Source organism: Pseudovibrio sp. WM33 (assembly GCF_001623165.1).
GTDB lineage: Bacteria > Pseudomonadota > Alphaproteobacteria > Rhizobiales > Stappiaceae > Pseudovibrio.
In genome coordinates this window covers 1-57671 of the sequence record NZ_LMCK01000101.1, presented here as the reverse complement: position 1 = coordinate 57671, position 57671 = coordinate 1, and the positions used below count along the sequence as shown (strand labels likewise).

Here is a 57671-nt window from a genome sequence, read left to right as displayed (position 1 = left end):
AACGAATGATTCAATATTATGAAAACGGCAATCGTGACGGTAAACCGGTAGAAATTCCGAAGTCTGTCCGGCTGGCCTGCTATGCCTTAAGCACTGGTATTGCTGACTTTGATGGTGAGAAAACCACAGAGAATGCGACTTTAGCTGAATAAACTCCCCTTAAGTCTTGAGAAAAAAAACCGGATTATTTCGGAAATAGGCGTTCGTCGGGGTTTATCATTACGCGAATATTTCTTATAACGCGCGCTCAGCCGACATACTCCTAAAGAGGGCACCACCAGAGCACCAATCGGGTGCACTGGTGCTTAAACGCGAGCATATGTGAGTCACCATGCCTAAACGCAATGACATCCAATCTATCATGATCATCGGGGCTGGCCCCATCGTGATTGGTCAAGCCTGTGAGTTCGATTATTCTGGAACTCAGGCTTGTAAGGCACTGCGAGATGAGGGCTACCGAATTATCTTGGTGAACTCAAATCCGGCGACCATCATGACAGATCCGGATCTGGCTGATGCAACCTACATCGAGCCAATCACCACGGACGCCGTTGAAAAGATCATCGCCAAGGAAAAGCCGGACGCGCTCCTGCCAACCATGGGCGGACAGACCGCACTCAACTGTGCGCTGGAACTGGACCGCAAAGGCGTGCTGAAAAAACACGGTGTCGAGATGATCGGAGCAAAAGCCGACGTCATCGACAAGGCTGAAGACCGTGAAAAATTCCGCGCGGCCATGGACAAGATCGGGCTGGAAAATCCACGCGCCGCAATCGCATCCTCTCCGCCAATCCTTGATGATGAAGGCAACATCACCGGGTATGATCGTGGAGCAGGCTATGCTGAAGCCATGCGCCAGATCGACACCATCGGCCTGCCAGCTATCATTCGCCCTGCGTTTACGCTCGGCGGCACAGGCGGCGGCGTAGCGTATAACCGTGAAGAGTTTGAACAAATTGTTCGCTCCGGCATCGATGCGTCTCCAAACGGTCAGGTGCTCGTCGACGAAAGCTTGCTCGGCTGGAAAGAATACGAGATGGAAGTGGTTCGCGACACAGCGGACAACTGCATCATCATCTGCTCCATTGAAAACATCGACCCGATGGGCGTCCACACAGGCGATTCCATCACAGTTGCCCCTGCCCTGACCCTCACCGACAAAGAATACCAGATCATGCGGAACGCCTCGATTGCGGTTCTGCGTGAGATCGGTGTTGAAACAGGCGGATCGAACGTTCAGTTCGCGGTCAACCCGGCAGATGGCCGTCTCGTTGTGATCGAGATGAACCCACGCGTCTCTCGTTCTTCCGCGCTGGCATCTAAAGCAACAGGCTTCCCGATTGCGAAAATCGCGGCAAAGCTCGCTGTTGGCTACACCCTTGATGAGTTGGAAAACGACATCACCGGCGGAGCAACACCCGCCTCTTTTGAGCCAACAATCGACTACGTCGTCACCAAGATCCCACGTTTCGCATTTGAAAAGTTCCCAGGCTCCGAACCAACCCTGACAACAGCAATGAAGTCTGTTGGTGAAGTGATGGCCATTGGCCGGACCTTCAAGGAAAGCCTGCAAAAAGCCCTGCGCGGTCTGGAAACAGGTCTGACAGGCCTCGACCCAATCGAAGTCGAAGGCCTTGGTCACGGCGAAGACTACACCGCAATCCGCAAAGCTCTGGCTGTCCCAACACCAGATCGCCTGCTCAACGTGGCTCAGGCTATGCGTCTGGGCACCTCTGCAAAAGAAATCCACGACATCTGCAAGATTGATCCATGGTTCCTGGAGCAGATGCAGGAAATCGTGGACATGGAAGCAAAGATCATCGAGCACGGCCTGCCAGACAACGCGGCGGCCATGCGCATGGTCAAAGCCATGGGCTTCTCAGACAGCCGTCTTGCGGTTCTCACCCAGACGACTGCTGACAAAGTTGCAGCTCTTCGGGCTGAGCTTGACGTGAAGCCAGTTTACAAGCGCATTGATACCTGTGCCGCAGAATTCGCTTCCCCAACGCCTTACATGTACTCCACCTACGAGACACCAACACCGGGTTTGCCGTCTTGCGAAGCAAACCCAAGCGAGAAGCAAAAGGTTGTCATTCTGGGTGGTGGTCCAAACCGGATCGGTCAGGGCATCGAGTTCGATTACTGCTGCTGTCATGCTGCGTTTGCGTTGAAAGATGCTGGCTTCGAGGCCATCATGATCAACTGTAACCCGGAAACAGTCTCAACAGACTACGATACCTCCGATCGCCTCTACTTCGAGTCTCTCACCTCTGAAGACGTGCTGGAAATCCTCCGCCTTGAAAACTCCAAGGGCACACTGAAGGGTGTTATCGTTCAGTTCGGCGGCCAGACACCTCTTAAACTGGCACAAGCGCTCGTAGAAGCTGGAATTCCAATCCTCGGCACGTCACCAGACATGATTGACCTTGCAGAAGATCGTGACCGGTTCCAGCGTCTGCTGCACAGAATTGATCTAAAACAGCCAGAAAACGGCATCGCCTATTCTGTTGAACAGGGCCGCCTCATTGCCAACCAGCTTGGCCTGCCACTTGTTGTTCGCCCGTCCTACGTGCTGGGTGGCCGCGCAATGCAGATCATTCGCGACGAGGAAGCGCTCAACAACTACCTGCTTGGCACACTGCCAGAGCTGGTTCCACATGATGTGCGCGCCAAGTACCCGAACGATAAAACCGGCCAGATCAACACCCTGCTCGGCACCAACCCGCTTCTGTTCGACCGTTATCTCGACGGCGCAATCGAAGTGGACGTGGACGCCCTGTGTGATGGCGAAGACGTCTTCATCTGTGGCATCATGGAACATATTGAGGAAGCTGGCATCCATTCCGGCGACAGCGCATGTTCCCTGCCAGCCTACACGCTGGATGATGAAACACTTGCCAGACTGGAAGAGCAAGGCCGCAAACTCGCTCTGGAGCTCAACGTTGTTGGCCTCATGAACGTTCAGTTCGCAATCAAGGACGGAGAGATCTACGTTCTGGAAGTGAACCCACGTGCATCAAGAACAGTACCGTTCGTGGCAAAAACCATTGGCGTGCCGATTGCGAAAATCGCAGCCCGCGTCATGGCAGGTGAGAAGCTGTCAAACTTCGACCTCAAGCCGAAAAAGCTGGATCATGTCGCAGTGAAGGAAGCGGTCTTCCCGTTTGCTCGTTTCCCGGGTGTTGATACGGTTCTCGGTCCTGAGATGCGCTCTACCGGTGAAGTCATGGGTCTGGACACCGACTTCTCCTTCGCATTCGCCAAGTCACAGCTCGGCGGAGGCACCGTTATTCCGGCAGGTGGAACAGTCTTCATCTCATTGAAGGATGCAGATAAGCCGAAAATTCTTGAAGCAGCTAAAAAACTTGTAGCATCAGGGTTTTCCATTATATCCACCGAAGGCACACAAAGATACTTGGAAAACCAAGGCATCCCGTGCGCAAAGGTCAATAAGGTGCTTGAAGGGCGTCCTCATATCGTTGATGCTATCAAGAACGGAGAAGTTCAGCTCGTCTTCAATACAACCGAAGGCGCACAAGCACTTTCCGACAGTCGGTCACTTCGTCAAGCTGCGCTGATGAACAAGGTTCCTTACTACACAACTGTGGCAGGAGCCGTAGCAGCAGCTCAAGGCATCGAAGCTTTCCGAGCGAAAACGCTTGAAGTAAGGTCCCTACAATCTTACTTCTGCTAGTATAGTTTAACAGGTCCGGGTTGAGGCTTCTCAGCCCGGTCAGTTTTTTAGTGTGATGGGCCACACCACCACAACGCAAGAAAGGTGTACGAGCCATGGAAAAGGTACCTATGACGCCGGAAGGTTATGTGATGCTCACAGAAGAGCTTAAGCATCGCACGACCGGAGAACGCCCGCGCATTATCGCAGCCATTTCCGAAGCACGTGCTCACGGTGATCTTTCAGAGAATGCGGAATACCACGCAGCGAAGGAACAGCAGAGCCTGAACGAAGGCCGGATCAACGAACTGGAAGCCCTTCTGGGTCTTGCAGAAATCATCGATCTGACCAAACTCAGCGGCGATACTGTCAAATTCGGCGCAACCGTATCTCTCATTGACGAAGATACCGAGGAAGAAAAGAAGTACATGATCGTTGGCGATGTTGAAGCTGACGTAAAACGTGGACGTATTTCTATCTCCTCTCCTATTGCACGCGCACTCATCGGCAAGTCTGTTGGTGACAGCGTCGAAGTGACTGCTCCAGGTGGCGCACGCGGTTACGAGATTACTGAAGTCCAATTCGGTTAAGTAAATTGTAGAGCTGAATTCAGCATTTCAGGACCTCTCATGAACTGAGATAGTCCTTGCTGAGTTTCAGATTCTTATGATTTCAGGAAACGAAAGTGCCGCTCTGAGCGGCATTTTTTATGCAATCCACACGAGTTATCCACTAATTACAGAGCAAATAATCGGTTCTTCGATAAGTTAACGGATTTACTTCAAAAATCTGAAAAAGCAACAATACCCTGCGACAATCTGGCACGTATCCCTGCCTAAAAAGCTCATATCCCATCACAATCTGCGCTTACCAACACAATTATAGGTATATATTCGACATTTTGCATGGATAAATCTACCTACTGTTAACCCTTGTAAATGCAAATGATCTCGACAAATTGACGGGAAATTTGCTGCTATGACCACCAATTCATTTTCAGGTCTGAAAAGCCAGCTCGGTTTTTTCAAAATCGATAGTCAGACCATACAAACACTTTCAGATCTCTGGCCCAGTGTTGAGGGCCACTTAACACAGATTTTGAGCGATTTTTACAACCACGTTCAGCGTGATCCAGAACTGAAGAAAAAGGTATCCGGCAAGGTTGATGGCTTGAAATCAGCTCAAGCAAGCCATTGGAAAATCCTGTTCACTGGCGGTTTTGATTCCACCTATATGGAGCGCGTTGACAAGATTGGCCGCGCCCACGTGTACACCGACCTTGAGCCGGATTGGTATATTGGTGGTTATACGTTTATTCTCGAAGAGCTGACCAAAGTGCTCTCCAGCAAGATGCGCTTTTCACCGGGCCGCTTGTCACGCAGCCTGATCGCTCTTCAAAAAGCAGTGATGTTCGACATGGGACAAGCGGTCTCCGCCTACCATCGTCACTACACAGAGGAGCGCGATGAGCGCACCCACCAGCTTGAAGATGCCATCAATGCGTTTGAGCGGACAATCACCAAGCGGATAGAGCAGACAGCAGAAGCCGGCAATCGCGTCGAAAACTCTGCGCTCACTCTTCGCGAAACATCCGAGCAAAGCAAAATGGCTGCAGAAGCTGCGAGCCAGTCTGCAGACTACACAGCATCTGATGTTCACTCCGGTGCGGCAGCTGTTGAAGAGATGTCCGCAAACGTCGCCGAAATCGGTTCGCAAGTGACCCGCTCTGCAGAAACAGCACAGACTGTTTCCAAAGATGCAGAACGCACCAACGATACTGTCCTCGGTTTGCAGACAGCAACCAACGAGATCGGCGCTGTGACTGAGCTCATCAGTGCAATCGCAGAGCAGACCAACCTTTTGGCCCTCAACGCAACCATTGAGGCAGCTCGTGCAGGTGATGCAGGCCGCGGCTTTGCTGTTGTGGCAAGCGAAGTGAAAGACCTCGCAAGCCAGACAGGTCAGGCAACCGACGAGATCGCCTCCAAGATCAGCGCGATCCAGAGCGAAACACGCCGCTGCGTAGAAGAAATCTCTGCAATCTCTCAGAAGATTGAGGAGGTGAGTTCGACAGCGACGGCAATTGCTGATGCAGTGGACCAACAGGCCATCGCAACCAACGAAATCTCTTCAAACATTCAGTCCGCTTCTCAAAATGCTAAGGGCGTGACAAGCGAGTTGAGCAATATCCTGGCAACTGCAGACGAATCCAAACGCGCTGTTGCCACGGCAACATCCGCTGCGACAGAGCTCAGCCAGCAAAGCGAAGCAATTTCAGAAGAAATCTCTCATTTCTTCTCAAGCATCCGCTGCCTTTAATCGTCACGACGACAATTCAAGAACACCAAAACGGCCTTCCACGTGAGGGCCGTTTTTGTATTTGCAGTCCAGAGCAGCAGCTCACAAAGTCAACCAAGACACGTCCCCCTAACACCAAGAAGAAAAACAAAAAAAGGGAACGCAATGTCCATCAAATTCAAACTGGTTGATGAAAGTGGTCTGCCCGACACCACAGCACATGTCTGGGTCGCAGGCTGGATCAACGGAGGGTCACAGAAACACTTCAAGGTCTTGGAAGGAAACAATTTCACAAGACCCAGCACGACAAAAGCGCCAACCAGCGTTCCGTTTCAAAAGCTCTCGGATATCGGCGATGTAGTGCTAGAGGACAAAACCAACGGTGATGACCGCTTCCTGTTTGTTGTCTCCAAAGACAAGCCGCAGGACCTAACAGTCACAAACAACAACCCAATCCAATACACCCAGTACCCTTATGCCAACACACCCGGCGTAGAGGCTCCCGGCCCTTTTGACGTTTTCGAGTTTGGTCTGGATGCTCAGCTAAACCTGTCTGCGGTAAGCGGTTTTGGTCTCAACCTCCGTTTTGATGTTGAAGGCTCGGACGGCCCGCAATATGGCATGCGCAAAGACGTGACACGGTCTCAGACTGCCAAGGCCTTCACGAAGTTCATGAAAAACGAAGCAAAGGCTGATCCAGCCGCCGCTCACTTCCTCCCCCTGCTCTACTCCACACCGCTCACAAAAGGCGGGTTCCAGCCACCGCTGGTAGACAATCAGTTCTTCGCTATCTGTGACCCCAACGACTGGCTCGCCTCAAACTCCGGCAACTACCAGAAAACAACGAATGATCCCCTGGCGACCTATTGGGATGAGACCCTCGACCGTTTCTTTTCGCCGGGAAACGTCTTGAGCATCAATCTCGGTTCAAAAGCGGTTCCTCGTTTGTATGAAGGAAGCTGCACCACACAGACACAATCTGGTTCAACCGAGCAAACCCAAGTCTATACGCTGACAGGCCCAGCTGGCACTTTCCACTTCTACAAGCCGGAAAGCGGCCTGACGAGCAGCCAATACGTCTTCCAACAGTCCTTCGGTGTCGGTTTAACTCCGGCAGGGGCTGCAGGAGATGCAGGCCTGCTCCAGGACAGCATCTGGGAAGCACTGTGCCGCGGTGTAGCACTAGACGGCGTATTGACCACCGAAACGACAGAAAGCGCGCAGGCAGCCTTTAGCACCACAAAATGGAACGATTGGAGCAAGTGGTACAAGGCAGGCAAGACATGCCACTATTACTCAAAGTTCTTGCACTACAGCGACAGTGATGGAAACGACTCACGCCTTTCCGGCAAACCATCCCTCATGCTCAATCAGGCAGCCTATGGCTTCAGCATGGATGAAAATCCGGTCGGCCCCTATGACGGCCCTGAAGTTCCCTCGAAAACGAACGAAAACATAAAGTCAGGCACAGTTACAATCACAGTCGGTAAGTGGGTGTAACCACGCATAAAAAAACGGCCTTCCTACGCGAAGGCCGTTTAAAAAGTTTCTCCCGGATAAGCCCCGTTAGAAATACTCAGGCTTATCAATCGGCACGTTCGGCTCATCCTTGATACGGCGGATGGTCAGTGCAGTGCGAACATGATCCACATTCTTTGTGGAGGTCACATCGCGAATAATGAAGTTCTGGAAGGTTTCCAGATCTTTAGCCGTACAGCGCATGATGAAGTCAACTTCACCTGACACCATGTAGCTCTCCCGAACCAACGGCCATTCCTTGACTTGCGCTTCAAATGAGACGAGGTCATTCTCTGTTTGGTTATGCAATCCAACCATGACAAAGGCGGTGACTTCATATCCCAGTTGTTTCTCATCAAGTAGCGTGCGGTAGCCGCGAATGAGTCCTGCTTCTTCCAGGGCTCGAACCCTGCGCAAACATGGGGGCGCAGAAATTCCTACACGACGAGCCAGCTCCACATTGGTAATGCGGCCGTCTCCCTGCAGCTCCTTCAAAATTTGCCAGTCGATCGAATCCAGACGCGCTTTCAAGCTCGTCTCCTTTGCTTGTCCTATTGGATTAACAGTTAACCTGTTTTACAACACTGCCTAAAATACGAAGTTAGGCGAAATGCTAGTTTATTGCTTATTTGCGACAGACTATATCAACAAATAGCATTTTGCAGACACTTCCCGAAAGCTGGGGGAACAAAATGTCGCAAAACCTGTGGGTTTTAACAGATGGCAAGATCGGAGACGTAGCACAATGCATCGGTGTAGCCGACGCGTTGGGACTTCCCTACGAAATTCGATTAGTTGCCCCCCGCAAGCTTTTTACCTACGCAATGCCTTGGGGACCAATCGATCCCAAAGACGCACCACATAAACCAGAAAGCCCGCTTGCACCCCCATATCCCGCGGTCGCGATTGCATCCGGGCGCAGAGCGGTGCCCTACTTACGCGCACTAAAGCGGCTTTCCAAGGGCCAGACCTTTACTGTTTTCCTCAAGGACCCAAAGATCAACAGCAAATTTGCTGATTTTGTCTGGGCGCCGGAACATGACGGAATTTCTGGGAAAAACATAGTAACAACACTTACGTCACCTCACCGTTTCTCAGCGCAAAAGCTACAGGACGCACGCGACAACCCGCTTGAGGCAATCGCAGCGCTGCCAAAGCCAAAAGCAGCTGTCCTGATTGGCGGTAATTCCCAGCATCACACCTTTACACCCGACAATATCAACACGCTTCTCGCCGCACTTAAAAACCTGTCGCAAACCCATTCGCTCATGATCACCTGCTCCCGCCGCACCCCAAGAGAGCTGGCAACGCAGTTGCATGATCTAGGCAGATCAGAAGGTCATCTCTTCTGGAATGGAGAGGGTGAAAACCCCATCGCCCAGTACCTGGCCAACGCAGAAATCACAGTGGTTACAACAGATTCTACCAATATGGTGGGGGAAGCTGCAGCCACCGGAAAGCCTGTCTACGGCTTCCGCCCAACAGGTAGTCACAGAAAGTTTGATAGGTTTTTATCAAGAATGGAGGATTTGGGAGTACTTCATCCCTTCCCCGGAGACATATTAGCACCTACTTATGAACCGATAGACGCTACACCGGATATTGCGGATGCCATATCCAAAGCGATTGAACAAAAGCAAACGAGCGGATAGAACCCCTCCCTAACACGGCACTGGTACTATCCAAGCGCGCACGAAATTTGAGGTTCTGAGGAAATGACTGTTAAGCACACCAAACTCCTGATCGTAGGCTCCGGCCCTGCTGGCTACACCGCCGCAATCTACGGCGCGCGCGCCATGCTGGAACCGCTTCTGGTCACAGGTGTGCAGACTGGCGGTCAGCTGACCATCACCACCGATGTTGAAAACTACCCGGGCTTTGCAGATCCAATTCAGGGTCCATGGCTCGTGGAAGAAATGCGCAAGCAAGCCGAAAACGTCGGTACCAAGATAGATTACGACACTATTCTGGAAGCAGACCTCTCAAAGCGTCCGTTTGAGCTGAAAGGTGACAGCGGCACCCTCTACACCGCAGACGCGCTCGTCATCGCAACCGGTGCACAGGCAAAATGGCTTGGCCTGCCTTCTGAGGAAAAGTATCAGGCTGGCGGCGTATCCGCATGTGCAACCTGTGACGGCTTCTTCTACCGTGGCAAGGAAGTTGTTGTAGTTGGTGGCGGTAACACCGCTGTTGAAGAAGCGCTCTACCTCGCAAACCTTGCAGATAAAGTTACGCTGGTTCACCGCCGTGATGCCCTGCGTTCTGAAAAAATCCTCCAGGAACGTCTCTTCAAAAACGAGAAGATCAACGTGGTCTGGGACAGTGAAGTGGATGAAATCCTCGGCACCGAAAACCCAGCTGTTGTGACTGGCATCCGCCTGAAAAACCGTAAGACCGGCGAAACCTCAGAAATGTCCACACACGGCGTATTCATCGCCATCGGACACGCTCCAGCGGTTGACCTTGTCAAAGATCAGGTAAAGATGAAGGAATCCGGTTACATTTGGACCGAAGCTGATTCAACTCAGACATCCATTCCGGGTGTGTACGCAGCAGGCGACGTGACTGATGAGCAGTACCGTCAGGCTGTGACCGCTGCAGGAATGGGCTGCATGGCTGCACTGGAAGCAGAACGCTACCTGGCAGCTCTGGAATCTGAAACCGAAGCAGCAGAATAAGAAACCGGGAAGATTGGGGGGAAAGCAAATGCCAGGCCGTTCTTTGGATTGGGACAAGCTGCGAATTTTCCATGCAGCAGCACAGGTAGGAAGCTTTACCCACGCAGGCGAAGCTCTCAACATGAGCCAGTCGGCTGTCAGCCGTCAGGTCAGTGCACTTGAGGCAGAGCTGGGTGTCCCCCTCTTCCACCGTCATGCGCGCGGGCTGATTCCAACAGAACAAGGCGAGCTTCTTTACAGAACCGCTCGCGAAGTTCTGCTGAAACTGGAAACCGTTCAGTCCCGCCTGACAGACACCAAGGAAAAGCCAAGCGGTACGCTCCGCGTCACCACCACAGTGGGCCTCGGCTCCACTTGGCTCACCGCCCGCGTCAACGAGTTCGTGGATCTTTACCCGGACATGCGTTTGGAGCTCATCTGTATGGATGACGAGCTGGATCTGGGCATGCGCGAGGCAGATGTCGCCATCCGCCTGCGCCAGCCCACACAGCCAGATCTCATCCAGCGCAAGCTCTTTACAGTGCACTTCCACGTCTATGCCTCGCCAACTTACATTGAGCGCTTTGGCAGCCCGAGCACTATTGATGATCTGGACCATCACCGTCTGATCACCATCGGTGACAACATGGCCTCCTACCTGCGCGCGATGAACTGGCTTGCAACTGCCGGATTGCCAAACGGCGAGCGCCGCGATGTTTCCCTGCGCGTGAACAACCTGTCTGGCATCAAGAAAGCCGTGCAGACCGGCGTCGGCATCGCCATCCTGCCGGACTACATGGTTGAACCTGGTGCAGGCATCAAACGCGTTATGTCCGTCACACAGGAAGAGCTGCCAAGCTTTGATACCTACTTCGTGTACCCATCCGAGCTGAAAAACACCGCTCGTGTTACCGCATTCAGAGACTTCCTCGTCTCCTATGCAGAACGTTGGACACACTAGGCCTGAACTCCGGAAAAGACCTGATTTGGCTTGGTTAGCCTGCTCAGGAGTTTCAACCTTAAGTTTTGCACTGCAAAATAAAAAATATCCCGGATCTCTTATGACGCCTCTCAGACCGCCTGAGAGGCCTTTTTTACGCCCCTTCATCCCGAAATGACAATATCTTACGCAGAGTTAGCTTTCTGATAGTTGTCAGATTCTGCAATGAAGTACCGACCCCTTTGAGCTCCTCTGAAAATGCATAGCTGCAATGCAAAAATTAAGGATTGCTGTTTCGGCGCTGCACTGCATATATACACCTGCTGTTGATCAGTTGTTGTCACACCTCTCCTCCCAGTGACATCAATATCCGATCAACTGTTCCCCTCTGGAAGGTGATTGCACCCATTAGGTGCTTTATCATTCATCACTTCGAAACCGGACCGCATGGTCCGGTTTTTTTTTGCCAAATGCCCGCAAACGCCGAAGATGACCAAGGGTTCCCCTAAGCCTTTTAGCCAGCAAACTTCCTGCAATACCCTGCAGCATACAAAGACGAATGCTCATCAGACGCGTTAAAGAGCTGTTTTGGAAGATCTTTTGCAGAGTGATAGCAGCAGCCAGCAAGCGCAGTTGAACTGCGTAAAATCGCACTGCCTAAAAACAGACCTAGGGTCGCTTACTTCTTAGGCACACTAAAAAATCAACTATCCCAGATGCACGCAGAGACATGCGGATTCATCAGGCTATTGCGCAGCACCACCCTGGGAAAACCCATCAGATTCAAGGTATTCCCAACTCACATAAACTAGTAGTTTCTGCAACTATCACTCAAATTAACTATATTTTTCCTAGGTAAATCTTCAAACAGTGAAATTTTACCACCCCTAATCAGCGAAATTACAAATCAGCTTGCATCCTTTACTTATCGAATCATACCTATTGGCAAATATCCGAGGTAATGGATGTGAATGACCTGAGAAAAGCATTTTACACTCTGATTGCCTGCGCACTTTTCGCAATCTATGGCGAAATCTCCCACGCCATAAGCGAAGCTGACAGGGCGGAACGGCTCGGCAGTCAAATCACTCTGCACATTCCGGCAGAATAACAGCGGTCCGTTTTGATTCCTCTTTTGACGAGGACAGGCCATTTTTCAGTTATCCACAACAACAGGCAGGTTATCCTTCCAGTTCAATCCTGCCTAATCCTACAACTCTAAAAACTCATTGAGTGAATAGGCTAATTCGCCAAATCCAGCACCAAAGCTCAACGCGCACAAAAAAGCCCGGGTGGCTTTGCTGCTCATTCGCAACTAACCACCCAGACCATTATAAGAGCTTATCAGCAAGCGTTTACCGATAGAGGTTCTGTCCTTCCAGATCCTTATAAAGGTGCGCTACCTGCTCCGCATAGCCATTGTAAAGCTGTGTTGGCACACGCTCATCCGTACCCAGCAAACGCTCAGAAGCCTGCGACCAGCGTGCATGCGGCACTTCCGGATTCACATTGGCCCAAAAACCGTATTCGCTTGGGCCAATCTTCTCCCAGAAGCTAACCGGACGCTGATCAGTAAAGGTGATCTTCACGATGGATTTGATGGACTTGAAGCCGTACTTCCAAGGCATTACCAAACGGATCGGTGCGCCATACTGCTTCAGCAACGGCTTGCCATAAATGCCAGTCGCAACAAATGCCAGATCGTTCATGGCCTCATCCATGGTCACGCCTTCAACGTAAGGCCATGGATACCAGAACTGACGCTGACCGCTGGCCACGTCGGAATCTTCAAAGGTCTCAAAGCGGATGTACTTGGCACCGTTCTGCGGGCCAGCATACTTCACCAGCTCAGACAACGGGAAACCAGTCCACGGCACAGCCATAGCCCACGCTTCAACACAACGGTGACGGTAAAGACGCTCCTGCAAAGGCATTTTACGCACCAGATCATCAAAATCGATGGTCTGAGGGTTATCGACCATACCATCAATCGTGATGGACCATGGGCGGATCTTCAACGCCTGAGCAGCACCAGAAATGCGCTTGTGCGAACCAAACTCATAGAAGTTGTTGTAAACCGAAGTCACACTCTCAGGCGTAATTGCGCGTTTAAGAGTGAAATCAGCATTCCGCTTGACTGGATAGAGATCAAGTGTTGGATCCTTACCATCCTGGGCAAACACATTGCTCACCAAGCCGGTTCCACCAGCAGCCAGACCAAGGCCAACAGCGCCCAAACCCTTCATAAACCTGCGCCGGTTGAAGAACACATCTTCAGGTGTCGCTTCTCTTTCCGGAATAATCCATTCAGGCCTATGAATAATGTTCATGCTGCCATCTCCAAGCAGGTAAGGGTTACGGTAATGTCTACCAATATTGGCCTATGACTTAGCGGCGAAACCCCTTAAACTTCAAGTAAAGCCCCCGTGATCCTGTTCGTGATCAAGAAGAGAGCCTCTCACTCCCACCACAATCTTCTGCGCCTATCAGAATACATTTCGTTAAATTCAGCGAGTTCAGGACACGCTTTCAAACACGCCTCCAACTTATCCTGAAACGCACAGCGCATGTCAGACAGGGCAAAGGAGCGACACGATGACACTAGGATTTATCGGCCTTGGCGCTATGGGTCTAGGAATGGCCCAGCGCATTAACAAAGACCATGCGCTGAAGGTCTATAACCGCTCTTCGGAGAAAGCCGCCAGCCTTGTCGCGGAGGGAGCACAGCAAGCCACATCCCTGCAAGACTTCGCAGACTGCGATATCGTTTGCTCAATGCTGTCAGACGATGCAGCTGTTGAAGCCGTCTATCTTGCCGGAGACACTCTGGCACTCCCACTCAAAGAAAACAGCATCTCCATCTCCCACAGCACCATCAGCCCACCAATGGTAGACCGTCTCGTTGCTGCCCATGAGCATGCCAATGTCCGGTTCCTGTGTGTGCCAGTACTTGGCCGACCAGACAAAGCCGCGGAAGGACAACTGGTCGCCGTCGCAGCAGGCGAACGCAGTGCAATGGACGAGGCTCGCTCTGTGCTGGAAGCCATATCCACGCGGCAGTTCTGGATGGGTCCAACTCCGCGCCAAGCTGCGGTCACCAAACTAGGCATGAATTTCATGATAGCGGCGGCAGTAGAAGCCTTGGCCGAAAGCTTCACTCTTACAAGAAAGGCTGGCATAGATCCGGAGACCTTCCTCACGCTGATAACAGAGACACTGTTCAGCGCGCCCATCTATCAAGCATACGCCCCTCTCATCGCCCGCGAGGAAAACCCCACTCCCGGCTTCAAGACCGCCTTGGGCTTGAAGGCCGTCAATCTAGCGCAACAAACAGCTCGGGACCTCAGAGTACCTCTCCCCACAGCAGAAATCATCGCCAACCAACTCCGGACTGCAATCGCAGCCGGATATGCAGACGAAGACTGGTCCATCCTCGCCCGCCTCATGGCCCAAACAGCCTCCCTGCCGCCCATCAAACGAAGATGAGAGGATTGCAGGAGCACAGAAAAACCCGGAGCATTGCCCCGGGTTCTTTTTCTATCTCACTTTAGAGCGTATTCCCGAAAAGTGGCTCCGGTTTTCGGACAAGAATACGCGCGCAAGCTCTGGAGTATCAGGCTGGTGCTGTTGCACCCTCAATCACTTTGTCCGCAGCCTTGCCGGAAAGCTCGGCCAGGTGGTCAAAGTTACGAGAGAACGTTGCCACACCAGCTGTTGCAGAGCGAAGCTCTACAATAAGGTCGCTGAGTTCACTCTCAGGGATCATCGCTTCCACTTCATCCCAGCCATCCCAGTTATCGCGGGCGTCAAATCCAAGGATCTGTCCACGGCGACCAGAAACAATCGCATTGATACGGGCTGTGGTATCTGATGGACAGGCCACAACAACCTTATCAACGGGCTCAAGAAGAACTGGCTTACATTCCTTCAAACCATCTTTCATAGCCAGAATGCCTGCCATGCGGAAAGCCTGATCGGAGCTGTCAACGGAGTGATAGGAGCCATCCTTCAGCGTCACAGCCACATCCACGACCGGGAAGCCCAAAGGCCCTTTTTCAAGAGCTTCCTTCACGCCATCCCCGACAGAGGGAATGTACTGCTTAGGCACCACGCCACCAGTAATCGTGTCGTTGAAGCTGTGCCCTTCACCGCGTGGCATAGGCTGAATAGCCAGCACCACATCGCCAAACTGACCGTGGCCACCACTTTGCTTCTTATGGCGTCCGCGCAGTTCAGTCGTGCCGCGAATGGTTTCCTTATATGGAATACGAGGTTCAAAGCTCTTCACTGACAGACCATAGCGCCCGGTCAGCTTCTCAAGAGCAACCCGCAGATGCATTTCACCCTGTCCCTCCAGTACGGTCTCGCCCGTGCTCTGGACTTGGGTAATGCTCAGGGATGGGTCTTCATCCACCAACTTGGAAAGCGCAGTAGAGAGTCTGACTTCATCCTTCCGTTCTGTCGCCGTAATCCCCTTGGAAAGAACTGCATCCGGAGTATCAACGACAAACAGACTTTGCGAAGGCTTGGCACCAACACCAAGGGTCATGCCGGTTTCAATATTATCCAGCTTGCCAAGAGCCACCAGATCACCAGCAACAGCCTCTGTAATCTTCTTCGGCTGCAAACCCTGCATCTGGAACAGACCAGATGGGCGATACTCTTCCCCATGTCTGTCGTAAAGAAGCGCACCTTCCTTCACAGACCCACCAAACAGACGAGCAACAGAGAGCTTGCCGCCATGTGAAGTGTGGTAGGTTTTCAGCACCTGAAGAATGGCATCATCTTCCTTGAGCCCAAGACGCTTGCGGGTTTCAACAATACCTGGAGCATCATGGCGCAAAGCCTTCAGCAAGCGGCGGATGCCATTGCCTTTGATCGCGCTGCCAATAAACACAGGGCAGATTTCACCGCGCTGCATTTCCTGCACAAGATCATCAAAAATGACCTCACTCTCAGGTGCTTCATCTTCTAAAAGCTGCTCCATGAGAACGTCATCGTGATCTGCCAGCATTTCCATCATGGCATAGCGCGCTTCCACCTCACGGGCGCGCTCATCATCTGGAATCTCGATGGTCTTGCTTGGCTTGCCTTCCTGGTAGACAAAGGCCCGCTCCAGCGCCAGATCAATAAAACCTGTCGCAGTGCCATTCTCCCAGATCGGGATCTGGCGCAACACCATTGGAAGGCTCGAAGCTGGCTGCAACGCCTGAAGCATCGCGCGCACACTACCTGTTGCCTTGTCTATTTTGTTCAAGAAGAGAACATGCGGGATGTTCCGCTGTTCGAGTGATTTGAGAATGAGTTGAAGAGCTGCTGTTTTCTTTTCATCTGGCTCAGCAACCACAACGGCAATATCTATGCCATTTAAGACACTGTTGCCTTCGTGAAGAAATTCTACGGATCCAGGGCAGTCGATAAATGTGAAATGATCGCCCTTATAGGTGCAGGTGGCAATGTTCGCCTCAACGCTCATGCTGTGATCACGCGCTTCGTCACTGCTGTCACCCAGCGAGCTTTTCGCGTCAACACTTCCCTGTCGCCCAATAGCCCCCGTTCGTGCGAGAAGAGCTTCCAGCAGTGTGGTCTTGCCACTTGCGAAAGGTCCAATTATGGCAACCGAACGAGGGCTGCGAACCCTGCCTCCGGCAACTCCGACATGCTTGTCTCCCATGATCCATACTCCCTGTTTGGGTTGGGAAGCAGGCACGGGCGCTTGCGCCACGGCGGCGCAAAATCACACGCGCCTTCCAGAGTATTATAAGACTCTGGATAAGTATCGTCACTCGGAAACACAGTGATATGCAAGCTCCAAAACAAAGGCGGACTGAAGCGTGACAGTCCGCCGCACAATATGAACCGGCGCTATTTATAAAGATCAAAGGGTTAGGATTCTCAATCCCCCTAAGATTTAATGGATCACTGCTTGGTCAACCGCAACCCTGTAACACCCGCTGTGATGTTCGCTCCGGTCTGCCCTTGCAAGCTCAAAGGCTGCAAAGCGATGGAGCGGTTCAGACCACCCAGCAGGACGTTCGCCTGCACACCAGCACCCAATGTGACACCGGCAGACACACCGCCGTAACTCCCGGCAAGAGAACCCGGCTTCAGGTTAGCCTTCGGCGCAACAACACCCCACACCAACGTTCCAGATGTGACGGGTCCAATATCGATGCCATAGCTATTGATCGTACCGGTGTATCCTTCGATGCGCTTGCCACTTGGCGATTTAAAGACACAGGACAGTTCGTGAGAAGAGCCAACAATAAAGTTGGTCCCAGCAACCAGATCACAAGTTAAGGATCCAACTTCAACACCTGGGCGATCTTTCTTTGGCTCTTCAGCAGGAGCTGCAGGTGTGTCTGCAGAATAGGCGGAAGTGCTGAAACCAAGAGCGGCGACAGCAGCAAAAGCTAGGCATTTTCTCATTATTATTCTCCAGTGCTCAGGCTCTACGACCTTTTTACAATGGGAAAGCAAAGTGTACGAACTGTCAAAGCCTTGCTTCGATCACAGTGAACACCCCGCTTAGTTACAACGTTATTTTTACCTAGTGATATACGTTAGAAATTGTGATTAGAATTTTCACCATAAACGCATCACAGACCGGCCTGCCCTGTCCGTCACCTAACCGGGTTAACCCTAAGCATCCCTTAAGCCGCTCAAAGTCATCTACGAGAAGTCCAGCATGCAGAATGACTTACAGCAAAATAATCGATAAAGCCTACATTCCTGGAAGGTTTCATAAAGCTGTAAACCAATTATTAACCATAGATGTTAAGCCTAATGATTTGACCCATTTTGGGACACTTTAGAACAATGTTTTAAATAAAACACGAGACTCTCCACTCAGAAATTGAGTACGGAGAATCAGCAATGCGCTCAAATTTGAAGACACTTTTGTTTGGCGTAACCGGTGCAATAGCCATTGCAACTCTTCCAGCGATCGCGCAGGCAAATCCTATCAATGCCCGCATTACCACTGCTTTCGGGGCACTCGAAGGCAAGATGCTGGGCCTGTTGTCAGGAACAGCTGCTTTCGGGCAGGGTCCAGGCTTTGCATCACAATTTGATGCGACCGCAGGCGGAACAAAAGACTATGGCTTTTATGCTGGCACAGGCCGCATGGGCTTCCGCACGCAGGACTACAACTACTTCGGTGTTGTTGGCTCTGCAGCGCAAATCAACGGTGGAGCCGGTTCACTCGGCTACCTAGGTGCAGAAGCACAGGTTCACTTTGAGAACTTGTCTGTTGACGGCCTCATCGGCGTTCAGATGATCGACGATACGGGCTCAGTCATGGGTGGTGCAACCGCATCTTACTACGCCAGCGAAAACGCACGCTTTTACGCGGGTTACCGCTATCTGCGCGACAGCCATATCTACGCAATGGGTATGGAGTTCAAGCCAGGCACAGAAACCGCCAACGGCATGACAATGTTCGCAGACCTGCGCTCTGAGAAGCTTGAAAACGCTTCTATCATGGCAGGCGTCCGTTTCTCCTTCGCCGATGCACAGACATTGGTTGAGGAAAGCCGCGGCACATTCGTCAACAACAGCTACATTCTGGATGCTCTCCTCCCGGACTAAACATCCAGTCTCGCGAAACACCTACAACAAAAAAGGCGCTGCGTGATGCAGCGCCTTTTTTCTATTGAAAGCTGAGCACCAAAGAGGTCTTCGGCGCTCTTTTTCCAGATAAGCTTACTTCAGGTTTCCGCAGAAGCGCTGAATACGAGTACAAGCCTCAGTCAGAGCTTCAGTAGAAGTCGCGTAGGAAACGCGGAAGTTTGGACCCAAACCGAACGCAGAGCCCGGCACAACAGCAACACCTTCAGTCTCCAGAAGCTCACCTGCAAAGTCCAGATCAGTCTCGATCACCTTGCCGGACGGCGCAGTCTTGCCAATGGTGCCAGCACAGGATGGGAACACGTAGAACGCACCCTCTGGAACCGGGCACTCAAGACCGGAAGACTGGTTCAACATAGAAACAACCAGATCACGACGATCCTGGAAGACCTTGTTGTTGACCGGGATGAAGTCTTGTGTCCCATTCAGCGCTTCAACCGCAGCTGCCTGAGAAATGGAGCATGGGTTGGAGGTGGACTGAGACTGAACCTTCGCCATCGCCTTGATCAGATCAGCAGGGCCACCCGCATAACCAATACGCCAGCCGGTCATGGAATACGCTTTGGAAACGCCATTCACGGTCAAAGTGCGATCATAAAGCTGAGGCTCGATCTGCGCAGGCGTGGTGAACTCAAAGTCATCATAGATCAAGTGCTCATACATGTCGTCAGACATGACCCAGACATGCGGATGCTTCAGCAGAACGTCGGTCAGAGCTTTCAGCTCATCGCGCGTGTAGCCAGCACCAGACGGATTGGATGGTGAGTTGAAGATCAACCACTTGGTTTTAGGCGTAATCGCCGCTTCCAGCGCTTCAGGCGTGATCTTGAAGGTCTTCTGATCCGCTTCAACAACCACAGGCTCACCACCAGCCAGCAGCACCATGTCAGGGTAAGACACCCAGTATGGTGTTGGGATGAGAACTTCATCGCCTGGATTGATGGTTGCGATCAATGCATTGTAGAGCACCTGCTTGCCGCCGGTTCCGACAGTAATCTGGTTTGGCTCATACTTCAGGCCATTGTCACGCAGGAACTTGGCGCTGATTGCCTGTTTCAGCTCAGGAGTGCCATCAACCGCTGTGTATTTTGTTTTGCCTTCATTAATAGCTGTAATTGCAGCAGCTTTAATGTTGTCTGGCGTATCAAAATCTGGTTCACCAGCACCAAGGCCGATAACGTCGCGGCCTGCGGCTTTCAGTTCGCGTGCCTTCGTGGTCACTGCAATCGTTGCAGATGGTTTCACACGAGACAGCGAGTCAGCGATAAAGCCCATAATGCCCTCCAATAGAAGCGGGTACGTTCTTCGCAAAATAAGTGCGGGCAGACCCTAAGGCGCAGACCAAAGCTTGGCAAGCGCAAACACGCCAGTTTTTCTGCTCAAATTTCGCCAAAGACTGCAGATTTTTTCAAATATTACTCCCCAGATATAATCAGGGGTTCTGTGACGCTGCGTCTCTTGTATTTCCGGAGGAACAAAGCTAAGCAGCCTCTCAAGCTAAAGACCTGAAGATTTAGCTGGTCCCATCAGAAATGAGAGCCTGAATTCCGTGAAAAGCCTGCTGCGAAAACTACTCGAAAATCAGTTCATTCGCTTCGGAATGGTTGGTGGCTCTGGTCTTGTGGTCGATCTGGTAGCCCTCGCCTTTTTCTGGCAAGTGGCTGGTCTTGATCCCCTCATTGCGCGAATCCTTTCCATCTGGATTGCCATGACCAACAACTGGTTCTGGAATCGCATCTTCACCTTCCGCTCTGAAGGCAATCCGTTTGGGGAGTATGTGAGATTCGTTCTGGTCAACAGCGTGGGGGCGGTCATCAACTACAGCACCTATGGCGCGCTGATCACCCTGATCGACAGCTTCTCCACCTATCTGGCCGTTATCCTCGCCACACTGGTGTCCATGACCTTCAACTTCGTGCTTTCAAAAATCTACGCATTCAAAATCTAAGCGCAGGTATTTCAGGAAAAAGGGGCTCTTTTTTGGATGTGCCGACAGGGTAAGAAACACCCCTGCCAGCACAAAGCACTCAGGTCCGCCAGCACCTAGAAACTCTAGGAGATTTGATTGTATTTTCGCCCTTACATCAAATGCTACTCGTAGGTGCAGCGCACAAACAACCACTACCCCTGCGGTATATACTGTTTTTTTTAACCATAACGATATCCAGTATTCCGCTCGGTAGAACTACATAGGATAAGTTGCGGTCACGCACTAACCTCCATTTAACCAATTCCCTTTTCTTTTCTGCCGCTTAAATCGCCTATTACTCTCAGCAGCGCCATACTACCGCTCAGCGCGATTGGACAGCAGGCAGGTGTTCCATAAGTTCCACTTGCAGAATAATTCCGAACAGGAGTAACGTTCTTTTACAGCAATAAGCGGGGACGAACGATGGCCGTAGAACTAGCACTATCTGCAGATACTGTTCGCTTGATCGTACAAAAAGCGCGCGCTGTTTCCGAAAGCCTTCCAGATACTTACGAGGACGGCCACGAGGGTGACCTCTCCTTCGACACGGAAAAGCTGGAAAACGTTCACCACCATGATGGACTTGCAGAAGAAGAGCATGACGACTTTTCCGGCGCAGAACTGAAAGAAATCATCGACGACCTCAACATCGACGAAGCGACAGAACTGGTCGCCATCGCATGGATTGGTCGCGGCGATTATGATCAGAACGACCTGGATATTGCCTTCTCAGAAGCACGCGAACGATCCACGTCTCCAGTCTCAGCTTATCTTTTGGGCCTCCCCCTCTTGCCTGATTATCTCGAGGCTGGTCTCGAAGCTCTGAATCTATGAGAAAATATGGGCAATAGCAGTTTTGCAATTGAGTGATCTGCTTAAGCTCAACCTGTGGTATCTCGAACACACCAAAATCCAGTAATATATACTTTCTGTATTCGATGTAATCCGCGTCTATTGGCCCCTACTCAGGAAAACAACTGACCAGGGCCGCAGGGGAGCACAATGAGAACCTCGCCAGTTGACTACCATCGTAAAGAGCACGTCAGCCATGCACAATCACCATGGCCTGTTGCGGCTACAGTCATAGCCGCTTTCGTTGGCATAATGATCATGGTCCTGTTTGTCTTTTAAAGCGCGTTCCATTTGGTTGAACCCAATCAAATGACAACAATGCGCTCACAAGACAGAAGTCAGCGCACCGTGCGCGAATGCCAATAAACGCTACGTATCTGGCATCATCAAAAAGCTCAAAATCGCCTTGAGAGAATTTCAACGGAAGCGCTGACACACCGGTTGCAGCACCTATTCGCTTGCAGTACAGCTGCGGGATGACTAGGGCATCTGCAAACATACTTCTTCTCATGGCCGGCCTCATCTGGGGCATGGCCTTTGTCGCGCAATCAACTGCAATGGAAAGTCTTGGACCGCTGCAGTTTTCTGGTCTGCGATTCCTCCTCGCCACCTTGGTAATATTGCCATTTGCACTGCGCGAACGCCGCGTGCACAGCACCAAAAAACTTGGCAAGGCCCACCTTCCAGCACTTTTGATGGTATGTGTTGCCTTCACACTGGGCACTGTCCTGCAGCAATATGGCATCGTGATAACATCCGTCACAAACGCCGGTTTTCTAACCGCGATCTATGTTGTGCTGACGCCAATCCTTGTCACTGTATTCTTTAAAGGAAAGCCAAACTTCCTCGTGTGGCCCGCAAGCCTGTTCACCCTCCTCGGCATTTATCTGCTTGGCGGTGGTCTGACAGCATTGAACGGCGGCGACTTGCTCATGCTCCTGTGCTCAGTTTTCTGGGCTCTTCAAGTGATCTTCGTTGGACGTCTTGCAACCTCCTCTGGCCGCCCAATTACCGTTGCCGTCATCCAGTTCGCCTTCCTCGGCGTGGTTTGCATAATCGCCTCACTCTTCTTCGAGACCTACTCTGTCCAGGCACTTCAGGATGCATGGTTCGAGATCTTCTTCGCAGGAGCTTTGTCCGGAGGCGTAGCTTTCACCTTCCAGGCATTTGGCCAACAATGGACAACACCGTCCGATGCGGCCATCATGCTGTCTTCAGAAGCTCTCTTTGCTGCTCTGGCTGCTGCCGTCATTCTGGGCGAACGCATCGCACCAATCGGACTGGTCGGCTGCGCCCTCATCTTCAGCGGTATCCTGCTTGTTGAAGTCGGACCACACTACCTCAAATCCCGACGAAGCATAGCGCAGGCCGAATAGAGCCTTTTGAAAGCATCAGCACAAAACACAAAAGGCAGCCAACCGGCTGCCTTTTTTCTATCTAACTTCTGCGCAAGCTCTACACGCTCACTTATCTTCAAGCCGATCCAAAATCTGGGAGATCTTGGTACCCATCCGGCCACCTGGCACCACAGAACGAGCGCCCTCTAAATCCTCGGCACTGTCTTCACCCACCTTGATGATCATCGCCATTCCAAAACGGCCATGAATACCGCAGGTCACACCATAAATTCCCGGTGTATCAAAGGTAACATTCCGATCAGGAGACATCTTGCTGAACTTGAATTTCGGCCCGCCATCCGGCGTCATCTTCTTGATCGAAATAACCGTATGGTTCCCATCAAAATTGTCAAACTTCACAGTAGCGCCCAGCGGCACCTCAAGCAGATCCGGCTCAAAGCGGAACATATGAGAAGGTGTGTTCGCACTGGCATCAGTCACCTGATTAACGGAATACGTCTTGCCCTCCCCAGCAAGAGCACCACCCGCCATCAATACACTCACAAGAAGAGTTGAGAGAATTCTTTTCATCGAGAAACGTCCACCTGCAATTCGGAATTATTATCAACAATGCGTCCGTAACTGGCAGTCCGCATTGATCTAACGCAGCTTATTTCTGAAATGAATAATTTAGGCGATGACCGCGGCAAGCGAAAAGCATTTCAATCCCTAACGCAAGTGACTGAACTGCCCCCTCAGCCAAACACGCGAGGATAGACAAGCAAACCATTGCTACTGATACTCTGGAAAATCTTGGTATCTCAAGCAGGACAATCCACCATGAAATTGAAGGAAAGAGTTCGCCTCATACCACGCCAGACATTCTTCGATCCCATTGAGCGTCGCCTGGTTAAAATCAGCCCCTGTGGTCAATGGATCGCATTTCATGCCCCCATCAACGGCGTACACAATCTCTGGCTCGCCAACATCGAAGACCCGCAGACAGCCCGCCCTCTCACAAGCTTCACAGACCGCCATCTTGGTCTCACGCTCGAGTGGGCGTTTGATGGCCAGCACATTCTGTTTTCTCGGGATCAGTCAGGCGATGAGAACTTCTGTATCATGAGCGTCTCTATTCATGGCACAGATGCCAAATGTCTGACGCCAGAGGTCGGAGCTAAAGCCTATCTTCAGGAAATTTCGAAAAATCACCCCAATGAAATCTTGGTCGCCCATAATGAAAGGTCTGAAAAGCATTTCGACCTCTACAAGGTTTCTCTTTCTACTGGAGCCAGCCAGCTCATTGAGCAGAACGACCAATTTGCAGGCTTCTTTACGGACAGCAACTTCAACGTCCGCCTCGCCCGCCGCTACACCGACAACGGCGAGATTGAATATCTTTATAGACCGAGCAGCAAAGACTGGCAGCGTTACGCCCTCATTCCCTTTGAAGACAGTTTGACCACCAGACCTGTTGAGTTCAGCGAAGATGGACAAACCCTGTTCTGGATCGACAGCCGCGGGCGAGACAAAGCCGCTGCACTAGCAGAAGATACACAAACACGAGCCATTACCGTTCTGGCACAAGACTCGCAGGCAGACATCAGCAATCTGTTGCTCGCCCCGCACACACAACGTCCTTTGGCAGCTAAGGCCACATTTGCCCGTACCAACTGGAAGGGTATAGACCCACAGTTTGAATCCGTTCTCTCTGCTTTCAAGGAGCTGTTCGCTGGAGACATAGAAATCAGCAGCCTTTCAGAAAATGCAGAAAAACTCATTCTTGCTCATGTGCAGGACAACCAGCCCGTTGAATTCTACTGCTATGACAGATCAACCGGAAAAGGCACCTTCCTGTTTGTCACTCAACCCAAATTACAAAACTTACCGCTGGTCAAAATGTCACCCGCAATCGTCAAAACAAGAGATGGGCTAGGCCTTGTCTGCTACCTGTCACGACCAATCAAAGCAGAAGGGCCTCATCCCATGGTGCTGTTGGTACATGGCGGGCCTTGGATGAGAGATTCATGGGGGATACACCCAACACACCAATGGCTGGTAAACCGAGGCTATGCCGTTCTATCCGTCAACTTCAGAGGCTCCACCGGCTTTGGCAAGGCATTCGTAAATGCTGCGAGCAACGAGTGGGGTGGAAAGATGCAAACTGACCTGCTGGATGCTGTCGATTGGGCCATTGATGAAGGAATAGCCGATCCCAACCGCATCGCCATCATGGGTGGTAGCTATGGTGGTTTTGCAGCACTCACTGGCCTGACTCAAACCCCGAAGAAGTTTGCCTGTGCAATTGATCTGGTTGGAATATCAAACCTGCTCAGCTTTCTGGATACCATCCCTGAATATTGGAAAACGTGGAAGTCTCTCTACAGAACACGTCTTGGAGACTTCACGACAGAAGAAGGTCGCGTTTTCCTGAAGGAACGCTCACCTCTCACCCATGTTGAGAAGATCGAAAAACCGTTGTTGATCGTTCAGGGTGGCAAAGACGTACGCGTCAAGCCACCAGAGTCAGAGCAAATTGTCTCCGCCATGCAAGATCACGACATCCCAGTCACCTACGGCCTTTTCCCGGACGAAGGCCACGGCATTCAGAAAATGCACAACCGTCGAGCCTATCATGCCATGGTAGAACTGTTTCTCGCCAAACATCTGGGCGGCCAGCAGGAGCCCGTCGGAACCGATCTGGAAGGCTCGACCCTCCAGATTCTCGCAGGTCGTGATCTCATCGACGGTCTGTAACCATCGCTCATAATCCGCTACTTCAGCGCCTCAGCGACAGCACCGGTAAGACTGGTGGCGACTGGGGCGCCTGTGGCGACGAGGCGGTCGTGGGAGTACATGCCGGTTGAAACCAGAACAGCAGAAGCTCCAAGACCGTTGGCCGCATCAAAATCATCAATGCTGTCACCAATCACGCAGACGCTGGCAGGTTCCACACCCAGCTCATCAAAATGCGCTTTGAGTGCGTCGATTTTGAAATGCTTCTTCAAATCCCGTGCGCCATCAACACGGGTAAAGTGCTCGTAGATACCATTGTGCCGAACAAGCGAGACCAACTCCTCATGAGGAGCCATGGACAAGATCGACTGGCTCTTACCAGCACCGCTTATAGCCTCAAGAGCATGAAACGCATCAGGTGCCAGTGGCAAATCATACATCGCAGGCTCGTAGACTTTGCTGAAGTCACTGTAGAAGCTGGCAAGCTCGCTTTCAGTAGCGGCACGTCCCATCAGCGACTTGATATAATCCGCAAATGGCCGGGTATGATGCTGGCGAACATCCTCAAACGTCACACCACTCAATCCAGCCTTTGCAAAATAGTCGATGCCATATTGCGCAGTGATTTCGAAATCATCCAGTAGGGTACCGTTCCAGTCCCAAACAATGTGCTTTGTCATGCAACGCCAATTACTACTACAAATTCCACTATAGCTGATCAGATGCGACTGCTATCAGTACGCACTCAGGCTACTGAGAGCACTATATGATTTATCCAAAGCAGGCCAGCGCGAAAGAACACAAACTTTGCCCGATCAGTTTCCAGGCGTCACCATTCAGTCCCTCCGAGAAGCAAACCGCACTTACTTTTCAAGATGAGCTCTGAGGAACCAGGCCATTTTCTCATGTTTGATAATGAGGTCTTCCATCAAACTGACAGTCCCCACATCATGCTCATATTCTTCAACACTGTCGTGATTAATCCGCAGCTCTCGAACAACGGACTCATGATCAGCCAGCAAACCAGCAATCATACCCATTTGATCTGGAAGAGCTACTTCGGAAGGCATTTCTTTAAGCCGTGTATGCTCATGGCAATCATGCAGAGATCTCAAAGCGATGCAATCCAGAGCCCGGACACGCTCAGCAATATCATCAACAAAATCAACAAGCGCATGATATTGCTCATCGAGCAGTTCATGCAGACTGATGAAGTTGGGACCTTTCAGATTCCAGTGACAGCTCCACGTTTTCATCAGTAACACAAACTCATCTGCGAGCAGATTGTTCAAATGCTTCGCGGTCTGTTCCCGTGCCTGTTTTGAGAGTCCAATTGATGTTGGGGCCATGTGTTTTTCCTCACAGTTACATCGGCCTTTTTGTAAGGCGGGTGTAAGGTAAGCGATGACCTTTAGGTAATGTTTAGTTCTAACGCTAAAATCTTGCACACTCAGCAAATCAGCTTGAGCAGTAAACGTGACAGTCAAAGAATGCCCGCCAAACCAAGGCTCAGCAGGCATCCATCATCAATCAAATCTGCTCTAGTTCTTCTTTCGATGGGTCCGCGTGCCTGGTCGTCCGCCTGAACTGCGCCCTGACGCAGTCCGGCGCGGTTTCTTCTCACCTGTAGCTCCAGCGGGTGTCGGCAGGTCCGTTCCCGGCCCCATCTCACCCAGCCGTGGCTTATGCACCTTGGTGCCAGCATCAGCTTTATCCGCCTCTGCCTTGGGCAGGTTGCCAGCGGCACCATATTTCTTCTTCCCACCAAACCCACCGGTTTGCTGCGCAACAGAAGTTTGTCGTGCCATGGGGTCATCGGCAATTGCAAGTTCGGTCTCTTGCAGGCGCTTGATCTCATCGCGCAACCGCGCCGCGATCTCAAAATCAAGATCAGCTGCAGCTTCGCGCATTTTCTTCTCAAGGTCTTCAATATGGCCTTTGAGGTTGTGACCAATGGTGGCCCCTTCCTCGGCAAAACCAGCATCGACAGAAACATGATCCTGCTCGTAAACGCTTTCCATAATATCGCCGATAGAGCGCTTCACACTCTCCGGCGTAATGCCATGCTCTTCGTTGTATTCTTCCTGCTTCGCCCGGCGACGGTTGGTCTCTGCGATTGCACGCTCCATAGAGCCAGTCATTCTGTCAGCATAAAGAATAACCTTACCATCTACGTTACGCGCAGCACGACCAATGGTCTGAATCAACGAGGTTTCAGAACGCAAGAACCCTTCCTTATCAGCATCCAGAATAGCCACCAAAGCACATTCAGGAATATCCAGCCCCTCACGCAACAGGTTGATCCCGATCAGTACATCAAACGCTCCAAGGCGCAAATCACGCAGGATTTCAATCCGCTCCAGCGTATCAATATCAGAGTGCATGTACCGCACCCGCACGCCATTTTCGTGCAGATACTCGGTCAGATCCTCCGCCATGCGCTTGGTCAGCGTTGTCACCAGCGTACGGAAGCCCTTAGCCGCCTTCTCCCGCACTTCGCCCAGCAGATCATCCACCTGCGTCTTGGCAGGCCGGATTTCAATATCAGGATCAGTCAGACCAGTCGGGCGGATAACCTGCTCGGCAAACACACCGCCGCTCTCATCCATCTCCCAGTTGCCCGGCGTGGCTGAAACCGCAACTGTCTGGGGCCGCATAGCGTCCCACTCTTCAAACCGCAAAGGCCGGTTGTCCATGCAGGACGGCAAGCGGAAGCCGTATTCCGCCAGCGTCGCCTTACGCCTAAAGTCACCTCGGTACATCGCGCCAATCTGCGGCACGGTCACGTGACTCTCATCAATAAACACAAGCGCATTGTCAGGCAGGTATTCAAACAGCGTCGGCGGTGGTTCACCTGGTGCACGGCCAGTCAGATATCGGGAGTAGTTCTCAATGCCCGCACAGGCGCCCGTTGCCTCCATCATCTCCAGATCAAACGTACAGCGCTGATCCAGCCGCTGCGCTTCCAGCAAACGGCCATGATCATTCAGCTCCTGAAGGCGTTGCTTGAGTTCTGCCTTGATAGACTTGGTGGCTTGGTTCAGCGTCGGCTTTGGCGTCACATAGTGCGAATTCGCGTAGATCTTCACCAGCTGAAGCTCGCCAGACTTCTTACCTGTCAGCGGATCAAACTCAGTGATGCTTTCAATCTCATCGCCCCAAAGGGAAATACGCCATGCCCGGTCCTCATAGTGCGCCGGGAACACTTCAATCGTATCCCCCCGCACGCGGAACGTCCCACGCTGGAAAGCTGCATCATTGCGCTTATATTGCAGCGCCACCAGATCGGCGAGCAGCTGGCGTTGCTCAACCTTCTCACCAACCTCCAGCTGGAAAGTCATGGCCGTATAGGTCTCAACCGAACCAATACCGTAGATACAGGAGACCGAAGCCACGATGATCACATCATCACGTTCCAGCAGCGAGCGGGTTGCAGAGTGGCGCATCCGGTCAATCTGCTCATTGATTGAGCTTTCTTTCTCAATGAAGGTATCCGTCCGCGCCACATAGGCTTCGGGCTGGTAGTAATCATAGTAGGAAACAAAATACTCAACCGCATTGTTCGGAAAGAAGCTTTTGAACTCCCCATACAGCTGCGCCGCCAGCGTCTTGTTGGGCGCAAGTATCAGCGCCGGGCGCTGTGTCTGCGCAATCAACTGCGCCATGGTGAAGGTCTTACCAGAACCCGTAACACCCAGCAGAACCTGCGTATTATCTCCATCCGCAAGACCGGCCTTCAGGTCCGCAATCGCCGTCGGCTGGTCTCCTTTGGGCTCAAATTCGGATTCCAGAACAATGGGAACCCCACCCTCAGACTTTGACGGACGCTCCGGCCGGTGCGGAACCCAGGCATCCTCCCCGGATTCATCAGAGCGGCCTTGCTCAATCAGCCGTGCCAGCGCCTGTACAGTCGCTGTCGCTCCGGTGATCGTGTCTTCCTTGGCCTTCTTCTTCTTTTTCTTCGTCTCTTTGACGTGACTATCAAGAAGCTTCTCAGCATCTTCCAGCGAGATATCCAGCCCCGCTACCGGGTTCAAACCACCCTTGGCCCGCTCACGCGGATCACTCGTGGCCCCCATGGACGTGCCCCGCGCAGACTTGGCAGGTGCTTTCTTCGCCTTGGCAGCAGGCTTTTTGGCCACTGGCTTCGCTGCAGCTTTCTTCTTCGGAGCAGCCTTTTCTTCGCTCGGCTGCTCCGCTTCTTTGCGAGCTTTCAGCCCGGAAAGATCTTCATCAGCAATCTGATCTGCCCAGTCAGACACAGAACCTGACAACGGACTGCCAGAAAGAGCAGGCTGCGGAGCTTCACCAAAGCCAGAGGTGGAGCCCTCAGCTTCAGGCAATGAAGAAGAACTGGAAGATTTTGTAGGGCGCTTAGTCATGGGTGCACTATGCCGTGAGTCATTTGGAAAAGAAAGTATGTTCTTAGTTCGTTCCATCACTCTCGTGTAATCATCCTCTTAATTTCTCAGCAAAGATTTGAAAGAACCCGTTGCCCTCTCTTAACCAGACTGACTGCATTGAATTGAGTGATGCCTGAGGTTGCCGCAGACTGCACCACAACAGCCAGAGCGTGTTCCATTCAATGAAACCAACCGCAAAATCGCTCTCACACTAGCTTGACGCTCATGTCTCATACCGAGCAGGAATAACAAGAATGACAGAGCTACATTTCGGAGTTGGTACACTCACCATCATTGCCGCCTCTCTTTTCCTCGCCACAGCATCCCAAGCCGCACCTTCCAAAAACGTCAGCGGCGAAGTCCTCGTCCCACTCAATTTCATCATTGGCCTAAAGGAAGACGGCTCATCAGACCCCGCTGTGACAGAGGCATGCGAGAAAAAGTACGAGTTCGGCATGGGCAAGGAAGTTTTCGTCGAATATCAGATCAGCCCAACCCAAAACAGAGCAGTGGCACTGGTGGAAAGCACTGAAGTCAGGCTCACCCCTCTCGGCATACCGGAAACCTATTCCTTCACCTCAGACAAGATGCCAGATATCTTGAAAAGCAAAGGGTTTCTAAGGGTCATCTTTACAATGGAAGACGACTTCGACGATGAAGTGGTGCACATCATTGCAGCTGGAGACCAACCAACAGACAAATGCTTTTTGAGCACTGAAGCCTTTAAGCTGAGACAGTAAGGCAAATGCCTTTCCCAGCAATCGCCTGTCACAACAAACCACTTCGCGAAAAAGCGGTGGTGCTGTGCATAGCTGCTGCAGTCCACTTGGGCTCAGCTGGCATGGCAAATGCACGACTGATCACAGAAGAACTCATGCTACCCATCGCCCACTTTGGAACAGCAGTGAGTGCCGGGGCAGCCTCCTCAGCAATGACCGACCATTGTCAGGAAATTTATGATGAGTTTCGTGGAACGGCAGTGTTTATCGATTATGAAATCGACACCACCTCAACCTACACATTTGTTGAAATCGCTGTTGCCGGTGAAGTCATCAAAATGACAGCCCACCCAATCAAAGCTCACTACAAATTCTTCAGCAACAAACTACCCGACCATCTTTCAAGCCTCGGCGCTCAAGCCGTGATCTTTCGCATCAACAGTAAGTTTAAACAACCATCTGTCGAAATCCGCTTCAGCAGCAACAACCGCTACGAATGCCACCTCATCGCCTCAGTCCCAAAATAAAAAAGGGCCAGAGATCACCATCCCCGGCCCCATAATTCTCAAAGATACAAAAGCTTAGAACGCTACGCGGAGTTTAGAGGAAACCGCAAAGTTCCAGGAGGAGTCGTATTCGTAATCGGTGTTAACCTGAGAGTTCACAGCTCCAGTCTTAGCAATGTCATAGCTACCTTCACCTGAGGTTTTGAAGATTGCTCGACCACCGAGTGTAAACTTCACGTTCTTCGCGAAGTCATAACTACCACCCAGGCTAAGCGAATATGTATCAGAGTAAGGGCCTCCGATACCCTTGTCCCAAGTAACACTGCTTCCGAGGCTCAGTTTGTCTGTCAACTGATGACCAATACCAGCTTCAACAATCCAACCATCAGAATAACCAAGATCACGAACTACTTTTGTTGGTACTGGGCCACCTGGAGAAGCCACATCAACAGCAAGCTCATTAAGTACGCTCCAATCAGTCCACTTAACACCGAGGGACGCCAACCATTTAGGAGCGATACCGGTCTGAACCTTCGCTTCAATTGACTGAGGAAGCGTCGCTTCTGCATTTGAACCAAAACTTCCAACATTCTGAATGGAAAGCGCGCCATCAAGCTCCACATCAATTGCGGACTCATACGCGATCATCGCACGTAACGCGATCTCTGGTTTTTCGAATGCTGCACCAATACGAAAGCCGTATTCTCGTTTTGAATCCACATTAATATCTGTATCCAGATCAACAGTACCAATAGGAAGGCCAGTACCAGGATCGATAACAGGAGCCAGTGTCTTGGACAACTGCTCATAATCAACCGTAACAGAGCGTAGACCACCAAATACACGCACGAAGTTACCCTTGCTCACTTCGTGCTTGTAGCTCAGCATTGCATCGAAGCCCAAGGCATCTGCATTTGTTTCACCAATGGCATAACGGCCGTTCCAATCAAATCCAGGTTGCTCGCGGATTAGATAAGGTTGGTTGAGACGAGCGTACAGGTCTAGATTTTCCAGCAGCTCTACTTTTACGGCACCAGAAAACACTGCGATGTTCGGTGCAATGTCATCAGCGGATGAGTTAGTTGTGTCTTCTGGCCGACCAGTCTGGTTTGTCTTCGCATTCTTGAAGTCAACGTTACGGTCTGCATAAGTCGCCTGAGTTTCAACAACGAACTTGCCGTCAGCAAACAGCAAATCGTAGTCTGCAATGCCTTCAGTGGACCAACCGCCTGCAAATGCAGCAGCAGGAATCATGGATACCGCGCAGCCCAGAACGGTTGTCTGAGCCAATGTCTTGAGAACACGCATGCCCTCTCCCCCTTATGTTTCCCCGTACACAGTGTTTAAAACACCGATTTTAGGTTCATTCAGTTGGGAGCACTTGCTTAAGATGCGGAATGCAGTGCGTTTCGCCCCAATGCGATAATCCTGCAATCCGCACTCAACGAGCATCAACGTGTCTCGCGCCAGTGCAATCCCACCAATTTGCAGAGCAAACTGATATAGTTCTGACTGCATGCATAACGCATCGGGAGAAATAATCACCCCTCCCATAGTATAAATACTACACTATTTCGCTTGGGTAAGCTTTTCTAGACTTTAATATGACCTAAGGTAAATTATGATGTTATATTACTAGTCTCAAACAAAGGCCAGTTAATCGCAAAGAGCGACTAAGCATTAGACGATAGTCAAACTTACCTATACGTAAGTTACTTAAGAGTTTTGGGATAGGTTTTCCAACAATCCAACATGCTCATTTCTCCACAAAATTGTTGCATAAACAGCACAAATTGAGCTGCATCTTGCACAAATCACGCACAATGAGGGATTCCCCTAAAATCCCGGCACGAGCACCCAAAACAAAAAAAGCCGGAGACAACGCCCCCGGCTTTGTATTTGAGTTTTTTGAACTTACTTAGAACGCAATGCGCAATTTTGTATTCAGCGCGTAATTCCAAGAAGAATCATACTCATAGTTATTTTCAGCCCCACTAGCCAGATTGTTAGCATCACCCGCACCAGAGGTTTTATAGATTGCCGCACCACCGAGAATGACCTTGACCTTATCATTGAGTGCATAAGACCCACCAAGCCCTAGTGTGTAGGTATCAGAATAACTCCCCCCGACACCGCGGTCCCATTGCACTGAGCTGCCAAGACTCAATTTTTCATTGAGCTTGTGGCCGACACCTGCCTTAACAGTCCATCCGTCTTTGAAGTTCAGAGCCCGATCAGTCTTTTTGTCGCCCTTTGCATCCGTCAAAACAAGACTATCAATGACAGACCAATCCATCCATTTGACACCGAAAGTTGCCAACCACCCAGGCGCTATGCCTGACTGAACATTCAATTCAACTGATTGAGGCAACGTCAGAGAAGCAAAAGCAGTTCCAGGAATATTGGTCGTTCCTCCACCAGCAATAGGTTTCAACGGAACATCATTGACGTAGGTTTCACCTTCAAGGTCAAATTCAATTTCTGAATCGTATACAAGGCTGGCTCTCATTGCGTATTGAGGAATTTCATAAGCAACGCCTGCACGCCATCCCCAACTCATACCCTTGGATTTTAAAGAAGCACCAGAGACAAAATCACTATATGTATTTCCATTTGGAGCTGTACGGCTTCCAAGATCGTGAGCAGTTTCTAGAGGTGTCCCAACAAGACCACTTGCTAAAGCAACACCAAGGACCATTCCATCAGAATCGTAAGTTAAGTCCAAAGCCTTAACACCAACAATCGCCCTGAAATTACTACTGCCATCAATTTGAAACTTATACGCGCAAGTTGCATCTAATCCGAATGTACCTGCCTCAGTCTTATACCCCCCATAACGGCCCGCCCAGGTAGGATCCATTTCTTCTGTAATCCCAAATGGATTATATGTGCGCCCAAGACAATCCAGATTTTCCATCAAAGTGGCCTTTACGCCGACCTGATAGTTCCAAATATTTGGAGTGGTACGTTCGTTGGTCGAATTGGAAGCGATAGGGCCAACGCCAACATCAGCCCCGCCTTGCGCCTTTGCACTCTTCACCTTGTAATCAACATTCCGGTCAAAGTAGGTCGCCCCACCTTCAACCACAAATTTTTCTGGCGCGAACAGCAGATCAAGGGATCCAACTCCCATATTATCCCACGCACCCGCAAAGGCAGCACTTGATCCGGCCAGCACAAAGCAGCCTGCTGCAAGGCCTCGGCCTGCATTCTTCAAAACCCGCATTCTCTTCCCCCATACTCGTGAGCTTCCGGTAATTCCCCAAAACCGGTCTCACTCCTGAAGGGATGCGAAGATATGTCGTGAAAGAAGAGCTCACCTCATGGAGGTACGCTATGTTTAAAACATTATTTGAGCATAGATTACGACTATACTTCCCCCACAAGCACGAAAATCTCAACATCACTTCATAATAACTGCGTATATTTACCGAGTGATATATTATCCGTACATTTATCGTGGTCAATACCGTCTATCTGTAGTTTTGAGTATTTTTCTTCTGAAGATAACTTCATGTCAGCTGCACAATTGAGCAAACTATGACTTACTCATAGAAACGACATCTCAGCTCAGATTGTGAAAATCTCATTCAATTCCAAAACTTACGTATAGGTAAGAGCGCAAAACACAGCCTTTTAGGAAAGGAAGACCTCATGAATGCCCCCTTGAGATTTCAGCGACCAGAAAATGTATATTTTTTCAGAGGAATAGCTGCGCACCAGAATAGTTGATGCCCAACTCTCCGAAATTTCAGAGAGCTCTGCCTGACTGATTCACAAACAGATCGGCTAAATCAGCTTAACGCGGGCATATCTTCCTTGAAGCAGGGGGATAAAATCATATCGCAAAGGGATGCCGAACTTACCGGCGCAGACACACCTGAAAGACCTGCTGCGCGATTTCACGCACATCCGCATCATTCGGTCTTGTCAGCAAGTCCTCCCACATGCCTCGCTCTTTTATTTCAGAGGAGGTACACCGACACGCCTGCTCACACTGCCTGGCATCCACGGTTTGACTACAAGCCATCACGCAAGATTGCTGAAAGCTCCTGACCTGAACATCGCCACTGGTACCAATCACTCCAGCAGTCACACCAGCCCAAACGATCCCGAACAGGACCGGCTGGTGCAGAAGGTAGGTCGCAAGGGAATGTCGACCGAACCACGCAAAACAACGCGAAATAACGCTCGGAAACGCAGAACCGCGCAAAAACCGCAAAAGATTATAGCGATGCAGGATATCCCCGCACCCGATGCCCAAAAGCACTGGCCCAAACCAAGGAATAAGTGGCACATAATCAACGGAAACTTCAGGTAAGGAGTTGAGCCCAAGCCAGAAAAACTGCCGGTATGGCAGCACATAATCCCCGAGCCAGTGGTAGAGAAGGATCACCCCTGCCCCACATAGCAACGCAAACACGTAATGAACACGCAAAAACGGCAGGGCAAGAAGGCTCGACACCACGATTGAATGTAAAATTCCAAATCTAACCCACTGATCCTGAAAGATAAAATAAGTCGCAACCGAAACCGCAAGCGCAGCAACTGCCACCTTTATCTCTCGACGCCAGAAACTCTCCCAGCGGATACCGCTTTTATGCGCCAGCACCAGACTGAACCCAACCAGAAACAGAAAACTGCCCGCAATCAATTGCGCGAACAACCGCCAACCTGGCGAACCGGAAACATCCCAGTCGACAACACCAAACCAAAAAAGATCCCAGGAGAAATGATAGATTGCCATTGTCAGGAGCGCGAGGCCGCGGGCGACATCCGCGAGGATAAGTCTTCCAGTCAATAGCTTTTGCTGCACTTTATTCCCCTATCCGGAATATGTTCGCGCGGTACGCACCGCTACAAACGTGATCATTTTTTTCAATCTACATAAACCAACTCAACAACACAGAAAATCTCTCTGGTCCCTAAAACAAGGGAAACCCTGTATAATTGACGTAGCTAAATTGCCAATAGGCTTCAGAATGTCTTGGAACAATAAAGGCTTAACCCATCGCGGTAGTCGCATCTCTGCTCTCCTTCTGTTCATCGCCGCTATCTTGATAGTGTCTGTCGCCTTCATCTTGCGCCCTCATCAGGTGGAAATAAAAAGAACCGCCCAATGCGGAGAAGCATCCTGGTATGCCCTCAACTCTCAAACAGCGAATGGGGAAAAGATGGACCCAGCAAAGCTCACAGCTGCTCATCTGACATTGCCGATGGGTACAAGAGTGCTTGTAACCAATCTGTCAAACGGCAAGTCTTTGACGGTCCGGATCAATGATCGCGGCCCATATGCCCAAAACCGCCTGATTGATATTTCCAAAGCTGCTGCAGCAGAACTCGGCTTTATTCAAAGCGGCGTAATACAAGTGCGCATCTCTGTCGCCAATGAATTCAAGCAATACCTAAGTGGCCACAGTTGTAAAAAGCAACAACTTACTTACGCTAGAAAGCAAACCATAGAATCTGAATAGATTTTTAGGACAATTCAGATACGTATCAAGCAATCAAAATCAACAGCGATTAATAGTGCAGAGTTCGATTGCTATGATAATACCTATAAAAGCAAGTGCATTCTTTTTAGTAACGGCCCTAGTCTTATCTTCACCTGACTTATTGTTAAGCTCAGCACAGGCAAATGTTCCGCTTGTGGTTCCCTCTGGCAATCGCCTCCAAAGTCAGCCGACCATCCCCAGCGCTTCTGCAACGCGTACCAAAGCCTTCAAGCGAACCTATGAAAAAAAGTTTCAGCGCATTCTCAAAGTGCTTAAACGAGAAGGCCGCCTGATCAAGAACATCAAGAAGGTCGCCAGTCTGTACAACATAGACCCGGTCCACATCCTGGGTGCGATCGTTGGAGAGCATACCTACAATTATGATAGCCTCGACAGCGCTCAGGGCTATTACATGAAGGCTCTGCAATACGCGCGAATTCCCATTTCTTTCCAACATGATGGCGAGAAAGTCTGGAGTTTTGTAAAGCGCCCGCAATTCAACACATGCCGCCGCCAGGAAACCAGCAACAGCCGGTGGAGATGCTACGAACTCATTTGGAACACAAGGTTTATGGGCAAAACAATCGGCTCGATCCGCTATCCGCGAGAGCCTTTTCACAGAGCTTTTTTCAGACCAATGTTCGCAGGCCAAAGCTTCGGTTTAGGTCAGATAACGCCACTTACGGCCCTAAAGATGAATGACATGGTCAGCAGCATCAGCGGCCTGCCAAAACTCAGCTCAAAAGATGCCTCTGGCCTTTATAAAACGGTGATGGACCCAAACAAATCAATTCACTACACCGCAGCAGTACTAAGGGACGCCATCAACGCTTACAAAAAGGTCGCTAACGTCGATATCTCCGAAAACCCTGGCATCACGTCGACACTGTATAATCTCGGAAACCCTTGGGAACGCGCTATTTCCTATCGGAACAAGCGCAGAATAACACCAGCACATTTGCCGCGAGAAAATTACTACGGCTGGCTCATCAACGAGCGCATCGACGAACTCCAGGCAATCCTTCGATAAAAAAGGGGAGCTCAAACTCCCCCTCAAACTCTCAGATAGCCTTTGGCTATTTCAGATATGGGTTGTTCAGCCTTTCGTGGCCAAGCGAAGAAGCTGGCCCATGCCCAGGCAGGAACGTAATGTCATCGCCCAGCGGCAAAAGCTTTTCCTTAATTGAGGCGATAAGCGTATCATGATCACCACCCGGCAGATCAGTTCGCCCAATCGACCCTGCAAACAATACATCACCCGAAATCACCAGCTTCAGATCCTTGTTGTAAAACACAACATGCCCCGGCGCATGGCCTGGGCAGTGTAGAACCTGAAATTCAGCTCCCGCAGCAGTGACGACATCACCTTCAACAAGCCATTGATCTGGTTCTACTTTCTTGACTGCATCCAAACCAAATTGCTTGGCCTGATCTTCAACACGATCAATCAGCGGACGATCATCTTCATGCGGGCCAATCACTTTAACATCCAGCGTCTCTGCCAGTTCAGCAGCACCGCCGATATGGTCGATATGCCCATGAGTGATGAGGATATGCTCTACAGTCACATCCAGCTCTTTAAGCGCAGCAAGAATGTGATCCACATCCCCACCCGGATCAACGACAACAGCTTTGCGCGTATTCTTATTCCACACGATGCTACAGTTCTGCTGGAAGGCAGTGACCGGAACAACAGTTATCTGAATTCCCGTCAGATCTGCTTTATTGCTGGCATCACTCATAAGTGCTTCATCTCCAAATTCCGAATTCCTTGCACCATACAGTAATCAGATATGCTGGGCTACTCTCAGCCCTTTCAGAAACCTGCTAATATTAGGGCTTGCAAATACAACCACGTAACTAAGTCCCAGAAAATACCATTTATAATTGCAGCGATGGTCAAACATGCAAATATCATTTTTCTTCGCAAAATTATTCGATATTTTAGATGTAAATAATGTGATTTTATCCTCCCATTTCTGGCTACACCCCCAATTTCATAGGGTTTTACCTCAACCTTCCCTAGGAAAAGCTTGCCCTATTACCAAACTGAACCCTATGATATGCCGCGCATACGTAAAGACTGCCTATGTTGAACTGGCCACTATTATTACCCGGCCAAGCAATTAGGGATTGTTTGCGATGCAAGGCAGGTAGGAGCTCTTAACCAAAGCCCCACTAAGACATTTGATTTATTTTTTGTGTGTTTTCGGACGGGCAATTGGCTTTGAGAAAGCGAGTACATGCGGATACTGGCAGGTTTAAATCCGCAGGAAAGGCGATATTGTAATGCATAATGGGAATTCGGGTCGTCGCCCACGCAGCAAGCGAGGCGGCAAGCGCGAATTTGGGGATTCGCAGAATTTCGGCCCGGAGTTTGGGGCACCAGCATATTTTCCTGGAGATTCTGAGCGAGGCGCCTACGCGCCTCCTGTGGTGGAAAATGAGCGCAGGGGTCCCTACGGTAACCGCAGTCCGGGAGGATACGGCGGAGACCGGAATAACGACCATCGCGCGAGCGGGCATGGCGACAATGATCGTGGTGGCGGGTATGGCAACCGTAGCGGTGATGGCGGAGGCGGTGGCTTCCGGGATGGACCAAACGGTGGTGGAGGCGGACGACGCAGCTACCCACCAGTTGAACGGGGACCTCGCCAGTCTGGCACTGTCAAGTTCTTCAAGTTGGATAAGGGCTTCGGTTTCATCACACCAGATAATGGCGAAAGCGATGTATTCGTCCATATCTCAGCTGTTGAGCGCTCCGGTCTGACGACCCTTGATAGTGGGCAGCGGATTTCCTTTGAGACAGAACCTGATCGCCGGGGCAAAGGTCCAAAGGCAGTTGAACTGCGACTGGAAGACGGGACTGCAGTTTCATCTGAAACAGCTGAATCTCAGCCAGAGATGCGCGACGACTTTGACAGCATAGGCCAGGACTAACCACCTTGGACTTGCACTGTTGATTTACTAAAGGCAGCACTTTGCTGCCTTTAGTTTTGAACTCACGAGAGAGCTTTGCGGCTTGTGTCCCTGCCCACCATCAGACTATAAGGCCGACAACAAACCTATTAACAAGAGCGCCTCTAGAGAACTCCACCCTGGCAGCAGCGCACGATAAAGGCCAACAGGCGCCCACCATGAACTACCGGCACATTTACCACGCAGGCAACATTGGCGATGTACTCAAACATATCGTCCTCGCCAACATCTTGAAGTACCTCCAGAAAAAAGATGGAGCCTATAGAGTACTGGACACACATGCCGGAGTTGGCCTGTATGATCTGACCTCCGAAGAGGCCCAGAAAACCGGAGAGTGGCAGCAAGGCATCGGCAAAGTGCTGGAAAATCTTGGCCATGCTCCAGACCCAGTGAAGGAAGTTCTCGCTCCCTGGCTGGAAACAGTCGAGAAATTCAACCCGGGTGGTGGCGTTCAATTTTACCCTGGTTCCCCTGAGATTGCCTGCATGCTTGCCAGAAAGCAGGACCGTCTGACACTCACAGAACTTCATCCAGAAGATTTTGAAGAGCTGAAGAACAATTACGGCGGGGACAAAAAAGTCAAGGTGATTGCACTGGATGCCTGGCTCGCATTGGGTAGCTTCCTCCCCCCAAAAGAAAGACGCGGTGTCGTCCTGATCGATCCGGCTTTCGAAGTAGAAGATGAGTTTGCACGCGTTGCAGATGGTGTCATCCGTGGCTGGAAGAGATGGCCGACCGGAACATTTGCCATTTGGTATCCGGTCAAAAACTTCAGTGCAGTTCGGCAACTCATTGCTAAGCTTGACGAAGCTGGCGTCCGCAATACTATAAAAATCGAGTTGTCAGCAGGCAAAGTCAGTTCAGACGCGCCAATGAAGGCCAGTGGGATGATGGTCATCAATCCTCCCTGGACACTCACAAAAGACATGAACACCGCTCTACCATGGCTCTGTAAAACTCTGACACAAGGCATCAACCCGTCATGGATCGTGGAACAGGTTATTCCTGAGTAACCCCTCAGAACCTTTGATTGACCCAAAACAGCAAATCACTGATTGCTAGAAGCGCAGGGCCAAAGCTCATGCGCTTTTAGTATCTCGTCGCGCCTCACAAAGAGGCTGGTGCATAAACGCTTCCTGCAGGCAGCTGTCCGCTGCTTCAGACCAGCCAGCCTTTCCGTGGAGAGTGTTAATGCGCGCGAGATCAATCCTAACCCTATTGACTGCAACTGTACTGAGTGTTGCCACCGGAACGACATTTGCTGCTGATCTGGTTCCTCCGGGGAGCTATGACACAACCATCCCGCAGATAGACGAAGAGGATTTCATCGATCCAAATGAGAAAGTCTATTTCGGATGGTCCGGCGACTATCTACCCGCTTGTGACTCCGGCACGGCACAAAGAGCCGTCGCACGACAAATCGCACGTGCTGTTCCAAGTTATTATGACGGATTAGAGATCAAGCTGATCGAAGAAATTCGCGAGTCAGATTTCACAATCAGGCGCCCAAGGCCAGTGGGCCGCCGCTATTGCAATGGCCTAGCGACATTGACCGACGACACCCGACACCGCATCTATTACGCACTGGTGCAGTATGATGGCTTCCTCGGCCTTTCATGGGGTGTCCGGGCTTGCCTTGATGGTCTCGACAAATTCAGGGTCTACGATGGCGAATGCCGGACGGTTCGGCCAGAGCAGGAAATCATCCCTCGTTAACACAACAGCTCTCAGGTGGTTTTAACGCCGCACCTTGCTACATCATGCCTCGTAGGACTGATTGCACTTGAGGTTTATATTAGATCTAAGCACAGTCCTACGGGTTCACAACTGATGAAATACTATCTCGCCTACGCCAGTCATGATGGCCAGACTAAAAAGATAATTGGCAAGATCTCAGAGTTTCTTGAAAAGAATGGAGAAAAGATCGTCTTCCTCCCTCTTGTAACAGGGATGGAACAGCTCCCACCTGATCTGAAGAACAGTCGAATTCTCATTGGAGCCCCTATCCGCTATGGCTTCCACTTACGCCCGGTTCGCCAGTTTATCAGCCGCAATTTGGCCGAGTTGAATCAGGCACATACAGCTTTCTTTTCAGTCAATCTTACGGCCAGAAAGCCGGAGAAGAGCACCCTGCAAACCAACGCATACCTCAGGAAATACTTGGAGAAATCTAAGTTTGAGCCAAAGAAGGCTGCTGTCTTTGCAGGTGCTCTCAACTATCCTGACTACAAGCCGTGGGATCAGTTAATGATCCAACTCATCATGAAGATGACCAATGGCCCGACAGACCCCAAACTCACTGTCGAATTTACAAATTGGAATGCTGTCGAGCATTTTGCGAAGGAACTCATCCAGTAACCGCAAACTCTGGCACAATCAAATCGAAGTCCCTTGCATTATTGGAAGAAACACGGATATCGTGCAGACCACTCAATTCTCCTAGAGCGTATCACCGAATGCACCTCCGGGTTTCGGATAAGGATGCGCGTTGCAACATGATCTAGTGTTTTACAGGTGGCTGCCATGCAAACTCTCCGTTCCTCCAGCGCTTCTCCATTTGGTCGCAAAATCAAGCTCGCACTGTACGTGCTAGGCTTCGCAGACAAAGTGAATGTTGAAGTTGCACAGACACTCGATCCCAATGACACGCTCCGCCAGCAAAACCCACTCGGCAAAATCCCATGTCTTGTCCTTGAAGACGGCAACGTACTCTACGACAGCCGCGTCATCACTGAATATCTGGACTATACAGCTGGTGGCGAAAAGCTGTTTCCAGCAGGTGCTGAACGATTTGAAATTCTGACCAAACAAGCTCTTGCAGATGGTATCTGTGATGCGGCAATCCAGATCGTTTATGAAAGCCGTATGCGTCCAGAAGAAAAGAAACATCAGGACTGGGTGGATTACCAGCAAGCCAAGGTTGATCGCGCACTGACAGCCTTCGAAAACAACCCACTGCCAAAGGTCCAGCATAATTCTCCGGATGCAGCTCAGATAGCCCTAGCCTGTGCTCTTGGATACCTTGACCTTCGTTTCGCAGGTGAATGGCGTAAATCCTATCCAACACTCGTTGCATGGCTGGATGACTTCGCTTCTAGCGTACCTTCATTCGACAAAACCAAAGCTGAGCCGGGAGTTTAGGCAGAATGGTCATACTCCGCACGTCACCAACCTCCCCTTATGGACGAAAAGCGCGTATCGCCGCTGCTGTTCTGGGGCTTCATGAACAAGTGAAAGTCGATTGGGCTGACACAAGAGCATCCGAAGGCTCTTTGTACGAGCAAAACCCGCTTGCAAAAGTCCCAACACTTCTGCTGGAAAACGGCGATATCGTCTACGACAGCCGCGTCGCATTGGAACTGCTCGACACTCTGGCTGGCGGCGGCAAGATCATCCCGGCAGACGACTCCCGCATCTCAGTCCTGACAAAACAGGCAATGGCAGATGGCATCACTGATGCCGCCATTCAGGCACAGATTGAAACAAGGAACCACCCGGAAGAGCACTGGAACCGGACCTGGATCGACCGCCAGCAAGGAAAAGTTGATCACACATTGAAAGCCTTCAATGATCGTCCTTTGCCAACTCCATCCGAAACCAATGGCATTCCGGACTGTGCCCAGATCGCACTTGCTTGCTCGTTAGGTTATCTCGACTTACGCGCAAATGGGGAGTGGCGACAGAACAACCCGAAACTGGTTCGTTGGCATGATGCTTTTGTTGCGCAGGTTCCGGCCTACAACGAAACACAGGCACCAGAAATGCTTGAAAGAAGTTAAAAACGAAAAAGGCGCATGCCGGAAGCATGCGCCTTTAAAGCTGAAAATCAGTTCAATTAGAACTTCATGGAAACGCCTGCGCGTACCAGATTTTCGTCGATCTTAGTTTTTTCAGTCGTGCCGCCAAAGTCAAACTTCTGATCGCCGAAATCCTGATAAAGGTATTCGAGGCGAGCAGTCAGAGTATCAGTTACAGCGTGTTCAACACCAGCACCGACAACGTAACCGATCGCAATAATGTCATCCTTGCCCGCAGAAGTTGACGCGGTCAAGTCTTTGAATGCTGCACCACCTGTGCCGTAAAATAGCGTACGATCAAGCGCATAACCAGCACGACCGCGAACTGTAGCATTCCAATCGGACTCAAGCTCCACACCTGCACTTCTCTCTTCCAGGTCATTGTACTGAATGTCGGCTTCAGCACCCAGGACAACACTTGGAGCAACCATGAAATTGTAACCGGCATGAACGCCCGCAGTTACGCCATTCTGGTCGTCATCCAATGCACCGGATGCACCGCTTTTGCCATCAGCGCCGAGGAATCCCCAACCAGCGTTGGCACCGATGTAAGCACCAGACCAGTCATACGCAGAAAAGGTCGCTGGTGTTTCATAAGAAATTTCTGGCTGACTTGGCTGTACTGGCTGAGGGAGGTCAGCAGCAAGGGAAGTGCCGGCCATCAGACCAAAAGCAATAGCGGTACAAGACGCAATACGCAGCATGTATCATTCTCCAACAAATTATAAACGGAGCGCATGAAACGCATCCGCTGGGGGAAGGCGATCAAATGAGACCGCCCCAGGATGGAGAAAGGTATGATTTGACTTTGTGGCTGGATCTGACACGAATTCTGGTTAATTCAAGGCAAACTACAGAAAGAATATGGCACATTTGACAACTCATTGTTTACGCTAGGTAATGCATAATATTTGAGTGGCCTTTTTACTACACACGGGCTGTGATCAATTCTACCGACTGAAATTTTTGCAGAGATCTGGTATCAAAAGTGATCTGAGACACTTCAAGAACGCGGCAAACCTGTCTATATACCCGGTCAGACTCCTGTATGCTCCCTTTGGTGTAGCAAATAACCTTACATAATTGGAATTTCAGCCTATGCTTTTCTCATATGCTGCCCTCCTCGGAGGTCTCGCACTATTGATTTTTGCCGGTGACCTGCTTGTACGCGGCGCTGTGTCAATTGCTCAGGCTTTGGGAATTCCAACTCTCATCATCGGTTTGACCATCGTCGCCTTTGGTACCTCTGCACCAGAACTCTTTATCTCTCTGAAAGCTGCTCTCGACGGCGTCAGCGGCGTTGCAATCGGTAACGTTGTCGGCTCCAACATCGCAAACGTACTGCTGGTTCTTGGTATACCTGCTCTAATCGCAACAACACCATGCGATGAGAACGGAGCTCACAGAAACGCTCTGTTCATGCTGGTGGTCTCTGTCATTTTTGCAGCACTCTGCTTCATGGGAACGCTCACCCACTATGCAGGTATCGGCCTTCTTGTTTTGCTCATAATCTTTCTGGGAGATTCAGTACGCGCAACCAAGAAGCATAAGAAAGAGAACGGCTCCTGCTGTGTAACGGCTTCTGATGGAGACGAAGAAGACGATCTCGACGTCGATTCCGTTCCAGAAAATAAAGCAATTGCAGCACTCTTCCTCGTTCTGGGCCTGATCGGCCTGCCGCTTGGAGCACAACTAACCATCTCTGGCGCAACTGATGTAGCATCATCCTGGGGCGTGTCCGATGCTGTTATCGGCCTGACTGTCGTTGCACTTGGCACATCACTGCCAGAGCTTGCAACAACCGTTATGGCAGCCATCCGTCAGCACTCTGCAGTCGCGCTCGGCAATGTCATTGGCTCCAATGTTTTTAATCTACTGGCGATCATGGGCATCACGGTTACAATCATTCCAATCCCTATCCCAGAACAAATCCTCGTCTTCGACATCTGGGTCATGCTAGCCTGTGCCGTACTGCTGTATATCTTTGCCGCTAAGCGTCTGTGCCTCGGCAAAGCATGGGGCATATTCCTTAGCGTTGCCTATGTCGCTTACATCTACGGCGTATTTGCTCTGGATTTCATCTAGGACACACAACTAAAACACTTCTGAGAGACCGCACCTGCCGTTGAATCGGATAAGGTGCGTTTCCATATTTTATTTCAGCATACACCGAGAGTAACTGGATCATGGCCAAAGACACATCTGACATGCCTGCTCAAGCAGAAGACAATGTCGATGTGCCCCAAAGCAATCCAGACATCCAGTTTGAAAGCAATGCTGCGCCGCGCAAACCTGGCGTAAAGGGTGTTGAAGTCATTGCAGACTTCGTAAAACGCTTGCCCCTTGGCCCCGGCGTCTACCGCATGTTTGATGAGGACGGCGAAGTCCTCTATGTGGGTAAAGCCCGTTCGCTGAAAAAGCGCGTCACAAGTTACACTCGGCTTCAGGGCCAATCCAACCGCATCATGCGGATGATCATGGCAACCGCTGCCATGGAGTTCGTTGAAACCCGCACAGAACCAGAAGCCTTGCTGCTGGAAGCAAACCTGATCAAGCGTTTGCGCCCTCGCTTCAACGTACTTCTACGTGACGACAAGTCCTTTCCATACATCCTGATCAGTGCCGACCATGAAGCCCCTGCCCTGATCAAACACCGCGGAGCTCGGGCCCGCAAAGGCGACTACTTCGGACCTTTTGCATCCGCTGGTGCTGTCAATGACACCATCAACGCCATGCAAAAGGCGTTTCTCATTCGCAACTGCTCCGACAGCTACTACTCCAACCGCTCACGCCCTTGTCTGCTCTACCAAATCAAGCGCTGCGCTGCACCGTGCACCGGTGAAATCTCCATCGAGGACTACAAAGGACTTGTCGCAGAGGCAAAGTCTTTCCTCTCGGGCAAAAGCCAGCTCATCAAGCAAGATCTGGCAGTGGCTATGGAAAAAGCCTCAGAGAACCTCGACTTTGAACAGGCAGCCGTCTACCGCGACCGCATCGCCGCACTGTCACATGTTCAGAGCCATCAGGGTATCAACCCGCAGAGCATTGACGAAGCAGATGTCTTCGCCACTTATCAGGAAGGTGGTCAGACATGCGTACAGGTCTTTTTCTTCCGCACAGGACAAAACTGGGGCAACCGCGCATACTTTCCAAAAGCGGACAAAAGCTACGAACCCTCAGAAATTCTGGAGAGCTTCCTCTCCCAGTTCTACGAGGATAAACCGCCACCACGTATGGTGTTGCTCTCTCATGAACTGGAAGAGCAAGAACTGCTGGCAGAAGCCCTCTCAGCAAGGGCCAATCGCAAGGTCGAAGTTGCAATTCCAAAGCGCGGCGAAAAACGCGAGTTGGTGGAGCACGCACTCACGAATGCCAAGGGTGCTCTTGGCCGGAGACTTGCTGAGACATCTAGCCAGCTGAAACTCTTGAAGGGCGTCGCGGAAGCCTTTGACCTAGACCGCACACCACGTCGCATTGATGTCTTCGATAACTCCCACATCTCAGGCACCAATGCTGTTGGTGGGATGATTGTTGCAGGCTCTGATGGCTTTGCGAAAGGCCAGTACAGAAAGTTCAACATCAAGTCAGAAGACCTGATCCCGGGCGACGACTACGGCATGATGCGAGAGGTCCTCTCTCGCCGTTTTGCTCGTCTGATGAAGGAAAACCCGGAAGGCTACGAACAAGCTGCCCGTTTCACCGCACAATCAAAAACTGAGCAAAAAGCCGGTGAGGAAGAGCAGGATGTCGCGCCATCCAATGCTGACATCCCTGCATGGCCTGATTTGGTATTGATCGATGGCGGTAAAGGTCAGCTCAGCGCTGTCCGCGATACACTTGAAGAGATGGGCATCACGGACATCCCATTGGTCGGCATCGCAAAAGGCCCTGACCGCGATGCAGGACGCGAGAAGTTCTTCGTCACAGGCAAGCAAAGCTTCATGTTACCTGAGCGTGATCCAGTCCTGTACTTCGTGCAACGCATGCGAGATGAAGCCCACCGCTTCGCGATCGGCTCCCACAGAGCTCGCCGCAAAAAAGCGATCGTCGCAAACCCACTGGACGAAATCGCGGGTATTGGTCCGACAAGAAAGCGCGTTCTGCTTCATCACTTTGGCACTGCAAAAGCAGTTTCAAAAGCGGGTATCGATGACTTGCGAGCTGTTTCAGGTATCTCCGAAAGCATTGCAAAACTGATCTACAATCACTTCCACGAATAATCACGGGATAAAGCATTGTTTTCACAAATAGAAAACGACTCTGCGCTATTCTCATCAAAATTTAGCAGCCAAAGGTGAGATCAGTGCATTCAGACAGGGTATTATCAAAGAAAAAGCGAAATACCCCGATCTTGCTTCATCTGGTGCGCGCAGGAACACTCGCTGTCACCTTCCTGCTTCTTGCCTCATTATTCGCTCCAGGAAATCTGTTGAGCGAAGCGGTCGCTTTCTTTATCCCGCAACTTATCGCGTTGGGTTTCGTTGCTCTCCTAATCTGGCTCGTAATGGCCAGAAAGCTGCACTGGCTCCATTTACTATGCCTCTTAGGCTTAATCATCTCTAGTTTCTGGATGGTCACCAGCATCCGGCTCGTCACTCAGCCTGTCGCAATTCTGGAGAACCACCCCAAGAGCAAGTCGTTCAACGTCATGAGTCTCAACCTCCTGCATATGCAGTTTGAAAAGGAGGCCTTACAGGAGCTCATCGAAAAACGGCAACCGGACCTGATCGTGTTTCAGGAAACCGCAAGCGCAACTCCTCGTCTGAAAGCGTTCCTGACTGAGAATTATCAATACGCTATCCTACCGCCAGCAAAGCGCGACACGGATCTCACAGTCTTCAGCAAATTTCCGCTTAAAAACTCAAAACGGGTTCATATACCTGGCCTCGGGCAAAACGGTTACATTCCGCGCGAGTTCTTGAGCGCAGATCTCGACATCAACGGCACCCTAATCCAGCTCTATGCAATCCACCCGGCAAGTCCACGCAGTCAACGTCGTCTAGATGGACGGACGACCTACATGAATTATGTGTCAAATTACATACGGGAAAAGCAGACAGATTCACCCATTATGGTTTTAGGGGACTGGAACACACCTGTATGGTCAGATACCTTCCAGAAATTACTTTCAGATTTGAAGCTGAAAACAACCTTTACCAGCCTCATTCCGCAGACAACTCGATATTTTATCAATCCATTTCTTGGAAAAATGTTGGGATCAAAAGTCGATCACATCACCTCTTCCGAAGAAATAATAATCAAAGACCTCATAATTGACGAAGACGTCGGCTCAGACCATTTTCCAATCTTCGCAACACTTCACATATTACCCTAAAGTAAGCATATAATAACTTTCTAAGGATTAGTCCGGAGGGAAATTTGGAATGCCACGAGAATTACTCATATCCTTCGATGCAGACCAAACCCTCTTTGATTTTCAACGAATTCTGGACGAAGCCCTCATCACCACCGCAAGTTTTTTAAGCCATTACTCCGACAAACCCATCACTCCCAAACGCCTCAAAAAGATACATAAATCCCTCATTGAAGACGCAGGCCCCAATAACATTCGCTTACTGGAAACTCGAAGAGCTTCATTTGAACAAGCACTTAATCCACTGAGCAATGCTAAGGATTTGTCCGAGCAGGCGCTGGAGATCTTCAAGAAAGTCCGCTTCGGAGACCCTTACTTTTACCCTCATGTCAAAGAAACGCTCGCAACACTTAAGCGAAACTACAAGACAGCACTCATCACCAATGGCAACTCTTGCCCTAAAAGCGCTGGCATCGCCCACCTCTTCGACTTCGTGGTGATGGCAGAAGAGTATCCCTACAAAAAACCGGATCCTCGTCTCTTTGATGCCATGCTTTCAATGGCTGGTATGAGTCCCGACAAACTCATCCATGTCGGCGACTCTTTGGAGCACGACATCGCAGGCGCGAACAATATTGGCGCCACCTCTGTCTGGTTTAACCCTCTGCAGCATGACAATCGATCCCATGTTCTTCCGGATCATTCCATTGCCTGCATGCGTGAATTACCAAGTTTGGTTGCTGGATACGCCTCACGCTAAAAGTTTGCCGTGGAACCTTGTGAGTAACCTCCCAGGGTTCTGGCCTCTCTCACGAATCCATGTATGAAGACCTAATCAAATTGAACGCGATGAGGCGCGCCGCGCCGCGAAGGGCCAATGGCAAAACTATATTTCAATTTCTCCGCAATGAATGCTGGTAAGTCCACTCTGCTGCTGCAGGCCTCCTATAACTATCAGGAGCGTGGCATGCACAGTTTGCTGTTCACAGCAGCCCTCGACAATCGCACCAAGGTCGGAGAAATTTCATCGCGTATAGGTTTGAAGTCAGATGCCCTGATCTACGACACAAAGCTTGATCTGTTCGCTTGTATTGAGGAACAACTCAAAGAGCACCAGTTCAACGCCGTTTTCATCGATGAAGCGCAATTCCTGACAGAAGCTCAGGTCTGGCAGCTGGCCCATGTTGCAGATCATCTTCGTATTCCTGTGATGGCTTACGGTTTGAGGACCGACTTTCAGGGCAAGATGTTTCCAGGCAGTGCCGCACTCCTCGCCATTGCAGATATCCTCCGCGAAGTGAGAACCATTTGCTGGTGCGGTTCCAAAGCAACAATGGTGGCCCGCGTAGATGAAAGCGGAAACATTGTCGAAGAAGGTGATCAGGTTGTCATCGGTGGCGAGGAATCCTACATCTCGCTTTGCAGAAAACACTGGTCCATGCGCAAACTTGGGGAACCTACCGGTGAAAACAAGGATGCACACGCCGACATGATGTGCGAACCTGTAGACCACTAAAACTACGTTTAGTCTGGGAGAATAAACATGGGCTTTTTCTCAAATCTGTTTGGCGGCAACAAAGATGAAAAATCAACGCCAGCTGCAAAGGCAGAAGAATTTGAAGGCTACCTGATTTACTCTGAACCTTCTCGCCGTGGAGGACAGTGGCAAACTGCGGGTCGCATCACCAAGCAATTTGGTGAAGAGACCAAGGAACACACCTTTATCCGCGCAGACACACATGGCTCTGAGGATGAAGCAAAAGAGTTCTCTTCACGCAAGGCAAAGCAGATCATTAAGGAAATGGGTGACGGGATGTTTACATAATCCCGTATACTCCCCCGAAGTCCTGCACAAATAAGCGTGCTACAATTGACAGGACGCACTTGGATGTGCACACCCTGCGTATGAGCGCTTGTTAGCCGCGTAAACTTGAAGGTTCATATGTCCCGTAAGCTTATATTTTCGCTTCCAAATATTCTTACTTACGGCCGTATTGCTGCTGTGCCAGCTCTGGCTGTGTGTTTCTATTTCCCAACCCACACCGCCCGTTGGATTGCATTGAGTATCTTCTTCATAGCTGCAATCACAGATTTCTTTGACGGCTACCTCGCCAGAATTTGGCAGCAACAGTCCGCTCTTGGTCGCATGCTGGACCCAATTGCCGACAAACTTCTTGTTTCTGTTTGTCTCCTAATATTGGCATGGGATCAGACAATCGGAAACTGGTCCATCTTTGCTGCCATCATCATTCTTTGCCGAGAAATCCTTGTTTCCGGCTTGCGTGAGTTCCTCGCTGAGCTTCGTGTTTCAGTCCCTGTTACCAAACTGGCTAAATGGAAAACCACTGTCCAACTCGTTGCCTTGGGCTTTTTGCTCGCAGGTGATGCTGGAGATGTTGTTTTCCCCTACACCACATCAACTGGTATAGTGCTACTTTGGGTCGCAGCGATTTTAACCCTATATACGGGGTATGACTACTTCCGCGCCGGAATTGGCCATCTGATTGAAGACTAATTCCTGTAAAAGACAAGGCTTCCACGAAAAGGAAGCCATACAATACCGGGGCTCAATCTCATGAAAATTCGTTACTTCGCTTGGCTGCGTGAGCGCACTGGAACCTCTGAGGAAACCATTGAGCTTCCAGAAACTGTTAAAACCGCAGGCGAATTGATGAGTTGGCTCGCAGCTCGTGATGAAGGTTATGCATTTGCCTTCGAACAACCAGAAACCATTCGCATTGCAGTCAATCAGGAACACGTGGAAGAAGATCACGTTTTGTCTGGAACTGAAGAAGTTGCGTTCTTCCCGCCTATGACAGGCGGTTGAGGAACACCTTCCCTCCAGCATATCTCAAAGTCTGCGAGTACCATGTCAAACAGCACCACCACAGAATTTACAGTTCGCGTTCAGGCTGAAGATTTCGACGTTTTAGCGGAAACCGAAATCCTCACCAAAGGCCGCAAGGATGTCGGAGCTATCGTTACCTTCACCGGTCTTTGCCGCGATGAAGGCGGTACGCTTGAAGCTCTAGAGCTAGAACATTACCCAGGCATGGCCGAAGCTCAGATCTCAAAGTTTGCGCAGCAAGCCGTTGAACGTTGGCCTCTGACAGGCCTCACGATCATTCATCGTTTTGGCAAAATTCCTCCAGGCGACAACATTGTTTTGGTCATAGCAACCAGCTCTCATCGTCGAGCCGCCTTCGAAGCTTCTGACTTTCTAATGGACTTCCTAAAAACGCAGGCGCCATTTTGGAAGAAAGAGCATCTCAAAGAGGCATCCGAGGGAACTTGGGTCGAGGCTAAAGCAATTGATGATGCCGATGCAGCACGCTGGGACGAGCAGAAAACCAAATAGCTCCAGCATTCCATAAACATGCAGCACGCAACAATGAACTGGCACTTGCCTTGACATAGCCATGTTTGCCAGTTCAAATAGAAGCTAATTTGAGTTTATTAGGTCGCAATCGCGACCTCTTACCTTTTTTGCACCCAACAAACAGGTCTCTGATGTCTGCAGTTTCTGATCTGCAGCATGAGCGAGCACCTCATCCTGGGCTTTCCTTATGGGAAATTGTCAGCCTTGTTGCAGCGCTTATGGCGCTGAACGCGGTTGCGACGTCAATGATGCTCCCGGCTCTTCCAGCTATGAGCGCTGCATTATCTGTCGCCGACAATGATCGCCAATTGGTGATCACAGCCTACATGCTTGGTCTCGCTTTTGCTTCTCTCTTTTTCGGTCCGCTTTCGGATACGATTGGTCGTCGAACCACGTTGCTGATCGGCCTCAGCCTGTACATCATTGGTGGAGTGTATTCGACATTCGCTGTAAGCTATGAGCACATGCTCGCAGCTCGAACCCTCCAGGGTATCGGAGCTGCAGCGCCGCGCGTTGCATCCATTTCAATGATCCGGGACTGGTACAGCGGTCGTCAAATGGGCAAGGTGATGTCCTTGGTCATGGTGGCTTTCCAGATTGCCCCCGTGATTGCTCCATTTCTCGGACAGATCGTCCTGTGGGTCGCTCCATGGCAAGGCGTGTTCGCTGCCCTAACTCTGTTTGGAGTGCTCTTATTTGTCTGGTGTTCGATGCGCCTTCCTGAAAGCCTCGACCCCATAAACCAACGCCCACTGGAATTACGTTCTGTCCTCAGTGCATATCGGTTAGCCCTCACCACTCGTGTGACTGTTGGCTACATGATGGCCATGACATTCATCTTTGCCTGCCTGTTCGCATTCATCAATTCTGCGCAGCAAGTCTTCATGGAACGCTTTGCGCTCGCTGACCTGTTCCCAATCGTGTTTGCGGCAATCTCAATCGCGATGGCTCTTTCCTCCTACCTGAACTCTCAAATGGTGGAGAAATATGGCCTCAGAAGAATGTCGCATATGGCATTGCTTGGCTTTACCGCAACTTCTGTTTTGACAGCAGCAATTGCCTACAGTGGTAATCTGACAATCGTGACATTCATAGCAATTCAGTCACTGGCTATGTTCTTCTTCGGCTTCATCGGCCCGAACTTCAACACCATGGCAATGGAACCATTGGGGCGCGTTGCAGGTGCAGGCTCAGCCATGATTGGCTTCATCACCACATTGATCGGCGCCCTGCTCGGTGCTGGAGTTGGCAAGTTGTACAATGGGACCGAACTTCCCCTCGTCTATGGTGTCGCTTTGTTCTCGATCCTTGGCTTGATCTGCGTGCTGATCACAGAAAACGGCAAACTCTTCAAACCGCAGCACGAACAACAGCTCGCAACCGAATAAAACGAGAAAGCCCGCCACTCAGTCAGAGCAGCGGGCTTTGAATTTTCATGCGGCGAAGAAATCAGCTTGCAACAAGCAACTCTTCTTTCGCAGGCTGTACAGCAGCCATGTAATCCTCGATCATCAGCTTCGTAATATCGCCCGGAACAAAACTGTGCAGCCCGATTTCAGAAACCGGTGTCACTTCAGCAGCAGATCCAGTCAGGAAGCACTGTTCAAAGCCTTCCATCTCTTCAGGCATGATACGACGCTCAATCACTTCGATACCACGAGCACGTGCCAGATCAATCACAGTGCGGCGCGTTATGCCATCAAGGAAACAGTCCGCAATCGGAGTGTGGATTGCCCCGTCTTTGATGAAGAAAACATTCGCGCCAGTCGCTTCAGCAACACGGCCCTGCCAGTCCAGCATCAAAGCATCGGAATACCCTTTTGCTTCTGCAGCATGCTTGGAGATTGTGCAGATCATGTACAAACCAGCTGCCTTCGACTTGAACGGCGCAGTCTTTGGATCAGGGCGACGATATTCCGCCAGATCCAGACGAATACCCTTCAAACGCTCTTCTGGAGAGAAGTAGCTCGGCCACTCCCATGCAGCAATCGCCAGGTGGATGGTGTTGGACTGAGCTGAAATGCCCATCATCTCACTGCCGCGCCAGGCAACCGGACGCAGGTAAGCATCTGTCAGGTTGTTCTCGGCAAGCATCTGTTTACACGCACCGTTAATCTGCTCTTCGCTCCACGGAATAGTGAAGCCCAGAACCTCTGCAGAAGCATGTAAGCGTTTGGTGTGTTCTTCCAGCTTGAAGATCTCGCCGCCATAGGCGCGTTGACCTTCGAACACACTGCTTCCGTAGTGCAATCCGTGCGTGAGCACGTGCACCTTGGCCTCTGACCACGGAACAATTTTTCCATCCAACCAGATTGAGCCTTCTAGTTGATCAAAGGGTATACCCGCCATTTCTCTTCTCCATATGGCGAACAATTCACGGTGCAGGCAAGGCAAGGACTTGCCAGTCAAGGTGTGTTCTAGCTAAATCAATGAGTTTATAAAGGATAGGTATACAGAGCAGCCGTATTACAACTACAGATGATCAATACCTACCCGCGACGTAAAACCGATGAAGAAATTAATTTTTCAACTATTGCGCACATGCGACGTGTTGAGTTCTTTCCTTTCTTCAGCGATGAGTAACTTGTAACTATCATTCTGAAATAAGTCAACATGACTGACGTATTTTTTGTGAGATTAAAAAATAGGCAGTTATCCGGGACAGGAAATGAATAAAAAAGACAGCGATTCACCACGGTTTGACCTTATTGAACTGTTTTTCTTCGCTTATCGCGATTTTACGGGTGATCCGGATGTGCTTCTCGATGAGCTGGGTTTTGGTCGTGCCCATCACCGTGTTCTTCATTTTGTGCACAGAAACCCCGGAATCAGAGTCTCTGACCTGCTCGACATTTTAAAAATCACGAAGCAAAGTTTAGGACGTGTTTTGAAACAGTTGGTGGATGATGACTTCATTTGTCAGGAACCAGGAGCGTTGGACCGCCGTCAGCGCCTGCTATATACCACTGAAAAAGGTACAGAATTTTGTGCCCGGCTATCCAAACTCCAGTCCCAACGTATTAATAAGGCGATCTCCATGATGCCAGATGGCAGTGATGAGATTGTCCGCCAGTTTTTATATCTTATGATTGATGAGAATGATCGCAGCGAAGTTGCCCGTCTCATCACCAAACAAACAGATTGAGGAATTACCGTGGCCCGCTCTGCTCTTCTGGAAGATGATGCACCTCACATTCTCCTGATTGATGATGACAGCCGTATCCGCGACCTGCTCCAAAGGTTTCTCGGAGAAAGCGGCTTTCGGGTAACCGTCGCAAGAGACGCAGTAGAAGCCCGCCGCAGATTATCCGGCCTGGAGTTCGACCTACTCATTTTGGACGTCATGATGCCAGGCGAAAGCGGAATTGAGCTCGCAAAAGACCTGCGCCGTTCCAAAGCTGTCCCCATCCTCATGCTCACAGCCCGCTCCGATATTGAAGATCGGATTGAAGGACTGGAAGCTGGCGTCGATGATTATGTCTCAAAGCCGTTTGAACCACGCGAATTACTCCTTAGAATTTCCGCCATTCTCCGCAGAGGTGGCCCAAAGCCAAAAATGAAACTCGAAGTATTGGCGTTCGGCCCGTTTCAATACAATGCAGAACGTGGTGAACTAAAACGCAATGACGAACATGTCCGCCTGACTGATCGCGAAAAACAAATCCTCAACACCTTCGCGGAAAAGCCTGGTCAAACTGTAGCACGAACTGACCTTGTGGGAGCAGATGCTGCACTTGGTGAGCGCACAATCGACGTTCAGGTGAACCGCTTGAGAAGAAAGATTGAGGAAGACCCCGGCAATCCCCTGTACCTGCAGACCGTGCGTGGGATAGGTTATCGGCTTATTACCAACTAGCTGCCATTATAGCAGCCAGCGCACAGGCGAGCAGCGAGAGGACAATGGGCTTATCAGACCGGTTCACACTTCCACAATGGATCAGAACGCTTTTAAAGCCCTACTTCGCGGTGACCAGCTGGCTGCATTATCGGCTTCCGAAGGGCCTTTATGTCCGTGCTCTGCTGATCATCGTCATCCCCTTCCTGATCCTGCAATCAGTCCTCGCTTTCGTTTTCATGGAACGCCATTACGATCTGGTAACGCGCCGCCTGTCTGAGGCAGTGGTGCGGGAAATCGCTGCTGTCGTCGATATGACTGAAACCTATGCTCATGACGATAACTACGCCACGCTTAAAAGGATTAGTGCAGGTGCATTAGGTCTGTCCGTATCAGTCCTTCCCAAAGAGCCACTTCCAGCAGCAAAGCCTAAACCGCTCTTCGATTTGGTAGACCGATACATGACCCGCGAGATCGCGGCTCGTATTGGAAAACCATTCTGGATTGATACAGTGGGCGCAGCCCGGTTCGTCGAAATCCGCATCCAGCTGGAAAACAAAACACTTCGTATCATCGCTCGTCGCAGCCAGACGTATGCGTCGAACTCCCATATCTTCATCGTCTGGATGGTCGCCACCTCGCTGGTTTTGATCATTATCGCAGTCTTGTTCCTCAGAAACCAAATTCGGCCAATCGAGCAACTGGCAGATGCTGCTGAGGAATTCGGCAAGGGCCGACAAGTCTCCAACTTCCGCCCACATGGCGCTCGTGAAGTCCGCCGTGCCGCTCTTGCTTTCGTGGACATGCGCCGCAGAATTGAGCGCCATGTTGATCAGCGCACGACCATGCTTGCAGGCGTCAGCCATGACTTGCGAACCATCCTCACGCGGTTCCGTCTTGAGCTTGCCCTGCTTCCTCAATCTCCTGAGGCAGATGCTCTGCGTAAAGACGTCGACGAAATGAACCGCATGTTGGAGGACTATCTTTCCTTCTCCAAAGGCTATGGTGACGAGCCGCCTGCTCCGGTCGATATCTCGCTCATGCTGGAGGATCTGGAGGTCGAAGCAGAGGTTGTTGGCGCTGACGTTGCATCCTCCTTCGACGGAGATCCACTTGTCATCGTCAAAGGCCGAGCCTTCCGGCGCTGTCTACTGAACGTGATTTCCAATGCCGCGCGCTATGGCAAGACGCTGCGCATCAAGGGCAATCGAACACCCGACTGGCTGATTATTACAGTTGATGATGACGGTCCGGGTATCCCTCGTGAAGAGCGGGAGAACGTCTTCCGTCCCTTCCACAGGCTGGATACGGCCCGCAATCAGGACAGCGGTGGCTCAGGCCTCGGCCTGGCGATTGCAAGGGATATCGTGAGAAGTCATGGCGGGGAAATCTTCTTGCGCCAGTCTCCACTGGGCGGCCTGCGCGTTCGCATTCGCATTCCGATCTAGCTCACAGTATGCACACATGCGAAGAGCACCACATGGCATCCCATGCAGTGTTGAACCAGAATTCCCGGAAATCGGGATGAGCAAGACGGCAGGCAATACCTGCGCTACTTATTAAATAATGTTTCTTCGGCATCAGCTACACGCCTTGCCCGGGCTTTCTTGTAATGAACAACGTCGCCTCTTTTGC

54 protein-coding genes (1 of these 54 running past the window's edge) are annotated in these 57671 nt (G+C 50.8%); 38 read left to right on the top strand and 16 right to left on the bottom strand.

Translation table 11 applies throughout. The annotated features are described in order from the left end of the window. The 5 genes from PsWM33_RS18905 to PsWM33_RS18885 all read left to right on the top strand — a co-directional run. Positions 1 to 152, top strand: the 3' portion of a protein-coding gene (locus PsWM33_RS18905; protein WP_063298249.1) for a helix-turn-helix domain-containing protein. The gene continues 82 nt to the left of window position 1, outside the view; the window shows 152 of its 234 coding nt (coding positions 83-234); its start codon lies beyond the left edge, outside the window; it ends in the stop codon at positions 150 to 152. A 179-nt stretch (positions 153 to 331) separates the two neighbouring features. Beyond that, entirely contained in the window at positions 332 to 3694 is a 3363-nt protein-coding gene (gene carB, locus PsWM33_RS18900; protein ID WP_063298250.1) for a carbamoyl-phosphate synthase large subunit, read from the top strand. 95 nt (positions 3695 to 3789) lie between these two features. Beyond that, positions 3790 to 4263, top strand: a complete 474-nt coding sequence (gene greA / locus PsWM33_RS18895) for a transcription elongation factor GreA (RefSeq protein ID WP_057461124.1) — start codon at positions 3790 to 3792, stop codon at positions 4261 to 4263. Positions 4264 to 4651: 388 nt separating this feature from the next. Then, complete coding sequence (locus PsWM33_RS18890) at positions 4652 to 5992, top strand: globin-coupled sensor protein (RefSeq protein ID WP_063301255.1); 1341 nt, start codon at positions 4652 to 4654, stop codon at positions 5990 to 5992. Between the two features lie 144 nt (positions 5993 to 6136). Beyond that, complete coding sequence (locus PsWM33_RS18885; RefSeq protein WP_063301254.1) at positions 6137 to 7471, top strand: hypothetical protein; 1335 nt, start codon at positions 6137 to 6139, stop codon at positions 7469 to 7471. Between the two features lie 66 nt (positions 7472 to 7537). Here PsWM33_RS18885 and PsWM33_RS18880 read toward each other — a convergent pair whose 3' ends face one another. Continuing rightward, positions 7538 to 8020: an Lrp/AsnC family transcriptional regulator gene (locus PsWM33_RS18880; RefSeq protein WP_057461126.1), complete on the bottom strand. Its 483-nt coding sequence runs from the start codon at positions 8018 to 8020 to the stop codon at positions 7538 to 7540. A gap of 161 nt (positions 8021 to 8181) precedes the next feature. Between PsWM33_RS18880 and PsWM33_RS18875 the strand changes: the two genes are divergently transcribed. The 3 genes from PsWM33_RS18875 to PsWM33_RS18865 all read left to right on the top strand — a co-directional run bounded on the left by PsWM33_RS18875 (position 8182) and on the right by PsWM33_RS18865 (position 11107). Then, complete coding sequence (locus PsWM33_RS18875; RefSeq protein ID WP_063301253.1) at positions 8182 to 9141, top strand: mitochondrial fission ELM1 family protein; 960 nt, start codon at positions 8182 to 8184, stop codon at positions 9139 to 9141. Between the two features lie 63 nt (positions 9142 to 9204). Continuing rightward, positions 9205 to 10167, top strand: a complete 963-nt coding sequence (gene trxB, locus PsWM33_RS18870; RefSeq protein ID WP_063301252.1) for a thioredoxin-disulfide reductase — start codon at positions 9205 to 9207, stop codon at positions 10165 to 10167. Positions 10168 to 10195: 28 nt separating this feature from the next. After that, a complete protein-coding gene (locus PsWM33_RS18865) occupies positions 10196 to 11107 on the top strand; it encodes a LysR family transcriptional regulator (protein WP_063301251.1) in 912 nt (303 codons plus the stop codon). Positions 11108 to 12441: 1334 nt separating this feature from the next. Here PsWM33_RS18865 and msrP read toward each other — a convergent pair. Further along, positions 12442 to 13416 (bottom strand): protein-methionine-sulfoxide reductase catalytic subunit MsrP, encoded by a 975-nt coding sequence (gene msrP, locus PsWM33_RS18860; protein ID WP_063301250.1) that lies wholly within the window; start codon positions 13414 to 13416, stop codon positions 12442 to 12444. Positions 13417 to 13681: 265 nt separating this feature from the next. Between msrP and PsWM33_RS18855 the strand changes: the two genes are divergently transcribed. Beyond that, positions 13682 to 14572, top strand: coding sequence for an NAD(P)-dependent oxidoreductase (locus PsWM33_RS18855; protein WP_063301249.1), 891 nt, complete (start codon positions 13682 to 13684; stop codon positions 14570 to 14572). 127 nt (positions 14573 to 14699) lie between these two features. On the opposite strand, the gene PsWM33_RS18850 is transcribed toward PsWM33_RS18855, so the two are convergent. Together PsWM33_RS18850 and PsWM33_RS18845 are read right to left on the bottom strand one after the other, a co-directional pair. Then, entirely contained in the window at positions 14700 to 16760 is a 2061-nt protein-coding gene (locus tag PsWM33_RS18850; protein WP_063301248.1) for an elongation factor G, read from the bottom strand. Between the two features lie 245 nt (positions 16761 to 17005). Beyond that, positions 17006 to 17515 (bottom strand): DUF992 domain-containing protein, encoded by a 510-nt coding sequence (locus tag PsWM33_RS18845; RefSeq protein ID WP_063298258.1) that lies wholly within the window; start codon positions 17513 to 17515, stop codon positions 17006 to 17008. A gap of 447 nt (positions 17516 to 17962) precedes the next feature. Between PsWM33_RS18845 and PsWM33_RS18840 the strand changes: the two genes are divergently transcribed. Next, positions 17963 to 18676 (top strand): hypothetical protein, encoded by a 714-nt coding sequence (locus PsWM33_RS18840; protein WP_063298259.1) that lies wholly within the window; start codon positions 17963 to 17965, stop codon positions 18674 to 18676. A 114-nt stretch (positions 18677 to 18790) separates the two neighbouring features. Here the strand turns inward: PsWM33_RS18840 and PsWM33_RS18835 are convergent, their stop codons facing one another. Next, positions 18791 to 19990, bottom strand: coding sequence for a pyridoxal phosphate-dependent aminotransferase (locus tag PsWM33_RS18835; RefSeq protein WP_063301247.1), 1200 nt, complete (start codon positions 19988 to 19990; stop codon positions 18791 to 18793). Between the two features lie 274 nt (positions 19991 to 20264). Between PsWM33_RS18835 and PsWM33_RS18830 the strand changes: the two genes are divergently transcribed. The 4 genes from PsWM33_RS18830 (at position 20265) to PsWM33_RS18815 (ending at position 22912) form a co-directional block, all read left to right on the top strand. After that, positions 20265 to 20663 carry a GtrA family protein gene (locus PsWM33_RS18830; protein ID WP_153039851.1) on the top strand — a complete coding sequence of 133 codons (399 nt, stop codon included), beginning with the start codon at positions 20265 to 20267 and terminating at the stop codon, positions 20661 to 20663. A 444-nt stretch (positions 20664 to 21107) separates the two neighbouring features. Then, positions 21108 to 21518 carry a DUF3775 domain-containing protein gene (locus tag PsWM33_RS18825; RefSeq protein ID WP_063301246.1) on the top strand — a complete coding sequence of 137 codons (411 nt, stop codon included), beginning with the start codon at positions 21108 to 21110 and terminating at the stop codon, positions 21516 to 21518. 168 nt (positions 21519 to 21686) lie between these two features. Further along, a complete protein-coding gene (locus PsWM33_RS28700) occupies positions 21687 to 21815 on the top strand; it encodes a hypothetical protein (RefSeq protein ID WP_256387170.1) in 129 nt (42 codons plus the stop codon). A gap of 197 nt (positions 21816 to 22012) precedes the next feature. After that, positions 22013 to 22912, top strand: coding sequence for a DMT family transporter (locus PsWM33_RS18815; RefSeq protein WP_082827076.1), 900 nt, complete (start codon positions 22013 to 22015; stop codon positions 22910 to 22912). 87 nt (positions 22913 to 22999) lie between these two features. Here the strand turns inward: PsWM33_RS18815 and PsWM33_RS18810 are convergent, their stop codons facing one another. Further along, the gene (locus PsWM33_RS18810) at positions 23000 to 23464 is read right to left on the bottom strand and encodes a plastocyanin/azurin family copper-binding protein (protein ID WP_208988793.1); all 465 of its coding nucleotides are present in this window, start codon (positions 23462 to 23464) and stop codon (positions 23000 to 23002) included. A 249-nt stretch (positions 23465 to 23713) separates the two neighbouring features. On the opposite strand from PsWM33_RS18810, the gene PsWM33_RS18805 reads away from it, so the two are divergent. Next, on the top strand, positions 23714 to 25630 hold the full coding sequence (locus PsWM33_RS18805) for a S9 family peptidase (protein WP_082827075.1): 1917 nt from the start codon (positions 23714 to 23716) through the stop codon (positions 25628 to 25630). Positions 25631 to 25647: 17 nt separating this feature from the next. On the opposite strand, the gene PsWM33_RS18800 is transcribed toward PsWM33_RS18805, so the two are convergent. The 3 genes from PsWM33_RS18800 to uvrB all read right to left on the bottom strand — a co-directional run bounded on the left by PsWM33_RS18800 (position 25648) and on the right by uvrB (position 29991). Then, positions 25648 to 26289 carry an HAD family hydrolase gene (locus PsWM33_RS18800; RefSeq protein WP_063301243.1) on the bottom strand — a complete coding sequence of 214 codons (642 nt, stop codon included), beginning with the start codon at positions 26287 to 26289 and terminating at the stop codon, positions 25648 to 25650. A 183-nt stretch (positions 26290 to 26472) separates the two neighbouring features. Further along, entirely contained in the window at positions 26473 to 26958 is a 486-nt protein-coding gene (locus tag PsWM33_RS18795; protein ID WP_063301242.1) for a Dps family protein, read from the bottom strand. A 192-nt stretch (positions 26959 to 27150) separates the two neighbouring features. Further along, entirely contained in the window at positions 27151 to 29991 is a 2841-nt protein-coding gene (gene uvrB / locus PsWM33_RS18790; RefSeq protein WP_063301262.1) for an excinuclease ABC subunit UvrB, read from the bottom strand. Positions 29992 to 30266: 275 nt separating this feature from the next. On the opposite strand from uvrB, the gene PsWM33_RS18785 reads away from it, so the two are divergent. Further along, on the top strand, positions 30267 to 30752 hold the full coding sequence (locus tag PsWM33_RS18785) for a hypothetical protein (protein WP_063301241.1): 486 nt from the start codon (positions 30267 to 30269) through the stop codon (positions 30750 to 30752). Positions 30753 to 30757: 5 nt separating this feature from the next. Next, positions 30758 to 31258: a hypothetical protein gene (locus PsWM33_RS18780; RefSeq protein ID WP_063298268.1), complete on the top strand. Its 501-nt coding sequence runs from the start codon at positions 30758 to 30760 to the stop codon at positions 31256 to 31258. 54 nt (positions 31259 to 31312) lie between these two features. On the opposite strand, the gene PsWM33_RS18775 is transcribed toward PsWM33_RS18780, so the two are convergent. The 4 genes from PsWM33_RS18775 to PsWM33_RS18760 all read right to left on the bottom strand — a co-directional run bounded on the left by PsWM33_RS18775 (position 31313) and on the right by PsWM33_RS18760 (position 36053). Further along, complete coding sequence (locus PsWM33_RS18775; protein ID WP_063298269.1) at positions 31313 to 32545, bottom strand: OmpP1/FadL family transporter; 1233 nt, start codon at positions 32543 to 32545, stop codon at positions 31313 to 31315. 12 nt (positions 32546 to 32557) lie between these two features. Then, positions 32558 to 32755 (bottom strand): hypothetical protein, encoded by a 198-nt coding sequence (locus PsWM33_RS18770; RefSeq protein ID WP_063298270.1) that lies wholly within the window; start codon positions 32753 to 32755, stop codon positions 32558 to 32560. A gap of 400 nt (positions 32756 to 33155) precedes the next feature. Further along, a complete protein-coding gene (locus PsWM33_RS18765; RefSeq protein ID WP_208994639.1) occupies positions 33156 to 34415 on the bottom strand; it encodes an OmpP1/FadL family transporter in 1260 nt (419 codons plus the stop codon). 684 nt (positions 34416 to 35099) lie between these two features. Continuing rightward, positions 35100 to 36053, bottom strand: coding sequence for a DUF1624 domain-containing protein (locus PsWM33_RS18760; protein ID WP_063301239.1), 954 nt, complete (start codon positions 36051 to 36053; stop codon positions 35100 to 35102). 166 nt (positions 36054 to 36219) lie between these two features. Here PsWM33_RS18760 and PsWM33_RS18755 point away from each other — a divergent pair, with 166 nt between their 5' ends. Both PsWM33_RS18755 and PsWM33_RS18750 read left to right on the top strand, forming a co-directional pair. Next, positions 36220 to 36711, top strand: a complete 492-nt coding sequence (locus PsWM33_RS18755) for a septal ring lytic transglycosylase RlpA family protein (protein ID WP_063301238.1) — start codon at positions 36220 to 36222, stop codon at positions 36709 to 36711. Positions 36712 to 36784: 73 nt separating this feature from the next. Next, on the top strand, positions 36785 to 37762 hold the full coding sequence (locus tag PsWM33_RS18750) for a DUF1402 family protein (protein ID WP_063298274.1): 978 nt from the start codon (positions 36785 to 36787) through the stop codon (positions 37760 to 37762). A 46-nt stretch (positions 37763 to 37808) separates the two neighbouring features. On the opposite strand, the gene PsWM33_RS18745 is transcribed toward PsWM33_RS18750, so the two are convergent. After that, positions 37809 to 38474 (bottom strand): MBL fold metallo-hydrolase, encoded by a 666-nt coding sequence (locus tag PsWM33_RS18745; protein ID WP_063301237.1) that lies wholly within the window; start codon positions 38472 to 38474, stop codon positions 37809 to 37811. Positions 38475 to 39021: 547 nt separating this feature from the next. Between PsWM33_RS18745 and PsWM33_RS28695 the strand changes: the two genes are divergently transcribed. From PsWM33_RS28695 to PsWM33_RS18715, 6 genes are all read left to right on the top strand, one after another. After that, on the top strand, positions 39022 to 39672 hold the full coding sequence (locus PsWM33_RS28695; protein WP_063301236.1) for a cold-shock protein: 651 nt from the start codon (positions 39022 to 39024) through the stop codon (positions 39670 to 39672). 197 nt (positions 39673 to 39869) lie between these two features. Beyond that, complete coding sequence (locus PsWM33_RS18735; RefSeq protein ID WP_063301235.1) at positions 39870 to 40724, top strand: 23S rRNA (adenine(2030)-N(6))-methyltransferase RlmJ; 855 nt, start codon at positions 39870 to 39872, stop codon at positions 40722 to 40724. 178 nt (positions 40725 to 40902) lie between these two features. Next, a complete protein-coding gene (locus PsWM33_RS28100; RefSeq protein WP_208994638.1) occupies positions 40903 to 41427 on the top strand; it encodes a hypothetical protein in 525 nt (174 codons plus the stop codon). A gap of 114 nt (positions 41428 to 41541) precedes the next feature. Then, on the top strand, positions 41542 to 42069 hold the full coding sequence (gene hemG / locus PsWM33_RS18725) for a menaquinone-dependent protoporphyrinogen IX dehydrogenase (RefSeq protein WP_063301234.1): 528 nt from the start codon (positions 41542 to 41544) through the stop codon (positions 42067 to 42069). Between the two features lie 165 nt (positions 42070 to 42234). Further along, a complete protein-coding gene (locus PsWM33_RS18720; protein WP_063301233.1) occupies positions 42235 to 42852 on the top strand; it encodes a glutathione S-transferase family protein in 618 nt (205 codons plus the stop codon). Positions 42853 to 42857: 5 nt separating this feature from the next. Continuing rightward, entirely contained in the window at positions 42858 to 43490 is a 633-nt protein-coding gene (locus PsWM33_RS18715; protein WP_063301232.1) for a glutathione S-transferase family protein, read from the top strand. A 56-nt stretch (positions 43491 to 43546) separates the two neighbouring features. On the opposite strand, the gene PsWM33_RS18710 is transcribed toward PsWM33_RS18715, so the two are convergent. After that, a complete protein-coding gene (locus PsWM33_RS18710) occupies positions 43547 to 44212 on the bottom strand; it encodes an outer membrane protein (protein ID WP_063301231.1) in 666 nt (221 codons plus the stop codon). 394 nt (positions 44213 to 44606) lie between these two features. On the opposite strand from PsWM33_RS18710, the gene PsWM33_RS18705 reads away from it, so the two are divergent. The 10 genes from PsWM33_RS18705 to PsWM33_RS18660 all read left to right on the top strand — a co-directional run bounded on the left by PsWM33_RS18705 (position 44607) and on the right by PsWM33_RS18660 (position 53589). Then, entirely contained in the window at positions 44607 to 45593 is a 987-nt protein-coding gene (locus PsWM33_RS18705; RefSeq protein WP_063301230.1) for a calcium/sodium antiporter, read from the top strand. Positions 45594 to 45694: 101 nt separating this feature from the next. After that, the gene (gene uvrC, locus PsWM33_RS18700; protein ID WP_063301229.1) at positions 45695 to 47728 is read left to right on the top strand and encodes an excinuclease ABC subunit UvrC; all 2034 of its coding nucleotides are present in this window, start codon (positions 45695 to 45697) and stop codon (positions 47726 to 47728) included. Between the two features lie 209 nt (positions 47729 to 47937). Next, entirely contained in the window at positions 47938 to 48843 is a 906-nt protein-coding gene (locus PsWM33_RS18695; RefSeq protein WP_208994637.1) for an endonuclease/exonuclease/phosphatase family protein, read from the top strand. A 49-nt stretch (positions 48844 to 48892) separates the two neighbouring features. After that, positions 48893 to 49582 carry an HAD family hydrolase gene (locus PsWM33_RS18690; RefSeq protein ID WP_063301227.1) on the top strand — a complete coding sequence of 230 codons (690 nt, stop codon included), beginning with the start codon at positions 48893 to 48895 and terminating at the stop codon, positions 49580 to 49582. 117 nt (positions 49583 to 49699) lie between these two features. Beyond that, positions 49700 to 50338: a thymidine kinase gene (locus PsWM33_RS18685; protein ID WP_063301226.1), complete on the top strand. Its 639-nt coding sequence runs from the start codon at positions 49700 to 49702 to the stop codon at positions 50336 to 50338. 27 nt (positions 50339 to 50365) lie between these two features. Further along, positions 50366 to 50647, top strand: coding sequence for an HlyU family transcriptional regulator (locus tag PsWM33_RS18680; protein WP_063290025.1), 282 nt, complete (start codon positions 50366 to 50368; stop codon positions 50645 to 50647). A gap of 117 nt (positions 50648 to 50764) precedes the next feature. After that, the gene (pgsA, locus tag PsWM33_RS18675; RefSeq protein ID WP_057463579.1) at positions 50765 to 51337 is read left to right on the top strand and encodes a CDP-diacylglycerol--glycerol-3-phosphate 3-phosphatidyltransferase; all 573 of its coding nucleotides are present in this window, start codon (positions 50765 to 50767) and stop codon (positions 51335 to 51337) included. A gap of 60 nt (positions 51338 to 51397) precedes the next feature. Further along, entirely contained in the window at positions 51398 to 51649 is a 252-nt protein-coding gene (gene moaD, locus PsWM33_RS18670) for a molybdopterin converting factor subunit 1 (RefSeq protein ID WP_057463580.1), read from the top strand. A gap of 42 nt (positions 51650 to 51691) precedes the next feature. Continuing rightward, positions 51692 to 52180, top strand: a complete 489-nt coding sequence (locus PsWM33_RS18665) for a molybdenum cofactor biosynthesis protein MoaE (protein WP_063301225.1) — start codon at positions 51692 to 51694, stop codon at positions 52178 to 52180. Between the two features lie 152 nt (positions 52181 to 52332). Continuing rightward, positions 52333 to 53589, top strand: coding sequence for a multidrug effflux MFS transporter (locus PsWM33_RS18660; RefSeq protein WP_063301224.1), 1257 nt, complete (start codon positions 52333 to 52335; stop codon positions 53587 to 53589). 61 nt (positions 53590 to 53650) lie between these two features. Here the strand turns inward: PsWM33_RS18660 and PsWM33_RS18655 are convergent, their stop codons facing one another. Continuing rightward, positions 53651 to 54550 carry a branched-chain amino acid aminotransferase gene (locus PsWM33_RS18655; RefSeq protein WP_063301223.1) on the bottom strand — a complete coding sequence of 300 codons (900 nt, stop codon included), beginning with the start codon at positions 54548 to 54550 and terminating at the stop codon, positions 53651 to 53653. A 319-nt stretch (positions 54551 to 54869) separates the two neighbouring features. Between PsWM33_RS18655 and PsWM33_RS18650 the strand changes: the two genes are divergently transcribed. From PsWM33_RS18650 to PsWM33_RS18640, 3 genes are read left to right on the top strand one after another with little or no spacing between them, the layout of a single operon-like run. Beyond that, positions 54870 to 55346 carry a MarR family winged helix-turn-helix transcriptional regulator gene (locus PsWM33_RS18650; RefSeq protein ID WP_057463584.1) on the top strand — a complete coding sequence of 159 codons (477 nt, stop codon included), beginning with the start codon at positions 54870 to 54872 and terminating at the stop codon, positions 55344 to 55346. 9 nt (positions 55347 to 55355) lie between these two features. Beyond that, positions 55356 to 56057 (top strand): response regulator, encoded by a 702-nt coding sequence (locus PsWM33_RS18645; RefSeq protein WP_063293978.1) that lies wholly within the window; start codon positions 55356 to 55358, stop codon positions 56055 to 56057. Between the two features lie 44 nt (positions 56058 to 56101). Continuing rightward, positions 56102 to 57484, top strand: coding sequence for an ATP-binding protein (locus PsWM33_RS18640; protein ID WP_063301222.1), 1383 nt, complete (start codon positions 56102 to 56104; stop codon positions 57482 to 57484). The last annotated feature ends 187 nt before the right edge of the window (positions 57485 to 57671 follow it).

Excerpts from the sequence above, each read along its gene's own strand:
- greA (WP_057461124.1), top strand. The coding sequence starts at position 3,790 with ATGGAAAAGGTACCTATGACGCCGGAAGGTTATGTGATGCTCACAGAA.
- PsWM33_RS18680 (WP_063290025.1), top strand. The coding sequence starts at position 50,366 with ATGGGCTTTTTCTCAAATCTGTTTGGCGGCAACAAAGATGAAAAATCA.
- PsWM33_RS18755 (WP_063301238.1), top strand. The coding sequence starts at position 36,220 with ATGTCTTGGAACAATAAAGGCTTAACCCATCGCGGTAGTCGCATCTCT.
- PsWM33_RS18655 (WP_063301223.1), bottom strand. The coding sequence starts at position 54,550 with ATGGCGGGTATACCCTTTGATCAACTAGAAGGCTCAATCTGGTTGGAT.
- uvrC (WP_063301229.1), top strand. The coding sequence starts at position 45,695 with ATGGCCAAAGACACATCTGACATGCCTGCTCAAGCAGAAGACAATGTC.
- PsWM33_RS18705 (WP_063301230.1), top strand. The coding sequence starts at position 44,607 with ATGCTTTTCTCATATGCTGCCCTCCTCGGAGGTCTCGCACTATTGATT.
- PsWM33_RS28695 (WP_063301236.1), top strand. The coding sequence starts at position 39,022 with ATGCATAATGGGAATTCGGGTCGTCGCCCACGCAGCAAGCGAGGCGGC.
- PsWM33_RS28100 (WP_208994638.1), top strand. The coding sequence starts at position 40,903 with ATGCGCGCGAGATCAATCCTAACCCTATTGACTGCAACTGTACTGAGT.
- PsWM33_RS18890 (WP_063301255.1), top strand. The coding sequence starts at position 4,652 with ATGACCACCAATTCATTTTCAGGTCTGAAAAGCCAGCTCGGTTTTTTC.
- PsWM33_RS18840 (WP_063298259.1), top strand. The coding sequence starts at position 17,963 with ATGCGCTCAAATTTGAAGACACTTTTGTTTGGCGTAACCGGTGCAATA.
- PsWM33_RS28700 (WP_256387170.1), top strand. The coding sequence starts at position 21,687 with ATGAGAACCTCGCCAGTTGACTACCATCGTAAAGAGCACGTCAGCCAT.
- PsWM33_RS18690 (WP_063301227.1), top strand. The coding sequence starts at position 48,893 with ATGCCACGAGAATTACTCATATCCTTCGATGCAGACCAAACCCTCTTT.
- hemG (WP_063301234.1), top strand. The coding sequence starts at position 41,542 with ATGAAATACTATCTCGCCTACGCCAGTCATGATGGCCAGACTAAAAAG.
- moaD (WP_057463580.1), top strand. The coding sequence starts at position 51,398 with ATGAAAATTCGTTACTTCGCTTGGCTGCGTGAGCGCACTGGAACCTCT.
- PsWM33_RS18805 (WP_082827075.1), top strand. The coding sequence starts at position 23,714 with ATGAAATTGAAGGAAAGAGTTCGCCTCATACCACGCCAGACATTCTTC.
- PsWM33_RS18865 (WP_063301251.1), top strand. The coding sequence starts at position 10,196 with ATGCCAGGCCGTTCTTTGGATTGGGACAAGCTGCGAATTTTCCATGCA.
- PsWM33_RS18875 (WP_063301253.1), top strand. The coding sequence starts at position 8,182 with ATGTCGCAAAACCTGTGGGTTTTAACAGATGGCAAGATCGGAGACGTA.
- PsWM33_RS18835 (WP_063301247.1), bottom strand. The coding sequence starts at position 19,990 with ATGGGCTTTATCGCTGACTCGCTGTCTCGTGTGAAACCATCTGCAACG.
- PsWM33_RS18745 (WP_063301237.1), bottom strand. The coding sequence starts at position 38,474 with ATGAGTGATGCCAGCAATAAAGCAGATCTGACGGGAATTCAGATAACT.
- PsWM33_RS18650 (WP_057463584.1), top strand. The coding sequence starts at position 54,870 with ATGAATAAAAAAGACAGCGATTCACCACGGTTTGACCTTATTGAACTG.
- PsWM33_RS18715 (WP_063301232.1), top strand. The coding sequence starts at position 42,858 with ATGGTCATACTCCGCACGTCACCAACCTCCCCTTATGGACGAAAAGCG.
- PsWM33_RS18810 (WP_208988793.1), bottom strand. The coding sequence starts at position 23,464 with ATGAAAAGAATTCTCTCAACTCTTCTTGTGAGTGTATTGATGGCGGGT.
- PsWM33_RS18665 (WP_063301225.1), top strand. The coding sequence starts at position 51,692 with ATGTCAAACAGCACCACCACAGAATTTACAGTTCGCGTTCAGGCTGAA.
- uvrB (WP_063301262.1), bottom strand. The coding sequence starts at position 29,991 with ATGACTAAGCGCCCTACAAAATCTTCCAGTTCTTCTTCATTGCCTGAA.
- PsWM33_RS18780 (WP_063298268.1), top strand. The coding sequence starts at position 30,758 with ATGCCTTTCCCAGCAATCGCCTGTCACAACAAACCACTTCGCGAAAAA.
- PsWM33_RS18825 (WP_063301246.1), top strand. The coding sequence starts at position 21,108 with ATGGCCGTAGAACTAGCACTATCTGCAGATACTGTTCGCTTGATCGTA.
- PsWM33_RS18855 (WP_063301249.1), top strand. The coding sequence starts at position 13,682 with ATGACACTAGGATTTATCGGCCTTGGCGCTATGGGTCTAGGAATGGCC.
- PsWM33_RS18685 (WP_063301226.1), top strand. The coding sequence starts at position 49,700 with ATGGCAAAACTATATTTCAATTTCTCCGCAATGAATGCTGGTAAGTCC.
- PsWM33_RS18720 (WP_063301233.1), top strand. The coding sequence starts at position 42,235 with ATGCAAACTCTCCGTTCCTCCAGCGCTTCTCCATTTGGTCGCAAAATC.
- PsWM33_RS18775 (WP_063298269.1), bottom strand. The coding sequence starts at position 32,545 with ATGCGTGTTCTCAAGACATTGGCTCAGACAACCGTTCTGGGCTGCGCG.
- trxB (WP_063301252.1), top strand. The coding sequence starts at position 9,205 with ATGACTGTTAAGCACACCAAACTCCTGATCGTAGGCTCCGGCCCTGCT.
- PsWM33_RS18710 (WP_063301231.1), bottom strand. The coding sequence starts at position 44,212 with ATGCTGCGTATTGCGTCTTGTACCGCTATTGCTTTTGGTCTGATGGCC.
- carB (WP_063298250.1), top strand. The coding sequence starts at position 332 with ATGCCTAAACGCAATGACATCCAATCTATCATGATCATCGGGGCTGGC.
- PsWM33_RS18800 (WP_063301243.1), bottom strand. The coding sequence starts at position 26,289 with ATGACAAAGCACATTGTTTGGGACTGGAACGGTACCCTACTGGATGAT.
- PsWM33_RS18850 (WP_063301248.1), bottom strand. The coding sequence starts at position 16,760 with ATGGGAGACAAGCATGTCGGAGTTGCCGGAGGCAGGGTTCGCAGCCCT.
- PsWM33_RS18785 (WP_063301241.1), top strand. The coding sequence starts at position 30,267 with ATGACAGAGCTACATTTCGGAGTTGGTACACTCACCATCATTGCCGCC.
- PsWM33_RS18735 (WP_063301235.1), top strand. The coding sequence starts at position 39,870 with ATGAACTACCGGCACATTTACCACGCAGGCAACATTGGCGATGTACTC.
- PsWM33_RS18795 (WP_063301242.1), bottom strand. The coding sequence starts at position 26,958 with ATGGCCCCAACATCAATTGGACTCTCAAAACAGGCACGGGAACAGACC.
- PsWM33_RS18845 (WP_063298258.1), bottom strand. The coding sequence starts at position 17,515 with ATGAGAAAATGCCTAGCTTTTGCTGCTGTCGCCGCTCTTGGTTTCAGC.
- msrP (WP_063301250.1), bottom strand. The coding sequence starts at position 13,416 with ATGAACATTATTCATAGGCCTGAATGGATTATTCCGGAAAGAGAAGCG.
- PsWM33_RS18750 (WP_063298274.1), top strand. The coding sequence starts at position 36,785 with ATGATAATACCTATAAAAGCAAGTGCATTCTTTTTAGTAACGGCCCTA.
- pgsA (WP_057463579.1), top strand. The coding sequence starts at position 50,765 with ATGTCCCGTAAGCTTATATTTTCGCTTCCAAATATTCTTACTTACGGC.
- PsWM33_RS18640 (WP_063301222.1), top strand. The coding sequence starts at position 56,102 with ATGGGCTTATCAGACCGGTTCACACTTCCACAATGGATCAGAACGCTT.
- PsWM33_RS18770 (WP_063298270.1), bottom strand. The coding sequence starts at position 32,755 with ATGCAGTCAGAACTATATCAGTTTGCTCTGCAAATTGGTGGGATTGCA.
- PsWM33_RS18815 (WP_082827076.1), top strand. The coding sequence starts at position 22,013 with ATGACTAGGGCATCTGCAAACATACTTCTTCTCATGGCCGGCCTCATC.
- PsWM33_RS18885 (WP_063301254.1), top strand. The coding sequence starts at position 6,137 with ATGTCCATCAAATTCAAACTGGTTGATGAAAGTGGTCTGCCCGACACC.
- PsWM33_RS18660 (WP_063301224.1), top strand. The coding sequence starts at position 52,333 with ATGTCTGCAGTTTCTGATCTGCAGCATGAGCGAGCACCTCATCCTGGG.